This is a genomic window from Streptomyces sp. NPDC047028 (assembly GCF_040644095.1).
Lineage (GTDB): Bacteria > Actinomycetota > Actinomycetes > Streptomycetales > Streptomycetaceae > Streptomyces.
On the sequence record NZ_JBEYVS010000031.1, the window covers coordinates 56,219 to 107,601 of the forward strand.

The 51,383-nt window shown below is 71.8% G+C and carries 40 protein-coding genes (1 of these 40 cut by a window edge); 32 read left to right on the plus strand and 8 right to left on the minus strand.

Annotated elements, in window-relative coordinates:
* The 8 genes from ABZ854_RS25745 to ABZ854_RS25780 all read left to right on the plus strand — a co-directional run.
* Positions 1-339, plus strand: the 3' portion of a protein-coding gene (locus ABZ854_RS25745; protein WP_361214851.1) for a hypothetical protein. 45 nt of this gene lie to the left of the window's left edge; the window shows 339 of its 384 coding nt (coding positions 46-384); the start codon falls outside the window, past its left edge; the stop codon is at positions 337-339.
* Positions 340-561: 222 nt separating this feature from the next.
* Entirely contained in the window at positions 562-2,793 is a 2,232-nt protein-coding gene (locus tag ABZ854_RS25750; protein ID WP_361214853.1) for an MMPL family transporter, read from the plus strand.
* Positions 2,771-3,346: a GNAT family protein gene (locus tag ABZ854_RS25755; RefSeq protein ID WP_361214855.1), complete on the plus strand. Its 576-nt coding sequence runs from the start codon at positions 2,771-2,773 to the stop codon at positions 3,344-3,346. The genes ABZ854_RS25750 and ABZ854_RS25755 overlap by 23 nt, the downstream gene beginning before the upstream one ends.
* A 45-nt stretch (positions 3,347-3,391) precedes the next feature.
* Positions 3,392-3,922, plus strand: a complete 531-nt coding sequence (locus ABZ854_RS25760) for a hypothetical protein (protein WP_361214856.1) — start codon at positions 3,392-3,394, stop codon at positions 3,920-3,922.
* 242 nt (positions 3,923-4,164) lie between these two features.
* Positions 4,165-4,362, plus strand: a complete 198-nt coding sequence (locus ABZ854_RS25765; RefSeq protein WP_361214858.1) for a hypothetical protein — start codon at positions 4,165-4,167, stop codon at positions 4,360-4,362.
* A gap of 158 nt (positions 4,363-4,520) precedes the next feature.
* Positions 4,521-7,565, plus strand: a complete 3,045-nt coding sequence (locus ABZ854_RS25770; RefSeq protein ID WP_361214860.1) for an AAA family ATPase — start codon at positions 4,521-4,523, stop codon at positions 7,563-7,565.
* Between the two features lie 31 nt (positions 7,566-7,596).
* Positions 7,597-7,857: a hypothetical protein gene (locus tag ABZ854_RS25775; protein ID WP_361214862.1), complete on the plus strand. Its 261-nt coding sequence runs from the start codon at positions 7,597-7,599 to the stop codon at positions 7,855-7,857.
* A 29-nt stretch (positions 7,858-7,886) separates the two neighbouring features.
* Complete coding sequence (locus ABZ854_RS25780; protein WP_361214864.1) at positions 7,887-8,066, plus strand: DUF6191 domain-containing protein; 180 nt, start codon at positions 7,887-7,889, stop codon at positions 8,064-8,066.
* Between the two features lie 120 nt (positions 8,067-8,186).
* Here ABZ854_RS25780 and ABZ854_RS25785 read toward each other — a convergent pair whose 3' ends face one another.
* A complete protein-coding gene (locus ABZ854_RS25785) occupies positions 8,187-9,365 on the minus strand; it encodes a PQQ-dependent sugar dehydrogenase (protein WP_361214866.1) in 1,179 nt (392 codons plus the stop codon).
* Positions 9,366-9,426: 61 nt separating this feature from the next.
* Complete coding sequence (locus tag ABZ854_RS25790) at positions 9,427-10,425, minus strand: aldo/keto reductase (RefSeq protein WP_361214868.1); 999 nt, start codon at positions 10,423-10,425, stop codon at positions 9,427-9,429.
* 82 nt (positions 10,426-10,507) lie between these two features.
* On the opposite strand from ABZ854_RS25790, the gene ABZ854_RS25795 reads away from it, so the two are divergent.
* The 6 genes from ABZ854_RS25795 (at position 10,508) to serA (ending at position 20,562) form a co-directional block, all read left to right on the plus strand.
* Positions 10,508-11,482 (plus strand): 2-hydroxyacid dehydrogenase, encoded by a 975-nt coding sequence (locus ABZ854_RS25795; RefSeq protein ID WP_361214870.1) that lies wholly within the window; start codon positions 10,508-10,510, stop codon positions 11,480-11,482.
* A 420-nt stretch (positions 11,483-11,902) separates the two neighbouring features.
* Entirely contained in the window at positions 11,903-14,965 is a 3,063-nt protein-coding gene (locus ABZ854_RS25800; protein WP_361214872.1) for an EAL domain-containing protein, read from the plus strand.
* 252 nt (positions 14,966-15,217) lie between these two features.
* The gene (locus ABZ854_RS25805; protein ID WP_361214874.1) at positions 15,218-17,062 is read left to right on the plus strand and encodes an acetolactate synthase large subunit; all 1,845 of its coding nucleotides are present in this window, start codon (positions 15,218-15,220) and stop codon (positions 17,060-17,062) included.
* Positions 17,063-17,082: 20 nt separating this feature from the next.
* On the plus strand, positions 17,083-17,607 hold the full coding sequence (gene ilvN / locus ABZ854_RS25810) for an acetolactate synthase small subunit (protein ID WP_361214876.1): 525 nt from the start codon (positions 17,083-17,085) through the stop codon (positions 17,605-17,607).
* 116 nt (positions 17,608-17,723) lie between these two features.
* Positions 17,724-18,722, plus strand: coding sequence for a ketol-acid reductoisomerase (gene ilvC, locus ABZ854_RS25815; RefSeq protein ID WP_361214878.1), 999 nt, complete (start codon positions 17,724-17,726; stop codon positions 18,720-18,722).
* Between the two features lie 250 nt (positions 18,723-18,972).
* The gene (gene serA / locus ABZ854_RS25820; protein WP_361214880.1) at positions 18,973-20,562 is read left to right on the plus strand and encodes a phosphoglycerate dehydrogenase; all 1,590 of its coding nucleotides are present in this window, start codon (positions 18,973-18,975) and stop codon (positions 20,560-20,562) included.
* Between the two features lie 73 nt (positions 20,563-20,635).
* Here the strand turns inward: serA and ABZ854_RS25825 are convergent, their stop codons facing one another.
* Complete coding sequence (locus ABZ854_RS25825) at positions 20,636-22,177, minus strand: MFS transporter (protein WP_361214882.1); 1,542 nt, start codon at positions 22,175-22,177, stop codon at positions 20,636-20,638.
* Positions 22,178-22,275: 98 nt separating this feature from the next.
* Between ABZ854_RS25825 and ABZ854_RS25830 the strand changes: the two genes are divergently transcribed.
* Positions 22,276-22,860 (plus strand): TetR/AcrR family transcriptional regulator, encoded by a 585-nt coding sequence (locus tag ABZ854_RS25830; protein ID WP_361214884.1) that lies wholly within the window; start codon positions 22,276-22,278, stop codon positions 22,858-22,860.
* On the plus strand, positions 22,857-23,321 hold the full coding sequence (locus ABZ854_RS25835; protein ID WP_361214886.1) for an NUDIX domain-containing protein: 465 nt from the start codon (positions 22,857-22,859) through the stop codon (positions 23,319-23,321). The genes ABZ854_RS25830 and ABZ854_RS25835 overlap by 4 nt, the downstream gene beginning before the upstream one ends.
* Positions 23,322-23,352: 31 nt before the next feature.
* Here the strand turns inward: ABZ854_RS25835 and ABZ854_RS25840 are convergent, their stop codons facing one another.
* Complete coding sequence (locus tag ABZ854_RS25840) at positions 23,353-24,540, minus strand: helix-turn-helix domain-containing protein (protein WP_361214888.1); 1,188 nt, start codon at positions 24,538-24,540, stop codon at positions 23,353-23,355.
* 173 nt (positions 24,541-24,713) lie between these two features.
* Between ABZ854_RS25840 and ABZ854_RS25845 the strand changes: the two genes are divergently transcribed.
* The 5 genes from ABZ854_RS25845 to ABZ854_RS25865 all read left to right on the plus strand — a co-directional run bounded on the left by ABZ854_RS25845 (position 24,714) and on the right by ABZ854_RS25865 (position 30,447).
* A complete protein-coding gene (locus tag ABZ854_RS25845; RefSeq protein WP_361214890.1) occupies positions 24,714-25,640 on the plus strand; it encodes a proline dehydrogenase family protein in 927 nt (308 codons plus the stop codon).
* Positions 25,641-25,699: 59 nt separating this feature from the next.
* Positions 25,700-27,331, plus strand: coding sequence for an L-glutamate gamma-semialdehyde dehydrogenase (pruA, locus tag ABZ854_RS25850; RefSeq protein ID WP_361214892.1), 1,632 nt, complete (start codon positions 25,700-25,702; stop codon positions 27,329-27,331).
* A 509-nt stretch (positions 27,332-27,840) separates the two neighbouring features.
* On the plus strand, positions 27,841-27,972 hold the full coding sequence (locus ABZ854_RS25855; RefSeq protein ID WP_015493350.1) for a hypothetical protein: 132 nt from the start codon (positions 27,841-27,843) through the stop codon (positions 27,970-27,972).
* Positions 27,973-28,067: 95 nt separating this feature from the next.
* Positions 28,068-29,111, plus strand: coding sequence for a 3-isopropylmalate dehydrogenase (locus tag ABZ854_RS25860; RefSeq protein ID WP_361214893.1), 1,044 nt, complete (start codon positions 28,068-28,070; stop codon positions 29,109-29,111).
* 247 nt (positions 29,112-29,358) lie between these two features.
* Positions 29,359-30,447, plus strand: coding sequence for a branched-chain amino acid aminotransferase (locus ABZ854_RS25865; protein ID WP_361214895.1), 1,089 nt, complete (start codon positions 29,359-29,361; stop codon positions 30,445-30,447).
* Positions 30,448-30,451: 4 nt separating this feature from the next.
* Here the strand turns inward: ABZ854_RS25865 and ABZ854_RS25870 are convergent, their stop codons facing one another.
* Entirely contained in the window at positions 30,452-31,915 is a 1,464-nt protein-coding gene (locus ABZ854_RS25870) for a cytosine permease (protein WP_361214897.1), read from the minus strand.
* Between the two features lie 148 nt (positions 31,916-32,063).
* Between ABZ854_RS25870 and ureA the strand changes: the two genes are divergently transcribed.
* The 5 genes from ureA (at position 32,064) to cimA (ending at position 38,329) form a co-directional block, all read left to right on the plus strand.
* The gene (ureA, locus tag ABZ854_RS25875) at positions 32,064-32,768 is read left to right on the plus strand and encodes an urease subunit gamma (RefSeq protein WP_129306382.1); all 705 of its coding nucleotides are present in this window, start codon (positions 32,064-32,066) and stop codon (positions 32,766-32,768) included.
* Positions 32,765-34,480 carry an urease subunit alpha gene (locus tag ABZ854_RS25880; RefSeq protein ID WP_361214899.1) on the plus strand — a complete coding sequence of 572 codons (1,716 nt, stop codon included), beginning with the start codon at positions 32,765-32,767 and terminating at the stop codon, positions 34,478-34,480. Before ureA ends, ABZ854_RS25880 begins: the two co-directional genes overlap by 4 nt.
* Positions 34,481-34,489: 9 nt before the next feature.
* Complete coding sequence (locus ABZ854_RS25885) at positions 34,490-35,530, plus strand: agmatine deiminase family protein (protein ID WP_361214901.1); 1,041 nt, start codon at positions 34,490-34,492, stop codon at positions 35,528-35,530.
* Between the two features lie 16 nt (positions 35,531-35,546).
* Entirely contained in the window at positions 35,547-36,134 is a 588-nt protein-coding gene (locus tag ABZ854_RS25890; protein ID WP_361214903.1) for a TetR/AcrR family transcriptional regulator, read from the plus strand.
* Between the two features lie 584 nt (positions 36,135-36,718).
* On the plus strand, positions 36,719-38,329 hold the full coding sequence (gene cimA, locus ABZ854_RS25895; protein ID WP_361214905.1) for a citramalate synthase: 1,611 nt from the start codon (positions 36,719-36,721) through the stop codon (positions 38,327-38,329).
* Positions 38,330-38,394: 65 nt separating this feature from the next.
* On the opposite strand, the gene ABZ854_RS25900 is transcribed toward cimA, so the two are convergent.
* Positions 38,395-39,024 (minus strand): GPP34 family phosphoprotein, encoded by a 630-nt coding sequence (locus ABZ854_RS25900; protein ID WP_361214907.1) that lies wholly within the window; start codon positions 39,022-39,024, stop codon positions 38,395-38,397.
* 77 nt (positions 39,025-39,101) lie between these two features.
* A complete protein-coding gene (locus tag ABZ854_RS25905; protein ID WP_361214909.1) occupies positions 39,102-40,967 on the minus strand; it encodes a ricin-type beta-trefoil lectin domain protein in 1,866 nt (621 codons plus the stop codon).
* Positions 40,968-41,122: 155 nt separating this feature from the next.
* On the opposite strand from ABZ854_RS25905, the gene ABZ854_RS25910 reads away from it, so the two are divergent.
* Entirely contained in the window at positions 41,123-44,143 is a 3,021-nt protein-coding gene (locus tag ABZ854_RS25910; RefSeq protein WP_361214911.1) for a glycoside hydrolase family 3 N-terminal domain-containing protein, read from the plus strand.
* 62 nt (positions 44,144-44,205) lie between these two features.
* Positions 44,206-45,588, plus strand: coding sequence for a hypothetical protein (locus ABZ854_RS25915; RefSeq protein ID WP_361214913.1), 1,383 nt, complete (start codon positions 44,206-44,208; stop codon positions 45,586-45,588).
* A 69-nt stretch (positions 45,589-45,657) separates the two neighbouring features.
* Here ABZ854_RS25915 and ABZ854_RS25920 read toward each other — a convergent pair whose 3' ends face one another.
* Entirely contained in the window at positions 45,658-46,197 is a 540-nt protein-coding gene (locus ABZ854_RS25920) for a YceI family protein (protein WP_129306371.1), read from the minus strand.
* Between the two features lie 218 nt (positions 46,198-46,415).
* Here ABZ854_RS25920 and ABZ854_RS25925 point away from each other — a divergent pair, with 218 nt between their 5' ends.
* The 4 genes from ABZ854_RS25925 (at position 46,416) to ABZ854_RS25940 (ending at position 51,250) form a co-directional block, all read left to right on the plus strand.
* Positions 46,416-46,913 carry a hypothetical protein gene (locus ABZ854_RS25925; protein ID WP_361214915.1) on the plus strand — a complete coding sequence of 166 codons (498 nt, stop codon included), beginning with the start codon at positions 46,416-46,418 and terminating at the stop codon, positions 46,911-46,913.
* A 5-nt stretch (positions 46,914-46,918) separates the two neighbouring features.
* A complete protein-coding gene (locus ABZ854_RS25930) occupies positions 46,919-49,276 on the plus strand; it encodes a polysaccharide lyase 8 family protein (RefSeq protein WP_361214917.1) in 2,358 nt (785 codons plus the stop codon).
* A gap of 153 nt (positions 49,277-49,429) precedes the next feature.
* Positions 49,430-51,037 carry an acyl-CoA carboxylase subunit beta gene (locus tag ABZ854_RS25935; protein ID WP_361214919.1) on the plus strand — a complete coding sequence of 536 codons (1,608 nt, stop codon included), beginning with the start codon at positions 49,430-49,432 and terminating at the stop codon, positions 51,035-51,037.
* A 24-nt stretch (positions 51,038-51,061) separates the two neighbouring features.
* Complete coding sequence (locus ABZ854_RS25940) at positions 51,062-51,250, plus strand: acyl-CoA carboxylase subunit epsilon (protein WP_361214921.1); 189 nt, start codon at positions 51,062-51,064, stop codon at positions 51,248-51,250.
* The last annotated feature ends 133 nt before the right edge of the window (positions 51,251-51,383 follow it).

The window sequence follows — 51,383 nt, forward strand, 5'->3', positions numbered from 1 at the left end:
CGGTCGGAGGATCCGGCCGAGGCGCACGACCCCGCCGACGACCCGGCCGCAGAGCCCAACGCCGACCACGAGGAAGAGGCCGCCGGCGAGATCGCCGACGCCCGCCGGGCCCGGTGGACCGCCGCCGGCGCCGGAGGCCTGCTCTGCCTCGCCGGACTGGCCGCCGCGCTGCTGCGGGCCACCGGCTCCGACCGCGCCCTCGTACCGGCCGCCTACGCCCTCGGAGCCGCCGTCTGCGCGTGCGCCGCGGTCCTCGGCGCCAGGGGCCGTACCCGCAGGGCGCTGTGGCTGCTGATCGCCGGGACCATGATCATGGCGCTCGGCGACCAGTTCGACTGAGGCGCCGGACACGCCGCAAGTGAGCCCCGGGGCGACAGAGTTCGGGGAACTGTCCTGTGACGTCCCTCGCACTCTTGTGAATAAGCCCACGAATACGGCAAACGATCACTTTCGCCTGCAAGAGTGTGTCTGCTTGCTCATGCGTTCTTTGCGGGTTGTTCAGTTTATGGGTGACTGTTCCCGGTCAAAGATCCACAAATCGGCCTTCTGGGAGCACGTCCGGTGGCAGCCCTTGCGCGTTGGTGTGTCCGGCATCGTCTGATGACGGTTCTGCTGTGGCTCGTCGCCTTCGGTGGCGTCACCGCGGCCGCCACGCTGGCAGGTTCGGCGTACTCGAACGACTACGGCGTCCCCGGCACCGAGTCCGGCCGGGCGAACCAGCTGCTCATGCAGGGCTTCCCCGACCTCGGCGGGGACGGCGACACCATCGTCTGGCACACCGACTCGGGCACCGTCCGCGCGGCCGACGTCGAGCAGACCATGACCCGCGCCCTGGACACCATCGCCGAACTGCCCGGCGTGGCCACCGTGTCCGGGCCGTACGGCAGCCAGGGCGCCCACCGGATCAGCCCCGACAGCCACACGGCGTACGCCACCGTCACCTTCACCCAGCAGGCAGAGGACATCCCCACGTCCGAGGCCGAGGCCGTCGTGCGCACCGCCAAGGCCGCCGAGGGCGACGGGCTGCGGGTGGAACTCGGCGGCACCGCCGTCGGATCCACCGAGTCCCCCCGCGGGCACACCGCCGAGGTGGTCGGCGTCGCGGTCGCCGCCCTCGTGCTGTTCCTCGCGTTCGGCTCGCTCGCCGCGTCCCTGCTGCCCATCGCCACCGCGCTGGTCGGCGTCGGCACCGCCTACGCCGGGATCGGCCTGCTCGGGCACGCCATGACGGTCGCCGACTTCGCGCCCATGCTCGGCATGCTGATCGGGCTCGGCGTGGGCATCGACTACGCGCTGTTCATAGTGACCAGACACCGGCGCGGGCTGAAACGCGGCCTGAGCGTCACCGAGGCCGCGACGAACGCCGTCGCCACCACCGGACGCGCCGTCGTCTTCGCGGGTGCGACCGTGTGCATCGCCCTGCTCGGGATGCTCATACTGCGCCTGAGCTTCCTCAACGGCGTCGCGGTCGCCGCCTGTCTGACGGTCGTCCTCACCGTCGCCGCCGCCGTGACCCTGCTGCCCGCGCTGCTGTCGTGGATCGGCCCGCGCGCCCTCAGCCGCCGCGAGCGGCGCCGGTTCGCCGAGCACGGCCCGCAGCCGGAACTGCCCACCGGTCTCGCCGCCCGCTGGTCGGCGTTCGTCGAGCGCCACCCCAAACTGCTCGGCTCCCTCGCCGTCGCGGTCATCGCGGTGCTGGCCCTGCCGACCTTCTCCCTCCATCTGGGCACCTCCGACCAGGGCAACGACCCGAAGACGTCCACCACCCGCCAGGCCTACGACCTCCTCGCACAGGGGTTCGGTCCGGGAGTGAACGGTCCGCTGACACTGGTGACGCGCGTAGACGGCGCGGGTGACAAGCTCGCCCTCGACAACCTGGACACCACCCTGCGCGACACCCGGGGCGTCTCCTCGGTCAGCCCCGTCGCCTACGACACCGGCGGCGACACCGCCTACCTCGTCGTCGTCCCGGACTCCGCCCCGCAGTCCCGGCAGACCAGCGACCTCGTCGACCGACTGCGCACCGAGGTCCTCCCGCGCGCCCAGCTGGGCACCTCCCTGGACGTGCACGTCGGAGGGGTCACCGCGAGCTACGACGACTTCGCGGGCGTGATCGTCGGCAAGCTGCCGCTCTTCGTCGGCGTGGTCATCGGCCTCGGCTGCGTGCTGCTGCTGATCGCCTTCCGGTCGCTCGGCATCCCGCTGAAGGCCGCCGTGATGAACATCGCCGCCGTCGCCGCCGCCTTCGGCATCGTCGTCGCCGTGTTCCAGTGGGGCTGGGGCAGCGAACTCCTCGGCCTCGGCCGCGCCGGCCCGATCGAGCCGTTCCTGCCCGTGATCATGGTCTCGGTGCTCTTCGGGCTCTCCATGGACTACCAGGTCTTCCTGGTCAGCCGGATGTACGAGGAGTGGCTGGAGACCGGTGACAACCGGCGCGCCGTGCGCGTGGGCCTCGCCGAGACCAGCCGCGTGATCAACTCCGCCGCGGTCATCATGATCTCCGTCTTCCTCGCCTTCGTGCTCAGCGGCGACCGGGTGATCGCCATGTTCGGCATCGCGCTGGCCTCCGCCGTGGCCCTCGACGCGTTCGTGCTGCGCACCCTGCTTGTGCCGGCCCTGATGCACCTGCTCGGCTCCGCCAACTGGTGGCTGCCCCGCTGGATGGAGCGCCGCCTGCCGCACATCAGCATCGAGCCGCCCGAGTGCCGTGCCGCCCATGAGAGGCTCGGCAAGGTCACGGTGGCGAGCATGCGGGAGGAGCAGCGGCACGATGTACGCGATATCCCTGGGTGACGACGGCGCGGAGCTACGGCCCCTGGAACCCTGGCACGCCGGGGAGTTCCTGGCGCACCTGGACCGGGGCCGGGAGTTCATCGGGCGGTTCATCCCGTTCGGCTCACAGGCCACGGACCTGGCCTCCGCCCGGGAGACGCTCCAGCGGTACGCCGGTCTGCGGGCCGCGGACAGCGCCTCCTACCACGGCATCTGGCTGGACGGAAAGCTCGTCGGCGGCGTCCTGACGCTGAACTTCGACGCCGAGCGCGGCAACTGCGAGGTCGGCTGCTGGCTGGAGCCCGCCGCGACCGGCCGCGGCCTGATCACCCGCGCCATGCGCGTCCTCATCGACTGGGCCGTGGAGGAACGCGGCATCCACCGCGTGGAGTGGCACGCCGCGTCCGGGAACCTGCCGAGCATCAACGTCGCCCGGCGCCTCGGCATGACCCGGGACGGCGTGATCCGTGAGAACCACCTCCACGGCGGTGTCCGGCACGACACCGAGATCTGGTCGGTGCTGGCGCGCGAGTGGCGTGCGGCACGCGCGCGTACCACGCGGAACACTCATTAGGGATCATTAAGGGAGCTCTCAGACCGGGTCCGTACCGTGCGCGGCATGGCAACGAAGACAGAGGACACCGGAGTGACCGGGACCGAGGAAGAGGCCGCGCGGGACGAGGTCGAGGGCGCGGGCACGGACGTGGGTGCGGCCGCCGGGGCCGAGGCGGCTCATACCCCCGACGCCAAGGGCCCCGCCGGGGTCGGCCAGGGCGCGGGTGCCGTCGTCTCCGCCGCGCTCGGACTCGTCTCGCTCACCGGTGGCTGGATCGGAACGGTCGCCGCCGCCCGGGAGACCCTGGCCGGCCAACTGCGGACCGCGTCGAACGCGAGCGTCGGCACGCAGGTCAAGGAGGTGTACGGCGACGCCTGGCACACCACCGCGCTGTGGGCCGGCCTGTTCGCGCTGGCCGCCCTGTTCACCGGCGTGGTCGTGCTCGCCCGCCCCGCGTTCGGGGCCCCCGGCGGGCCGCAGGCCCCCTGGATCAAGTCGGTCGCCTGGGCCGGCGTCTCGCTCGGCGTCATCGGGCTGGTCCTGGCCGTCCTGAAGTACTCCGACGCCCTCCTTGCCCTGCCCTCGACGGGCTGAACCTGGCGTCGGCGGGCCGAGGAACCGCAGGTCCCAGGGGCCTTAGGTGATCCGTGTGCGCCTTACGGATCACCTAAGGCCCCTTATCCGTCCCCGGAGCCGGGCCGGCCGCCCGAAGATGCGGAACTCTCCCGATGTGGCCGGCCCCCCTGGGAGACGAAGGTGGAGGCATCGCGAAGCCGAGGCGAACGAAGCCGGGGCGGACGCGGAAAGCGAAGCCCACCTCTTCCGAAGGACCTGACATGTTCGAGTTCGAACTGCACGAGATGCGTTCCGCCGAGCTGCGCCGCGCGGCGCGGGAGGAAAGCCTGGCCCGCGAGGCCGTACGGTCGCGGCGCGCCGCCCGCCGCGCCGAGGCGGCCGGCCGGGACGGGACGCACGCCGAGAGCCAAGGCGATACCGACCGGCCACGCCGGCTACGGCTCCCGCGCACCGCGTGAGCGCCGGACGGACGACGGGCGGCCGCACGGGGGTCGGTCGCCCGAGGTCCCGGGGTCGTACGACTCTCCCCGAGAGTCGTACGACCCTTCCGGCCGTTCGTACGACCATCGCACCGGACCTGTGGAAAACCGCTGCCACACCGGCCGGACCTCGTGCGATGCTCGTGCCCGTGGAAACCAGGTCCGTAAGTCCCGTGTTCGTCGGCCGCACCGGCGAACTGGGCACGCTGAACGACGCGCTCGCCCGTGCCGCCGTGGGGGAGCCGCAGGCGCTGCTGCTGGGCGGAGAGGCCGGCGTCGGCAAGACCCGCCTCGTGGAGGAGTTCGCCACGGCGGCCTGCCGCGCGAAGGCGGTCGTCGCCGTCGGCGGCTGCGTGGAGATCGGCGCCGACGGGCTGCCCTTCGCCCCCTTCTCCACCGCGCTGCGCGCCCTGCGGCACTCGCTGCCCGAGGAGTTCACCGCCGCCGCCACCGGCCAGGAGGAGGAACTCGCCCGGCTGCTGCCCGACCTGGGCGAGGCCACCTCCAGCCGGCACGACGAACAGGGCATGGCCCGCCTGTTCGAGCTCACCGCCCGGCTGCTGGAGCGGGTGGCCGCCGAGCGCACCGTCGTCCTCGCCCTGGAAGACCTGCACTGGGCCGACGCCTCCACCCGCCACCTCCTCGCCTACCTCTTCCGCACCCTGCGCACCGGCCGACTCCTCGTCCTCGCCACCTACCGCTCGGACGACATCCACCGCCGCCACCCCCTGCGACCCCTCCTCGCCGAACTCGACCGGCTGCGCACCGTCCGCCGCCTCGAACTGGAGCGCTTCACCCGCGACGAGGTCGGCCGGCAGATCGCCGGGATCCTCGCCGCCGAGCCCGACCCCGCCCAGGTCGACGACATCTTCGAACGCTCCGACGGCAACGCCTTCTTCGTCGAGGAACTCGCCGTAGCCGCCTGCGAGGGCTGCTGCACCGGCCTCACCGACTCCCTGCGCGACCTGCTCCTGGTCCGGGTCGAGGCACTCTCCGAGAGCGCCCAGCGGGTCGTCCGGATCGTCGCCGAGGGCGGCTCCACCGTGGAGTACCCGCTCATCGCCGCCGTCGCCGGACTCACCGAGGACGACCTCATCGAGGCGCTGCGGGCCGCCGTCGGAGCCAACATCCTCACCGTCGCCCCGGCCGGTGACGGCTACCGCTTCCGGCACTCCCTGGTCCGCGAGGCCGTCGCCGACGACCTGCTGCCCGGCGAACGCTCCCGCCTCAACCGCCGCTACGCCGAGGCCCTCCAGGCCGACCCGGCGCTCGTTTCGGCCGACGCGCGCGTGATGCGACTGGCCACCTACTGGTACCACGCGCACGACCCCGCCAAGGCCCTGCCCGCCGTGCTGGACGCCTCCGTCGTGGCCCGCCGCCGGCACGCCTACACCGAACAACTCCGGCTGCTGGAACGGGCGATGGAGCTGTGGGACAGCGCCCCCGACGAGGTCCGCTCCGCCCTGCGCCCCGTCGACTACACCGAGGTCTATCCTCCCTGCGGCTGCGACCCGGCCACCATGCCGCTGGACTACCTGGACATCATGGCGGAAGCCGCCGTCGCCGGGCGGCTCGGCGGCGAACGCGAACGCGCCCTGAAGATCACCAAGCGGGCCCTGCGGCTGCTGGAGGACGACGGCGACCCCCTGCGCGCCGCCTGGTTCGGCGTCCAGCGCTCCCGCCTTGTCCAGGCCCTGGCCCGCGGCGACGGCTGGCGGGAACTGGCCACCGCCCAGGACCTCGTGCGCGGCCTGCCGCCCTCCGAGGTGCACGCCGAGGTCCTCGCCAACGTCGCCAACTGGTCCATGCTGCGCCGCCCCGGTGCCGACGCCTTCGCCGCCGCTGAACGGGCCGTGCGGTACGCGCGCATGGTCGGCGCCCGCGCGACCGAGCTGAACGCCCGGCTCACCCTCGGCGGACTCACCGTCGAAGCGGGCGACATCGAGGCCGGCCTCGCCGAGCTGTCTCTGGTCAAGGAGCACGCGCTGGCGGAGGGCGTGGCCCATGTGGCCGGCCGCGCCTACGTCAACCTGCCCTCCGTGCTGCAGGGCCTCGGCCGTGACCGGGAGGCCGCGCCGATCCTGCGCGAGGGCCTCTCCTTCACACGCGCCCACGGCCTGCTGGCCGACGAGGCCTGGGTGTGGGGCAATCTCTCCGAGGCGCTGTACTCGCTCGGCGAGTGGAAGGAGGCCGCCGAGGCCGCCGCCCACGCGATGCGGGTCGGCCACAGCGCCAAACCCCAGGGCGCCGGCGCGATGCGCCTGGCCCATCTCGCCCTGGCCCGCGGCGACATCGCCGAGTCCGCCCGCCAACTCGCCACCGCCCGCACCCACTACGGCACCCACGACCCGATGCCCCAGCAGGCGCTGCCGCTGGCCCGGCTCGCCGTCGGCGTCGCGGCCGCGGAAGGCCGGCTCCCCGACGCCCGCGCCGAACTGGCCGCCGCCCTGGAGGCCGGCTTCCCGCCCGGCACCCAGCGGTACGGCTGGCCGCTGCTGCTGGCCGCCGCCACCGCCGAGGCCGACGCCCGCGCCCTGCCCGCCGCCGACGTGGGTCGGGCGGAAACCCTGGAGCGCGTCGCCGAGGCCGCCCGGACCCTCACCACCGGCGTACCCCTCTGGCAGGCCTACGACCGCTGGACCCGCGCCGAACTCCTGCGGGCCGAGGCAGCCGACTCCGGCGACACCTGGTCACCCGTGGTCAGCGCCTTCGAGTGCCTGGACCGCCCCTACGACCTCGCCCGCGTCCGGCACCGCCTCGCCCAGGCCCTGCTCACCGAGGGCGGCGACGACGAGCGCGACCGCGCGGTGGAACTGCTCCGACTGGCCGGCGCGGTCGCCGGCCACCTCGGCGCCCGCCCCCTCGCCGAGGCGGTCACCCGTCTCGCCCAGCGGGCCCGCCTTCCCCTGACCCCGGCCCCGCGCCGGACCCCGGCGCCCGCCGACCCGGCCGAGGCGCTGGGCCTGACCAGCAGGGAACGCGACGTCCTCCGCCTGGTCTCGGTCGGCCGCACCAACCGCCAGATAGCCGAGGAACTCTTCATCTCCCCGAAGACGGCCAGCGTGCACGTCTCCAACATCCTCGCCAAGCTCGGCGTCTCCGGCCGCGGCGAGGCCGCGGCGACGGCCCACCGCCTGGGACTGTTCCCCGAGGAGGCCGAGGAGCGCATGGTCGCGGGATAATGACGCCGGAACCCGAGCCAGGGGAGGAGCCGTGTTGTACCAGATCGAGTTCACGGAGCGCGCCGCCGCCCAGCGGGACGCGCTCCCGGAGGACCGGCGCAAGCTGCTGGAGCGCGGGCTGCACAAGCTCGCCGAGGACCCGTTCACACCGGTGTCGCAGGCGATCAGCGGCGAGGACATCCGGGTCGTGTCCGTCGCACCCGGAATGACTGTCGACTACATGGTGCACCGAGCCTTCTTGATCCTGGTCTCCGTGGCGATTCTCGACCGGTCGCTGATAGACGAGGAGTGAGCCCCGGTGCACCACCCGGAGGGAGTGCGGTGTTCAACGTCTTCGAGGAACTGTTCGCGCCCGGCCGCAAGCACACGCGGGACGAGGAGAAACGCCTGGAGCTGACCCGGGAGGACATCGGCGACAACGACCCCGGCCGCGGCCCGATAGACCTCGCCTCCGGAAAGGTCGTCGTCCGCCCGCCCGCCCCGGAGCCCGCCGAGGAGTGAGCGGGCGGGGGCAGGGCCCAGCCGCGGGTCATGCGGCAGAAGCGGGGCGCTGCACGTCCATCTGCCGCCTGTCGACCCCCGGGTCCGCGCCCTCCTCCGACGTGATCCGCCGGACAGGGCTTACCGCACCCGCACCTCCAGGATGCGGTCGTCGCCCTTCTTCGGGGTGCCGCGGCCGTCCGTGTTGCTGGTGGTGAGCCAGATCGTGTCACCGCCCGCCGCGGCCACCGTGCGCAGCCGGCCGTACTTCCCGGTCAGGAACGCCTGCGGGGCCGCGGAGGCCTTCGTGCCGTTCAGGGGGATGCGCCACAGGCGCTCGCCCTTCAGGCCGGCCATCCAGATGACCCCGTCGACGTACGCGATGCCGCTGGGGGAGGCGTCGTCGGTGTGCCACTGGGCGATCGGGTTCTGGAACGCGGGGTCGCTCGACCTGCCCTCGGCGTCGGGCCACCCGTAGTTGCCGCCCGGCTTGATCGCGTTCAGCTCGTCCCAGGTGTCCTGCCCGAACTCCGAGGCGAACAGCCGCTGTTTGTCGTCCCAGGCCAGACCCTGCACGTTGCGGTGGCCGTAGGAGTACACGACCGACCCCGGGAACGGGTTGCCCGGTGCCGGCTCGCCCTCCGGGGTCATCCGGAGGATCTTGCCGCCCAGCGACTTCCTGTCCTGGGCCAGACCCCGCTCACCGCTCTCGCCGGTGCCCGCGTACAGCATCTTGTCGGGGCCGAACGCGATCCGCCCGCCGTTGTGGATGACGCCCTTGGGGATCCCCCGGAATATCGTGTCGGGGGCGCCCAGTTGCTCACCGGCCGGCTTCTTCTCGTCGTACAGCACCCGCACGATGCGGTTGTCCGAGGCCGACGTGAAGTAGGCGTAGATCATGTGGTCCGAGGCGTAGTCGGGGGAGAGGGCGATGCCCAGCAGGCCGCCCTCGCCCTCCGGGGACACCCCGGACACCTGGCCCAGCACGGTCTTCTTGCCGGTCTTCTCGTCGACCCGGACGATCGTCCCGTCGTCCCGTGAGGACACCAGCAGATCACCGCCCGGCAGCGGGGCCAGACCCCACGGCGTTGTCAGGCCCTCCGCGACCGTCCGCAGGACCTTCACCGACCCCTTGGCCGGCGGGGTCGACTCGCTCGGCGACGGGGAGGGGGACGCCGTGGACGCCGTACCTCCCGAAGCCGCACCCGAAGCCGTGCCCGCGCCGCCCGGCGGTCCTCCGCCGTCGGAGGAGCAGCCGGCCGTCAGCAGGAGCGCGGCAGCGGCCAGCACGGCCGACACAGCTCGACGTTGCACGATCATGGTCCCCTTCGCCCTCGGCACGAAAGCTCTGACGCAACAGGAGGGCCGCGAGGTTCGCCCCTCAGTCCCAGGATCCCCGTGCGACCGGCAACCCCGCCACCTCCGCCAGATCCTCCGGCGTCAGCCGCAGGGACGCCGCCGCCGCGTTCTCCATGGGCCGGTGCTCCCTCCTGGCGCCGGGCAGCGCGATCACCTGACGGCCCTGCGCGAGCACCCAGGCCAGGGCCACCTGCGCCGGCGTGACGTGCCCGCCGTGGCGGCGCGCGATCCGGCGCAGACCGGCCACGATCGGCTGGTTCGCCGCCATCATCTCCGCCGTGAACCGGGGATGCCGTGCGCGCAGGTCGTCCGGCTCGAAGCCCTCACCCGGGGTGAGCGTGCCGGTCAGGAAGCCGTTGCCCAGCGGCATCGCCGCCAGGAAGCCCACCCCGCGCGCCGCACACCACGGCAGCAGCACCTCCAGCGCCTGCGGCGACCACACCGACAGCTCCGCCTCCACCGCGCTCACCGGGAACACCTGCTGCACCCGCCGGAGCTGGTCCAGCGTGTGGTCGTACAGCCGCGCGCCCGGCCGGCGGGCTCCGCGCGCCCCCACCGCGCACAGGCCCAGCGCCCGCACCTTCCCGGCCCGCACCAGGTCCGCCATCGCGCCCCACGTCTCCTCGACGGGGACCTCGGGGTCCGCGCGGTGCAGCTGGTAGAGGTCGATCACATCCGTCTGCAGTCGCCGCAGCGAGGCGTCGCAGGCGCGTTTCACATAGCCGGGGCGGCCGTTGGCCACGATGTGCTGCTCGCCCACCAGCAGCCCCGCCTTCGTCGACACGAAGGCGTCCGCGCGCCGCTCCTTCAGCACCCGCCCCAGCAACAGCTCGTTGGTGAACGGGCCGTACATGTCGGCCGTGTCTAGAAGGTCCGAGCCCGCGTCCAGTGCCCGGTGCACGGTCCTGAGCGACTCCTCACCCCGCCGCCCCGACCCGCCGTACCCCCAGCTCATCGGCATGCACCCGAGTCCGACGGCCCCCACCGCGAGCGAACCCGCGCCGATCGTCCTGCGCTCCACCTGCTCGCGAACCTCCCTCAGACCCCAGCCCGGCCCCCAACCTAACCTCCGCACACCTGTGCGCCTGACATAGCCTCCACGCATGAGCGCAGACGTATGGCTTCCCTTTCCGCCGGAGGAGATCGAGGGGCTGCCCGAGGGGCCCCGCTACCTGTTCTGGGACGGCGGTGAGAACGGCGACCAGGAGTTCCCCGGCGACCCGGCGGACTGCGTCTACTACGTGGTCCCCTACCTGAAGCGGCAGGCGGTCAAGGTGCGACCGCTGGAGCGGCTGACCGACGTCAAGGTCATCCAGACGCTCAGCGCGGGCGTGGACGACATCACCGCCCGGCTGTCTTCCATCGTGCCCGGCGTCCGGCTGTGCAACGCGCGCGGCGTGCACGAGGCGAGCACCGCCGAGCTGACCCTGGCCCTGATCCTCGCCTCCCTCAGGGGCATCCCGCAGTTCGTCCGGAACCAGGACCAGGGGCACTGGGAGAGCGGCTTCCACCCCGCCCTCGCCGACAAGTCCGCCCTCATCGTCGGCTACGGCGCGATCGGCGCCGCCATCGAGGACCGGCTCGCGCCCTTCGAGCTCGCGCGGGTGGCGCGCGTTGCGCGCTCTGAGCGCACCACGGCGCGCGGTCCGGTGCATCCACTCACCGAATTGCCCGCCCTGCTTCCGCACGCCGACATCGTGATCCTTTCCACGCCCTTGACGGAGGCCACGAAAGGCCTGGTCGACGCGGACTTCCTGAGCCGGATGAAGGACGGCGCGCTGCTGGTGAACGTCGCCCGCGGGGCCGTCGTCGACACCAAGGCGCTGCTCCCGGAGCTGGAGAGCGGCCGGCTCACCGCGGCCCTCGACGTCGTGGACCCCGAACCGCTGCCGTCCGGGCACCCCCTGTGGCAGGCGCCGGGCGTGCTCATCACCCCCCACGTGGGCGGCCCCACCTCGGCGTTCCTGCCCCGCGCCAAGCGGCTGCTCGTCGACCAGCTGACCCGCTTCGTGAACGGGGAACCCGTGCGGAACGTGATCCTCACGACCGGCACCGCACCGGGAACCACCGGCGGCTGACCCCGCCCGCGCCCGCCGCGCCCACCCGCCGCCCACCTGTGCCGCACACCCTCCGCGACCCCCCGGACGCGGTCCGTACCGGCATCCCCGCTGGTCGTCACGGAGCGTAGAGAAGCTATGTCCCTGAGTGACGATCCTGGTGTATCGTCCCGACAAGGGCTGCGCCGCCCGACCTACGGCGCGGGGGATGGACATTTCAGATTTGTGAGGGGGGCGACGGACGATGCACGGCCTATGGACGAACGATCCGACGCGACGGAGCCGCCGACGGCGGCCCTGGCGCACGACGGCGCGCAAACGCGGTCACCACGCCGGCCACCACACACACACCCGGCACAGCCGGCACCGCAGGCACACCGGCCGCAGACGGCACGCCCACCGCGACCCACGGGGCCGGGCGGCACGGACCGGGAGGCCCCGGTGAGTTCGCCGACCTCCGTGACCCCCACCCTCGACGGACGGCTGCGCGCGCAGCGCCCGTCGAGGCCGTCGCTGCCCCGGCCGCCCGCCGCCCCCCGCGGCTCCCGGCTGGGCCGCCAGCTGGTCCTCGCCCTGGTCTGCGCGACCTACGCCGTCGGGGCCGCGCTCGACTGGGGTTCGGGCGGACTCGCCCTGATCATGGGCGACTTCGGGCTGAGCGCCGCCGCGGGCACCGCCGCCGTGTCCTGCTTCCTCTACGCCCGCAGCCCCCGGGTCCGCTTCCGGCCCGCCTGGCTCCTGTTCGCCCTCTCCTCGACGATGGCCTCCCTCGGCAACGGGATCTGGGGGTGGTACGAGGTGGTGCTGGGCCGCAGCGTGCCCAGCCCGAGCTACGCCGACCTGTTCTTCCTGTGCTTCGCCCCGCCCGCCATCGTGGGCCTGCTGGTCCTCGCCAAGCGGCCGGTGACGAAGGCCGGCTGGATCTGCCTGGGCCTGGACGCCTGGCTGATCGGCGGCTCGCTGCTCACCCTGTCCTGGAGCCTCGCGCTCGCCCAGGCCGCCCGCTTCGACGGGCCGAGCGTCGCGCACACCGCGCTGTCCCTCGCGTACCCCCTGATGGACATCGCGCTCGTCAGCATGGTGCTCGCGCTGCACTTCCGCCGCACACCGGGCAACCGCACGGCGGTGAACACCGCCATCGGCGCACTCGCCCTGACAGTGATGTGCGACGCCCTGTTCACCTCGCCCCTGCTGCACAGCAGTTACCACTCGGGCCAGCTCCTGGACGCCGGCTGGTTCGCCGGCTCGCTGCTGCTCGCCTACGCCCCCTGGGCCACTCCCCGGCCCCAGGGCACCGCGCGGGGCACCGAGCGGCACGTGCCGGACGGACACAGCCGCGTGGTCCACGAGCACGTGCCCGGGCAGCGGGGCGCGGCCGACCACCACCAGCCGCCCGCGCCCGGCCCCGCGCCCGCGCCGGGAAGCGACCACAGCCGGTACCCGGCCGGCCGGCCGCTCACCGGCTCCCTCGCCGCGCTCACGCCGTACCTCGCCGCGGCCGTGTGCACCCTGGGCATCCTGTACAACGTCCTCAACGGCCGGCGCCCCGACCACGTGGTGCTGATCACCGCCGGCGCCGTCGTCCTCGCGCTCGTCATGCGCCAGGGCATCATGCTGCTCGACAACATCACCCTGACCCAGGAACTGGCGCAGAAGGAGAACCACTTCCGCTCCCTGGTGCAGGGCTCCAGCGACGTCATCATGATCGCCGCGCCCAGCGGCATCCTGCGCTACGTCTCCCCGGCCGCCGCCGGCGTCTACGGCCGCCCGGCCGAGGAACTCGTGGGCACCGAACTGGCCGGCCTGATCCACCCGGAGGACCTGGGCTGCGTCGTGCACGAGGTGCGCCGCTTCCTCGCCGCCGGCCCCCAGGACGAGCCCACCACCCGGATCGAGTGCCGCTTCCGCTCCGGCCACGGCGGCTGGCTCAACGTCGAGTCCACCGTCAACCGCCACCACGGCGGCCTCATCTTCAACTGCCGGGACATCACCGAACGCGTGCGCCTGCAGGCCCAGTTGCAGCACAACGCCGAGCACGACCCGCTCACCGATCTGCCCAACCGCGCCCTGTTCACCCGGCGCGTGCAGCAGGCCCTGTCCGGCCGCCGTTCCACCGACCGCGGCGCCGCCCTGAGCGGCACGGCCGTCCTCTTCATCGACCTGGACGGCTTCAAGGCCGTCAACGACACGATCGGGCACCAGGCCGGGGACGAACTGCTCGTCCAGGCCGCCCGCAGACTCCAGGACGCGGTCCGGCACGGGGACACCGCGTCCCGCCTCGGCGGCGACGAGTTCGCTGCCCTGATCGCCGGGGACGGCACCCGTGACCGTGCCGCCCGGGAGCGGAACATCCTGGAGCTCGCCGACCGCCTCAGGACGACCCTCTCCCAGCCCTACGCCATCGACGGCAACGATGTCCGGGTCAACGCCTCCATCGGCGTCGCCTTCGCCGAGGCCGGCCTCGGCGCGGGGGAACTGCTGCGCAACGCCGACCTGGCGATGTACCGGGCCAAGTCGGCCGGAAAGGGCCGGGTCGAGCTGTACAGGCCGCAGATGCAGCAGGACGTCGTCCGCAAGGCGGAGCTGGCCGGACGCCTGCGCGCCGCCCTGCACGACGGCGAGTTCGCGCTGCTGCACCAGCCGGTGGTGAGCCTGGACGACGGCCGGATCGCGTCGGTCTCCGCCCAGGCGCGCTGGCGCTCCTCCCAGGGGGTGCTGTTCACCCCCGCCGAGTTCCTGCGGGTCGCCGAGGACACCGACAAGACGGCCGAGCTGGACCGGTGGATCGTCCAGGAGGCCGTGGAGCAGGCCGCGGAGCGGGCGGCGGGCGGGCTCGTCGTCCCCGTGGCCGTCCGGATGAGCGCACGGCGGCTGCTCGACCGCTCGATGCCGCTCGGCTCGGTGGAGGCGCTGCTGACCCGGCACGGCCTGCCGCCCGGCGCGCTCCTCGTCGAGCTGACCGACACCGACCCCAGAGTCTCCCTGGACGAGCTGGAGCGGCGCCTGACCGCGCTGAGCCGGCTCGGCGTCCGGATCGCGCTGGACGGCTTCGGCAGCGGCTACGCGGCCGTCACAGCCCTCAGACGGCTCCCCGTGGACGTCCTCAAGCTCGACCGGGGACTCGTCGAGGGCATCGTCGAGTCCGCGCGGCTGCACAAGATCACCAGTGGGCTGCTCCGCATCGCAGGCGACCTCGGGCTTCAGTCGGTCGCCGAGGGCGTCGACCTCCCGGAGCAGGTAGTCGCCCTGCGCGGCATGGGCTGCACGCACGGGCAGGGCACGGCCTTCTCCGGGCCGCTGGACGAGTACCGGCTGCGCCGGGCGCTCGCCTCCGGTCACTACCCCGTGCCGCACGCACCCGCCGAACCCGCGTTCGCCGGCGGGGGATACGGCCCGGGCGGGACCGGTGTCACCATGGGAAGCGCTGTGCCCGCGGCGCCCGCCGTCCTCGCCGGTGGAGCCTCCCTGCGCTCACATAATGAGACTCCCGTCCCACCTACTTGACACCGGGTGCGCGCCGGGGGGAGGGTCAGTGCCATGCGCACCCGAATTCTCGTACTTGGACAGCGCGTCGGCTGAGCTGGAACCCGCCGGAGGAGATCCGGAACTCCAGCGACCCTCACCGGCGCGCTCCCCTCGCTTGCCTCACGGCACGAGGGGTTTTTTGTTGCACCAGCGCCGGTGAACAGCAGACAGCACGCAGTCGCACACCGCACAAACCTCGCAAAAACCCTCAGCATCGAGAAGAGAATGCCGATGACCGAGCAGGCCCCCGGGGCCCATCCGCAGCCGCGGCCCCGTTCCGGAGGACAGTCCGCCCCCGTCGAGCACGTGACGGGCGCCCAGTCCCTCATCCGCTCCCTCGAAGAGGTCGGCGCTGACACGGTATTCGGCATTCCCGGCGGAGCCATCCTCCCGGCGTACGACCCGCTGATGGACTCGACCAGGGTCCGCCACGTCCTCGTCCGCCACGAGCAGGGCGCCGGCCACGCGGCCACCGGCTACGCGCAGGCCACCGGCAAGGTCGGCGTCTGCATGGCGACCTCCGGACCCGGCGCGACCAACCTGGTCACCCCGATCGCCGACGCCCAGATGGACTCCGTGCCCATGGTCGCGATCACCGGCCAGGTCTCCTCCAGGGCTATCGGCACGGACGCCTTCCAGGAGGCGGACATCGTCGGCATCACCATGCCGATCACCAAGCACAACTTCCTCGTGACCAAGGCCGCGGACATCCCCCGGGTGATCGCGCAGGCGTTCCACATCGCCTCCACCGGCCGCCCCGGCACCGTCCTCGTCGACATCGCCAAGGACGCCCTCCAGGCGAAGACCACCTTCTCCTGGCCCCCGGTCATGGACCTGCCCGGCTACCGGCCCGTCACCAAGCCGCACGCCAAGCAGATCCGCGAGGCCGCCAAGCTGATCACCGCCGCCAAGCGCCCCGTCCTCTACGTGGGCGGCGGCGTCCTCAAGGCCGAGGCCACCGCCGAGCTGAAGGTCCTCGCCGAACTCACCGGAGCGCCCGTCACCACCACCCTGATGGGCCTCGGCGCCTTCCCCGACAGCCACCCGCTGCACGTGGGAATGCCGGGCATGCACGGTGCGGTCACCGCCGTCACCGCGCTGCAGAAGGCCGACCTGATCGTCGCCCTCGGCGCCCGCTTCGACGACCGTGTCACCGGCAAGCTGGACAGCTTCGCGCCGTACGCCAAGATCGTCCACGCCGACATCGACCCCGCCGAGATCGGCAAGAACCGCGCCGCCGACGTGCCGATCGTCGGCGACGCCCGCGAGGTCATCGCCGACCTGGTCCAGGCCGTGCAGAAGGAGCACAGCGAGGGCCACAAGGGCGACTACACCGCCTGGTGGAGCGACCTCAGCCGCTGGCGCGACACCTACCCGCTCGGCTACGACAAGCCCGAGGACGGCTCCCTGTCCCCGCAGGCCGTCATCGAGCGGATCGGACAGCTCGCCCCCGAGGGCACGATCTTCGCGGCCGGCGTCGGCCAGCACCAGATGTGGGCCGCCCACTTCATCCAGTACGACAAGCCCGCCACCTGGCTGAACTCCGGCGGCCTCGGCACCATGGGCTACGCCGTCCCCGCCGCCATGGGCGCCAAGGCCGGACAGCCCGAGCGCACCGTCTGGGCGATCGACGGCGACGGCTGCTTCCAGATGACCAACCAGGAGCTCACCACCTGCGCCCTGAACAACATCCCGATCAAGGTCGCCGTCATCAACAACGGCGCCCTCGGAATGGTCCGCCAGTGGCAGACCCTGTTCTACAACCAGCGCTACTCCAACACCGTGCTGCACTCCGGCCCCGAGGACATCAACCCGGAGGCCAAGGGCACCCGCGTGCCGGACTTCGTGAAGCTGTCCGAGGCGATGGGCTGCGTCGGCCTGCGCTGCGAGCGCCCCGAGGACCTCGACAAGGTCATCGCGGAGGCCAACTCCATCAACGACCGCCCCGTCGTCGTCGACTTCATCGTCCACGAGGACGCGATGGTCTGGCCGATGGTCGCCGCCGGCACCTCCAACGACGAGATCATGGCCGCCCGGGACGTCCGCCCCGACTTCGGCGACAACGAAGACGACTGAGCGAGGAAGACTTCAAGCCCATGTCCAAGCACACGCTCTCCGTCCTGGTGGAGAACACCCCGGGCATCCTCGCCCGGATCGCCGCCCTGTTCTCCCGCCGCGGCTTCAACATCGACTCGCTCGCCGTCGGCGTCACCGAACACCCCGACATCTCCCGCATCACCATCGTGGTGAGCGTCGAGGAGTTCCCGCTGGAGCAGGTCACCAAGCAGCTCAACAAGCTCGTCAACGTCCTCAAGATCGTGGAGCTGGAGCCCAGCCAGGCCGTCCAGCGCGAACTCGTCCTGGTGAAGGTCCGCGCCGACAACGAGACCCGCTCCCAGATCGTCGAGATCGTCCAGCTGTTCCGCGCCAAGACCGTCGACGTCTCCCCGGACGCCGTCACGATCGAGGCGACCGGCGGCAGCGAGAAGCTCACCGCCATGCTCAAGATGCTGGAACCGTTCGGCATCAAGGAGCTGGTCCAGTCCGGCACGATCGCGATCGGCCGCGGCGGCCGGTCCATCACCGACCGCTCGCTGCGCGCCCTCGACCGATCGGCGTAAGGATGTGAACGGGCGGCCGTACGCGCGGCCGCCCGTATGCCGAGACCCGCAGTCTTCCGTCCCGCCCACCGTCATACGGTGGGACGCACCACCCGTACACAAGGAGAGAACCCAAAGTGGCCGAGCTGTTCTACGACGCTGACGCCGACCTGTCCATCATCCAGGGCCGCAAGGTCGCGGTCATCGGCTACGGCAGCCAGGGCCACGCCCACGCGCTGTCGCTGCGTGACTCGGGTGTCGACGTCCGGGTCGGTCTGCACGAGGGCTCCAAGTCGAAGGCCAAGGCCGAGGAGCAGGGCCTGCGCGTGGCGAGCCCCTCCGAGGCCGCCGCCGAGGCCGACGTCATCATGATCCTCGTCCCGGACCCGATCCAGGCCCAGGTCTACGAGGAGCACATCAAGGACAACCTGAAGGACGGCGACGCCCTGTTCTTCGGTCACGGCCTGAACATCCGCTACGGCTTCATCAAGCCCCCGGCCGGCGTGGACGTCTGCATGGTCGCCCCGAAGGGCCCGGGCCACCTGGTCCGCCGCCAGTACGAGGAGGGCCGCGGCGTTCCGTGCATCGCCGCCGTCGAGCAGGACGCCTCCGGCAACGCCTTCGCGTTGGCCCTGTCGTACGCCAAGGGCATCGGCGGCACCCGCGCCGGCGTCATCAAGACGACCTTCACCGAGGAGACCGAGACCGACCTGTTCGGCGAGCAGGCCGTCCTCTGCGGTGGTACGGCCGCGCTGGTCAAGGCGGGCTTCGAGACCCTGACCGAGGCCGGTTACCAGCCGGAGATCGCCTACTTCGAGTGCCTGCACGAGCTGAAGCTGATCGTGGACCTCATGTACGAGGGCGGCCTGGAGAAGATGCGCTGGTCCATCTCCGAGACCGCCGAGTGGGGCGACTACGTCACCGGCCCGCGCATCATCACCGACGCCACCAAGGCCGAGATGAAGAAGGTCCTCGCCGAGATCCAGGACGGCACGTTCGCCAAGAACTGGATGGACGAGTACCACGGCGGCCTGAAGAAGTACAACGAATACAAGCAGCAGGACTCCGAGCACCTGCTGGAGACCACCGGCAAGCAGCTCCGCAAGCTGATGAGCTGGGTCGACGAAGAGGCGTAAGCCCCACGTCAGGGGGCCGGGGCAGACTGCTCCGGCCCCCTTTTCCCACCTGTCGTCCACCTGTTGTCCACCTCGTCCAGCCACGGACGAGTGATCCTTCCGCAGCGGCGCAAACCGTCGGCCGCGGCGCTACTAGACTGCTGAACAACAAACGCGTCAGGCCCACAGCGTCGTGCGTCTTCCACGCGGCTAGCACCCTCCGCCAGCGGCCGTCGGGACGGCCGTCCGCATTGGACTTGTGAGGACTCACGTGAGCTCGAAACCCGTCGTACTCATTGCTGAAGAGCTGTCGCCCGCCACCGTCGACGCCCTGGGACCCGACTTCGAGATCCGGCACTGCAACGGTGCCGACCGGGCCGAGCTGCTCCCCGCCATCGCCGACGTCGACGCGATCCTGATCCGGTCCGCCACCAAGGTCGACGCCGAGGCCGTCGCCGCCGCGAAGAAGCTCAAGGTCGTCGCCCGCGCCGGTGTCGGCCTGGACAACGTGGACGTCTCCGCCTCCACCAAGGCCGGCGTGATGGTGGTCAACGCGCCCACCTCCAACATCGTCACCGCCGCCGAACTCGCCTGCGGCCTCCTGCTCGCCTCCGCCCGCAACATCCCGCAGGCCAACTCGGCCCTGAAGAACGGCGAGTGGAAGCGCAGCAAGTACACCGGCGTGGAGCTGGCCGAGAAGACCCTCGGCGTCGTCGGCCTCGGCCGCATCGGCGCGCTGGTCGCCCAGCGCATGTCCGCCTTCGGCATGAAGGTCGTCGCCTACGACCCCTACGTGCAGCCCGCGCGCGCCGCCCAGATGGGCGTCAAGGTCCTCTCGCTGGACGAGCTGCTGGAAGTCTCCGACTTCATCACCGTCCACCTGCCCAAGACCCCCGAGACCCTCGGCCTCATCGGCGACGAGGCGCTGCGCAAGGTCAAGCCGAGCGTCCGCATCGTCAACGCCGCGCGCGGCGGCATCGTCGACGAGGAGGCGCTGTACGCGGCGCTGAAGGAGGGCCGCGTCGCCGGCGCCGGCCTCGACGTGTACGCGAAGGAGCCCTGCACCGACTCCCCGCTGTTCGAGCTGGACCAGGTCGTGTGCACCCCGCACCTCGGCGCGTCCACCGACGAGGCCCAGGAGAAGGCCGGCATCGCCGTCGCCCGCTCGGTGCGCCTCGCTCTCGCCGGCGAGCTGGTCCCGGACGCGGTGAACGTGCAGGGCGGAGTCATCGCCGAGGACGTCAAGCCCGGCCTGCCGCTGGCCGAGCGCCTCGGCCGCATCTTCACCGCCCTCGCCGGCGAGGTCGCGGTCCGCCTCGACGTCGAGGTGTACGGCGAGATCACCCAGCACGACGTCAAGGTGCTCGAACTGTCCGCGCTCAAGGGTGTGTTCGAGGACGTCGTCGACGAGACGGTGTCGTACGTCAACGCCCCCCTGTTCGCCCAGGAGCGCGGCGTCGAGGTCCGGCTGACCACCAGCTCCGAGTCGGCCGACCACCGCAACGTCGTCACTGTGCGCGGCACGCTCGGCACCGGCGAGGAGATCTCGGTCTCCGGCACGCTGGCCGGCCCGAAGCACGTCCAGAAGATCGTCGCCGTCGGCGAGTACGACGTCGACCTCGCCCTCGCCGACCACATGGTCGTCCTGCGCTACGAGGACCGCCCCGGTGTCGTCGGCACCGTCGGCCGCATCCTCGGCGAGGCGGGCATCAACATCGCCGGCATGCAGGTCGCCCGCGCGACGGTCGGCGGGGAGGCGCTGGCCGTCCTGACGGTCGACGACACGGTCGCGTCGGGTGTGCTGGGCGAGCTGGCCGCCGAGATCGGGGCGACGTCGGCCCGGTCGGTCAACCTGGTCTGAGTCCGGGCCGAGGAACACCACGAAACGCCGGGCGGGCTGAGGGATCTCAGCCCGCCCGGCGTTCTTTCGTGCCCTACTTGTCGTCGGCGACCTCGATCCGGCGCAGGCTCGCCGCCGCTCCGGCCGCGGCCAGCGCCAGCAGCACCGCCCCCGCGATGGCCGCCCCCTGCATCCCGCTCGTGAACGCCTCCCGGGCCGTGGCGAGGAGGGACTCACCGGCCCGGCCGGGCAGGTGGGCCGCCGTCGCCAGGGCGCCGCCCAGTGTCTCCTGGGCCGGGGCGGGCGCCGAGGCCGGCATCCCGTGGCGGTAGAGCGCGGTGCCGACGGACCCCAGCACCGCCATGCCGAGCGCGCCGCCGAACTCCGTGGCGGTCTCCAGCAGGGAGGACGCCGTGCCCGCCCGCTCCACCGGGGCGGTACTCATGGCGAGGTCGGTCAGCTGGGACATCACCATCACCACGCCGCAGGCGAGGATGCCGGCCGCGGCCAGGACCAGCCAGAGCGAGTCGGTGCCCGCGAAGCCGAGCAGCACGTACCCGGCCGCGGTGACGGCGAAGCCGGCGGCCACCACATAGCCGCGGTTTGCGCCCCGCTGGACGAGGACGGTGGCGACCGGACCGGCGACGCCGATGAGCACCGACGGCAGCAGGCTCCACAGCGCCGCCTGCAGCGGGCTCTTGCCGAGGACCGACTGCAGGTACTGCGTGGTGAAGATCGCCGAGCCCATCATGCCGAACGCGGAGACCAGGGTCAGCACCAGCGCCGGGGTGAAGCCGCGGCCCTTCAGCAGGGCCGGCGGGATCAGCGGGGAGGCGGCCGTGCGCTGCCGGTGCACGAACAGCGCCGCGAACAGCAGGCCGACGGTCACCGAGACGACGTAGAGCGGGTGCCAGCCCTCGGACGGGATCTCCTTCAGGCCGTAGATCACGGGCAGTACGGCGGCCATCGACAGCGGCACGCTCACCCAGTCGAACCGGCCGGGGTCGGCGCTGCGGGACTCGGGCAGCAGGACCGGGCCGAGGACCAGCAGGAGCACCATCGCGGGCAGGTTGACCAGGAAGACCGAGCCCCACCAGAAGTGCTCGACCAGGACGCCGCTCATCACCGAGCCGAGCGCGATGCCGCCCGTCATCACCCCGGACCACAGCCCGATCGCCTTCGCGCGCTGGCCGGGGTCGGTGAACATCGTGCGCAGGAGGGCCATCGTCGACGGCATCAGCGTGGCACCGCCGATCCCGAGGACCGCGCGGGCCGCGATGAGGGTCCCGGCGCTGTCGGCGTAGGCCGCGAGCAGGGACGCCCCGCCGAAGGCCGCGGCGCCCATGAGGAGGAGCCTGCGGCGCCCGATCCGGTCGCCGAGCGAGCCCATCGTCATCAGCAGGCCGGCCAGGACGAAGCCGTAGATGTCGTAGATCCACAGCTGCTGGGTGCCGCTGGGCCGCAGGTCTGCGCTGATCGCCGGGGTCGCGAAGTACAGGACGGAGACGTCCATCGAGACCAGGAGGAGAGGAAGCATCAGCACACCGAGCGCGGTCCACTCACGCCGTCCGGCGCGGGCGGGGGTGGGAGTGGCGGGTGTGGTCGTGCTCGGGACGGTGCCCGTCGGGTTCGTCATGGCAAGGAATATACGGTCGTCTTAAACGCTTGTCTAGAACGAATGTATAGGCCAACTGTCTAAGACGTTCGTATGGATCGAGAGGTAGGCTGCGTGGCATGGGACACCGTGAGGATCTGCTCGAAGGCGCGAAGCGCTGCCTGCTGGAGAAGGGGTTCGCGCGGACGACGGCGCGCGACATCGTGAAGGAGTCCGGCACCAACCTGGCCTCCATCGGCTACCACTACGGCTCGAAGGACGCGCTGCTCGCGCAGGCGTACGTGGCGCTGGTGGAGGAGATGTCGGAGGCGTTCGCCGGCGGAACCGGCGCCGGGCTCACCGCCGCGCCCGGCTCACTGGAACGCTTCCGGCAGCTGTGGTCCAACGTCGTCGCCACCATGCGCGAGCCGCACTCGATGTGGCGGCTCAGCGCGGAGATCGCCGTGATGGGCGACCAGTTGCCCGAGGTGCGGGACCATCTCGCGCGGGCTCAGCGGGAGGGGTCCCGCGGCTTCGTCGCCCTCATGACGGACACGCCCGAGGAGGACATCCCCGAGGACGTCGTCGACTCGGTCGGCAGCTTCTACACGGTCCTGATGACCGGGCTGATCACCTTGTGGACCTTCGACCCCAAGACGGCGCCGGACGGCGAGGCCCTGACGGAGGGTCTGCGCCGGGTGATGGAGGGGGTGGGCCGGGCATGACCTCGATCGTCGGAGTCGGCGCCCTGCTGATCGGCCCGGACGGACGCATCCTGATCGGCAGGCGGGTCAAGCAGGGCGAGTCGCCCACCTGGTGCCTGCCGGGCGGTCACGTGGAGCCGGGGGAGACGTTCGAGGAGGCCGCGCTGCGCGAGGTCGAGGAGGAGACCGGTATTCCGGCCGACCGGTTGCCCGAGATCCGCGCCTTCGCCGTCACCCTGCGCACGGACCTCCCGGACACCTCGGTCACGGGCTGCGTCGTCGCCCACACCGACGGCCCCCTCGAACCGGCCCTCACCGAGCCGCACGTCTTCGCCGAGTGGCGCTGGGTGCATCCGGAGACTCCGCCGACCCCGCTCTTCCCGGCCACCGAGACGCTCCTGGCGACTTGGCTCGGCGAGACGGCACCGGCGGGCTGGACGGTCTACCCGGTACCGACGACGGTGCCCCGGCGGGTCGGCTGAGGCGACCGCGGAGGGACCTCGCCCCGGTGTCTCAGAGGCGGGTGCCCTTCAGTGCCATGTGCAGCAGCAGCCGGTCCTCGCCGTCGTCCAGGTCCAGGCCCGTCAGCTGCTCCACGCGGGAGAGGCGGTAGTAGAGGGTCTGCCGGTGGATGCCCAGCTCCGCCGCCGTGCGGCCTGCCTGGCCCGCGCAGTCCAGGTAGACCTCCGCCGTGCGGGCCAGCTCTCGGTGGGCGGGGGTGAGGAGGGGGGCGACCGCCGGGTCGTGGGCCGAGTCCGGGGGGAGGGCCGTCAGGAGTCGGTACGGGCCGATTCGGGACCACTCGGCGACCGGGCCCAGCCTCGGCTCGGCCAGGGCCGCCCGTGCCGCCGCCGACGCCTCCTGCCAGGTGGTCCCCAGGTCGGCCAGGCCGGTCCGGGGCTCGCCGACGCCTGCGGCCGGGGCCCGGTCCACCTCCCGCAGGAGGCGTGCGGCCGCCGTGAGGGCGGGGGTCGTCACGTCCGTGGTTCGCAGTCGTACCAGGGCCGCGAGGCTGTGCGCGGTCGCTCCCCACGGGACCGTGCACAGCGCCGTGGTGTGCGGGACGGTACGCGGGGACGGGGCGTCGTCCGGGTCGGCGGAGGGCCAGGGGGCCACGCAGACCACGGTGTGGGGGCCGTCCGCGCGGGATCCGAGGGCCGTGCGGAACTCCGCCACCGCCATGTCCCGCTGCCAGCCCCGCTCGGCGGTCAGCACCGCCCGCAGCTCACGGCTCAGGTCCGCCCCCGCCTGCGCCTCGTCCGCGAGCAGCGCTCCGATCCGCCCCGTCACCCCCATGGCGTCGGCCAGCTGCGCGTCCGTCGGGCCGGGGTCGCTGTCCAGCAGCCAGACGTAGCCGAGGACGACTCCCCGGTGCCGTACCGGGAGGCAGATGCGGCCCCGGTACACCCCCGCCTCCGGCGTCGGCGGGATCCGTACCGGGCCCGTCGCGCGCGTGATGCCGAATCCCTCGAACCAGTGCCGCACCGCCGCCGTGGAGCGCCGGGTCAGGATCGAGCGGGTGCGGACCGGGTCCAGCGCCGAGGGGTCGAGGTCGCCCTCCGGGTCGTACCCGGCGAAGGCGATCAGCCCGAAGTCACGGTTCTCCAGGGTCGCCGGCACCCCCAGCAGCTCCGAGACCTCGTCCACCAGCTCCTGGTAGTCGCCCTTGTAACCCTTGAAGTCAGCCGCCACGAGCCCCATTCTCCCGCATTTCACGGCCGCCTTCATACATCTGTCTGAGATCCCGGGCACGGATGCGTGACAGCTGTCGATGGCCCACGATCGGAGAGATCCATAGGTTTCACCGTGGTTCTCCGTGCCGTACCCGAATCGTGGGATGACGGCCGAATTGGTGCTTGTCTGTGGAGGTGCCCGTGCTGGGTCCCGTGATTCTCGCCGCGTCGCGCAGCGACCGGATGCGCCGCCTGATCTCGGCGGCCCCGGTGACGAAGCAGGTCGTCGACCGCTTCATCCCCGGCGAGTCCGTCGACGACATCGTGCCGATCGTCAAGGAGATGACGGCCAAGGGGCTCGAACTGACCATGGACGTGGTCGGCGAGGACATCACCACCCCCGAGCAGGCCACCGCCGCCCGCGACGCCTACCTCGCGCTGATCGACCACCTCAAGGAGCTGGGGCTCGGCGAGAAGGTAGAGATGTCGGTCAAGCTCTCCATGTTCGGGCAGGCGCTGGAGGGCGGGCACGAGCTGGCCCTCGCCAACGTCCGCCCGGTCGTGGAGGCCGCCGCCGCCATCGGCACGACCGTGACGCTGGACGCCGAGGACCACACCACCCTCGACTCGATGTTCGCCATCCACGCGGAGCTGCGGAAGACCCACCCGGAGACCGGCTGCGTCATCCAGGCCTACCTCTTCCGCACCGAGGCCGACGCCCGCCGCCTCGCCGCCGCCGGCAGCCGGGTGCGCCTGGTGAAGGGCGCCTACAAGGAGCCCGCCGAGGTCGCCCTCCAGCAGAAGCACGAGATCGACAAGGCCTACGTCCGTGTCCTGCGCATCCTGATGGAGGGCGAGGGCTACCCGATGATCGGCTCCCACGACCCGCGCCTGATCTCCATCGGCCAGGAACTGGCCCACCAGGCCGGCCGCAAGCTCGACGAGTACGAGTTCCAGATGCTGTACGGCATCCGCAGCGACGAGCACCTGCGGCTGGCCGCTGAGGGCCACCGCATGCGCGTCTACACGGCCTACGGCACCGACTGGTACGGCTACTTCATGCGGCGCCTCGCCGAGAAGCCGGCCAACCTGCGGTTCTTCGTGCGCAGCATGCTCAGCAAGGGCTGAGCCCCCCCCCGCAAGCCCCAAGCCCCGACACCCGCTCACGTACAAGGAGTTCGGATCACATGGACGCTGTGACCCAGGTCCCCACCCCCGTCAACGAGCCGGTGCACGGCTACGCCCCCGGCTCGCCCGAGCGCGCCCGGCTGGAGGCCAAGCTCAAGGAGCTGGCCGAGAACCCCATCGACCTGCCGATGACCATCGGCGGCGAGAAGCGCCTCGGTGGCGGCGAACCCTTCCAGGTGGTCCAGCCGCACAACCACAAGGCCGTCATCGGCAACCTGCGCAACGCCACGCAGGCCGACGCGAAGGACGCCATCGACGCGGCCCTCGCCGCCGCACCGGCCTGGCGCGCGATGGCCTTCGACGACCGCGCCGCGATCATCCTGCGCGCCGCCGAGCTGCTCGCCGGCCCGTGGCGCGAGACCATCGCCGCCTCCACCATGCTGGGCCAGTCCAAGACCGCCCAGCAGGCCGAGATCGACAGCCCCTGCGAGCTGGTCGACTTCTGGCGGTTCAACGTCCACTACGCCCGCCAGATCCTCGCCGAGCAGCCCCCGGCGAACTCCCCGGGCGTGTGGAACCGTCTGGACCACCGCCCGCTGGAGGGCTTCGTCTACGCGATCACGCCGTTCAACTTCTCGGCGATCGCCGCGAACCTGCCCACCGCGCCCGCCCTCATGGGCAATGTGGTGGTCTGGAAGCCGTCCCCGACGCAGACCCACGCCGCCGTGCTGCTGATGCAGCTGCTGGAGGAGGCCGGCCTGCCCAAGGGCGTCATCAACCTCGTCACCGGCGACGGCATCGAGGTCTCCAAGGTCGCCCTGGAGCACCGGGACCTCGCCGGCATCCACTTCACCGGCTCGACCAAGACCTTCCAGTACCTGTGGAAGACGGTCGGCGCCAACATCGAGAAGTACCGCTCCTACCCGCGCCTGGTCGGCGAGACCGGCGGCAAGGACTTCCTCGTCGCCCACCCGAGCGCCGACCGCGCCGTGCTGAAGACCGCCCTCACCCGCGGTGCCTTCGAGTACCAGGGCCAGAAGTGCTCCGCCACCTCCCGCGCCTACGTCCCCGCCTCGATCTGGAACTCGGGCTTCAAGGAGGAGTTCGCCGCCGAGGTCGACTACCTCACCATGGGTGACGTCACCGACCTGTCGAACTTCATCGGCGCCGTCATCGACGAGCGGTCCTTCGCGAAGAACAAGGCCGCGATCGACCGCGCCAAGGAGGACCCGGCCTGCCGCATCGTCGCGGGCGGCTCCTACGACGACTCGGTCGGCTACTTCGTCCGCCCGACCGTCATCGAGTGCGGCGACCCGGAGAACGAGGTCTTCCGCACCGAGTACTTCGGCCCGATCCTCGCCGTCCACGTCTACGAGGACGACAAGTACGACGAGATGCTGACCCAGATGGAGTCGGTCTCCGACTACGCCCTCACCGGCTCGGTCGTCTCGAACGACCGCGCGGCGGCGGCGTACACGATGGAGAAGCTGCGCTACGCGGCCGGCAACTTCTACATCAACGACAAGTCGACCGGCGCCGTCGTCGGCCAGCAGCCCTTCGGCGGTGGCCGTGCCTCCGGCACCAACGACAAGGCCGGCGCCCCGCAGAACCTGCTGCGCTGGACGCTGACGCGCGCCATCAAGGAGACGCTGGTCCCGCCGACCGACTACAGCTACCCGCACATGGGCTGACCGCAGGTCGCGGGCCCCCCTAGGCCCTGCCGTCAAATTCCCGCCTGCCGCGCGACGCCATGCACGCACTCTCGCCGCACCGGCCCCAGACCCAAGTACGTCCAGTACGCGGGTCTGGGGCCGGCACGCCGAGAGCACGCACCTGACGCCGCGCGGCCGCCCTCCGGGCGACGACGGGAATTTGACGGCAGGGCCTAGACACGGGCCGGGAAGCCAGACCCGAAACTGGCTTCCCGGCCCGTTGCCATGTCCGGGCATGTTCACTGAAACCGCAGCTCAGTGGGGTGTGGCCGAGGTGGCCGTCTCAGATAGTAGGAAGTCCGAGTAATTGTGCAGACAGGCGCGGCCGGCTCCCTTACTTTTGTAGGAGCCGAACGTCTCGCTCGATCCAGCGAATGGCGGTCGTGAGCCGGGCCCCGTGCAGGCAACCCCTGCGGCCTCGCGCTCCCCGCCCCTTCCGGCGACTCGTAACTTTCCGCACTCCGTGATTGCGAAGGAGTCGATCCCTCATGGCCGAGACGACCGTCCGCCGCCGAGTCCGCCACGTGTCCCGCACCAGCGAGTCCGACCGCAAGAACGCCGCCGCCGCCCTCCAGCGCGCCCTCGACCGCCGGGACAACGGCGGCGAGACCGGCCACTGAGCCGGCCGCCGGCCCGGACCACCGCGCCGCACCGCGCCCCGTCCGAATGGCGGACGGGGCGTGTCATCACCTGGGACGAAGAGTAGGGTGCCCGCATGTCTCGCAGCCTCAATCTCGCAGTGATCCCCGGTGACGGCATCGGCCAGGAGGTCGTGGCCGAGGGTCTGAAGGTCCTCTCCGCCGTCCTGCCGCAGGATGTGAAGCTGGAGACCAAGGAGTACGACTTCGGCGCCAAGCGGTACCACGCCACCGGTGAGACCCTCACCGACGCCGACCTCGACGCGCTCAAGCGGCACGACGCCATCCTGCTCGGCGCCATCGGCGACCCGTCGGTGCCGTCCGGCGTCCTGGAGCGCGGCTTCCTGCTCAAGCTCCGCTTCGCCTTCGACCACCACGTCAACCTGCGGCCGTCGAAGCTCCTGCCCGGTGTCGCCACCCCGCTCGCCGGTGAGCCGAGCATCGACTTCGTCGTCGTCCGCGAGGGCACCGAGGGCCCCTACACCGGCAACGGCGGCACCATCCGCAAGGGCACCGAGCACGAGGTGGCCACCGAGGTCTCCGTCAACACCGCCTTCGGTGTCGAGCGGGTCGTCCGGGACGCCTTCGCCCGCGCCCAGGCCCGGCCCCGCAAGAAGCTCGCACTGATCCACAAGAACAACGTGCTGACCTTCGCCGGTCACCTGTGGACGAACGTCTTCAACAAGGTGGCCGCCGAGTTCCCCGAGGTCACCACCGAGTACATGCACGTCGACGCGGCGACCATCTACCTGGTCACCCAGCCCGAGCGGTTCGACGTCATCGTCACCGACAACCTCTTCGGCGACATCATCACCGACCTCGCCGCGGCCGTCTCCGGCGGCATCGGCGTCGCGGCCTCCGGCAACATCAACCCGGGCCGCGAGTTCCCGTCCATGTTCGAGCCCGTCCACGGCTCGGCCCCGGACATCGCCGGCCAGGGCAAGGCCGATCCCACCGCCACCGTCCTGTCCGTCGCCCTGCTGCTGCGCCACCTCGGCTACGACGCCGAGGCCGACCGCATCGACGAGGCGGTCACCGCCGACCTCACCGAGCGCACCGGCGGCCCCGCCCGCAGCACCGCGCAGATCGGCGACGCGCTCGCCTCCCGAGTAGCCGGCTGACCCGGCGCTCCACCCCTCAAGCCGCCGGGTCGCAACCGCACCCGGCGGCTTCTCGTATCCGGCCCCGGGTGCCACCATCAACCCCTGGGCCGCCGCCCCCCGGTTCCGTCCATCGCCTCCTCCGCGCGATAATCGAACGCGGAGCCGCGACATGAGGGAAAGCTCGGACGTCCTAGCACTGGCCGGAAACGACCGGTGCCGGGCATGAGCGCGGCCCGTCACTCCAACTGGTGAAGGACAACCACCCATGACGACGCCCACGATCGAGCTCAAGCCCTCCGCCAACCCGCTCGCCGCCGCGGAGCGCGAGGCGATCCTGGCCGGCCCCGGATTCGGCCGCCACTTCACCGACCACATGGTGACGATCAAGTGGACGGAGGGCCGCGGCTGGCACGACGGCCAGCTCGTTCCGTACGCGCCGATCCCGCTGGACCCCGCCACCAACGTCCTGCACTACGCCCAGGAGATCTTCGAGGGCCTGAAGGCATACCGCCGGCCCGACGGCTCGGTGGCCACCTTCCGCCCCGACCAGAACGCCAAGCGCTTCCAGCGTTCCGCGCGCCGCCTGGCCATGCCGGAGCTACCCGTCGAGACGTTCATCGAGGCGTGCGACGCGCTCGTCCAGCAGGACAAGGACTGGGTGCCCGCGCACGGCGGCGAGGACTCCCTCTACCTGCGCCCCTTCATGATCGCCACCGAGGTGGGCCTCGGCGTGAAGCCCGCCAACGAGTACCTGTTCATCGTGATCGCCTCCCCGGCCGGCGCCTACTTCCCCGGCGGCGTGAAGCCGGTCTCCATCTGGGCCTCCGAGGACCGCGTCCGCGCCGTCCCCGGCGGCATGGGCGACGCCAAGACCGGCGGCAACTACGCGGCCTCCCTGCTCGCGCAGGCCGAGGCCGCCGCCAAGGGCTGCGACCAGGTCTGCTACCTCGACGCCGTGGAGCACAAGTGGGTCGAGGAACTCGGCGGCATGAACCTGTACTTCGTGTACGGAGACAAGATCGTCACGCCGAAGCTGTCCGGCTCGATCCTGGAGGGCGTCACCCGCGACTCCCTGCTGACCGTGGCCCGTGACCTCGGCTACGAGTCGGAGGAGGCCCGCGTCTCCATCGAGCAGTGGCAGGCCGACTCCGAGAACGGCACCCTGACCGAGGTGTTCGCCTGCGGCACGGCCGCGGTGATCACCCCGGTCGGCACGGTGAAGCGCGACGGGGCCGAGTGGAAGCAGTCCGGTGGGGAGCCCGGTGAGGTGACGATGCGGCTGCGTCAGGCTCTGCTGGACATCCAGCGGGGGATCACTGAGGACGCGCACGGCTGGATGCATCGTCTCGGCTGAGGACTCAGTGGGGGACTGCGCTGGTCAGGTCGTCTTCGGCCGCGGGGCCGTTGTGGCTGGTCGCGCAGTTCCCCGCGCCCCTTTCGGGGCGTTCGGTGAGCGTGAGTAGCAAGTAGACCGTGCCTCCTACCGCGCCCGACAGGAGGAAGCTGCAGTCGACTCCGCCTGTCAGGTGGAGGAGGGGGCCCTGGTAGGTCGGGAGGGAGACTCCCAGCAGGCCTAGGCCGGCGCCGATCGCCCAGGACGTCGTCGCGCGGATGTTCCAGCCGGCGCGGTACCAGTAGGCGCCGCCCCGGGTGCGGCGGTTGAAGACCTGGAGGGCCTCGGCGTCGTACACGCCCCGGCAGCGGGCGAAGCCGATGAGGGTGATGACCGCCCAGGGCGTGCCGATGGCGGTGAGCAGGAGCACGAAGGACGTCATCGCGGACTGCGCGTTCCAGGCGTAGTGGCCGACGAAGACGCAGACCGTGGCGACCAGGGCGACGGTGCAGGTGGCGCGGGCGCGGGAGGCGCGGGGCAGGATGGCGTCCAGGTCCAGGCCCATGGAGTACAGCATCAGGCCCGCGTTGCCGACCGAGCCGGCGGAGGCGGACAGCAGCAGCGGGATCAGGTACCAGGCGGGGGACGCGTCGACCAGCGGCCCCGCGTAGTCGGTGGCGGCGTGGGCCGCGTACGCCGTGAACGTGCCGAACAGCTGGGGCACAAGCAGGCCGAGGACCAGGCCCAGCCAGGTGGCGTGCAGGACGCGGCGGCCGGAGTTGCGGGCCGGGGAGATGTAGCGGGTGTAGTCGCCGAGCAGGGTGATGAAGGCGATGGGCCCGGACAGGCCGGCCGCGACGGCCGCGAGGAACCAGGTCGGCCAGAACCCGTCGAGGAGGTAGCCGCCCGCCGCCGGCAGCGCCGAGGTGGCGAAGTGCGGGGCGTAGGCGACGATCCCGAGGACCAGAAGCGCGGTCATGCCGATGCTCAGCAGCTTGGACATGGCGAGCAGCACCCGGTAGCCGTACACCGCGCCGGCGACGGTGGCCGCGGCGAGCACCGCGTAGACGATGCCGTACGACACGCCGTCCGCGGGCAGGCCGAACAGCCGGCCGAGGACGCCGATCATCACGTCTCCGCCGATCCACACGGTCAGCGCGGTGTAGCCGAGGGCCAGCAGCAGGCCGACGATCGAGCCGACGAGCCGGCCCCGCACCCCGAACTGGGCGCCGGAGGACGTGGAGAGGTTGGTCGCGGTGCGCAGGGAGACCAGTGCTAGCGGGGCCGTGAACAGGGTGCCGACCACCGTGCCCGCGACGATCGCGCCGACCGAGGCCCACCAGCCGAGCCCGAAGGACGGCGGCAGCCAGCCGAAGATGATCACGCCGAGGCAGAGGTTGGAGCCGAGCAGGATCGACACCAGGTCCCGGGGCCCGCTGGTGCGTTCCTCGTCCGGGATGGTGTCGACTCCGCGCTGTTCTATGGGCATGGCTGGGGTCTCCTTCGACGGCCGCCACTGACAGTTTGAGCGACGTTCAATGTGGCCTGAATCCTGCTCGCCGGTCAATGCTTCTGTTTCACGAACCTTAGGTTTAGAGTGATGCTCTAAGTTGGGGATGGCAAGGAGGTGCCGCGTCGTGAGACTCACCCCCACGGAACGTGACCGGCTGCTGCTCTTCGGAGCCGCCGAGCTGGCCCGGGCCCGCCGGGCCCGCGGACTCAGGCTGAACGTGCCCGAGGCCACCGCGCTGATCGCGGACACCGTCTGCGAGGCGGCCCGGGACGGCCGACGGCTCGCGGAGGCCATCGAGGCCGCCCGCTCGGTGCTCGGCCCCGAGGACGTGCTGCCGGGCGTCGCCGACGTCGTCACCGAGGTGATGGTCGAGGCCGTCTTCGACGACGGCTCCCGGCTCGCCGTGGTCTCCGACCCGATCGGCGGCGGCGCCCTGGGCGCGGACGGTCCGGGCGCGCTGCTGCCCGGCCCCGAGCACGCCGACCCCGCGCCCGCGCTCCGGCTCACCGTCACCAACACCGCCACCGTGCCGGTCTCCGTGACCTCCCACTTCCACTTCTTCGAGGCCAACCCGCGCCTGGACTTCGTACGCGAGCGGGCCTACGGCATGCGGCTCGCCGTACCCGCCGGGTCCTCGGTGCGGTTCGGGCCGGGGGAGAGCGAGGAGGTCGGGCTCGTTCCGATCGGCGGCGACCGGATCGCGATCGGCTTCGCCGGACTGGTCGACGGTCCGCTGGACGCGCCCGGCGCGAAGGACGAGGCCCTGCGCCGGGCCGCCGCCTGCGGATACCTGGGCACGACGACACCGGAAGGAGGCGAGGAGCGATGAGCCGATCCAAGGGACGCGAGGTGAGCCGGTCGATCCACGTCGACCCGCACGCCTACGCCGCCACCCACGGCCCCCGCGCCGGCGACCGCATCCGGCTCGGCGACTCCGGGCTGGTCGTCCGCGTCGACGCCGACGCGCAGCGGTACGGCGACGAGTTCCTCGCCGGGTTCGGCAAGACCGCCCGCGACGGACTGCACCTCAAGGCCGCCGCCGTCCGCGACACCTGTGACGTCGTCATCAGCAACGTCGTCGTGATCGACGCGGCCCAGGGCATCCGCAAGGTGTCCATCGGCATCCGGGAAGGCCGGATCTGCGGCATCGGACGCGCCGGCAACCCCGACACCCTCGACGGCGTCGACGTCGTCGTCGGCACCGGCACCTCCATCGTGTCCGGCGAGGGGCTGATCGCCACCGCCGGAGCCGTCGACACCCACGTCCACCTGCTGTCGCCCCGCATCATGGAGGCCTCGCTCGCCTCCGGGGTGACCACGATCATCGGCCAGGAGTTCGGCCCGGTGTGGGGCGTCGGCGTCAACTCGCCCTGGGCGCTGCGCCACGCCTTCAACGCCTTCGACGCCTGGCCCGTCAACATCGGCTTCCTCGGCCGGGGTTCGTCCTCCCACGACGCCCCGCTCGTCGAGGCGCTCGCCGAGGGCGGCGCGTCCGGGTTCAAGGTCCACGAGGACATGGGCGCCCACACCCGCGCCCTGGACACCGCGCTGCGCGTCGCCGAGGAGCACGACGTCCAGGTCGCCCTGCACAGCGACGGCCTGAACGAGTGCCTGTCGGTGGAGGACACCCTCCGCGTGCTGGAGGGGCGCACGATCCACGCCTTCCACATCGAGGGCTGCGGCGGCGGACACGTCCCCAACGTGCTGAAGATGGCCGGCGTGCCGAACGTCATCGGCTCCTCCACCAATCCCACCCTGCCCTTCGGCCGGGACGCGGTCGCCGAGCACTACGGCATGATCGTCTCCGTCCACGACCTGAAGACCGACCTGCCCGGCGACGCCGCCATGGCCCGCGACCGCATCCGCGCCGGCACGATGGGCGCCGAGGACGTGCTGCACGACCTCGGCGCGATCGGCATCACCTCCTCCGACGCCCAGGGCATGGGCCGGGCCGGCGAGACCGTGCGCCGCACCTTCGCGATGGCCGGGAAGATGAAGGCCGAGCTGGGCGCGCCGGACACCGGGCACGACAACGAGCGTGTGCTGCGCTACATGGCCAAGCTGACGATCAACCCGGCCATCGCGCACGGCCTCGCGCACGAGGTCGGCTCCATCGAGGTGGGCAAGCTCGCCGACATCGTGCTGTGGATGCCGGAGTACTTCGGCGCCAAACCGCAGCTCGTCCTCAAGTCCGGCTTTCCGGCGTACGGCGTGGTCGGCGACCCGAACGCGGCCACCGACACCTGCGAACCCCTCGTGCTGGGACCGCAGTTCGGGTCGTACGGCGCGACGGCCGCCGACATCTCCGTGGCGTTCGTCGCCCAGGCGGCCGTCGACCAGGGAGGCGACACCATGCCCACCCGGCGCCGCCGGGTCCCCGTGCGCGGCACCCGGGGCATCGGCCCCGCCGACCTGCGGCTGAACTCCCGGACCGGAGCGGTCGACGTCGACCAGCGCACCGGCCTGGTCACCCTCGACGGCGAACCGCTCAGCTCCGAGCCCGCCGACTCCGTCTCCCTCAACCGCCTCTACTTCCTCTGAGGATCCCTGATGAACACCCCCGCCGCCGACGGCTTCCGCATGCCCGCCGAGTGGACCCCGCACGAGCGCACCTGGATGGCGTGGCCGGGCCCCAACCCCACCTTCGACGACCCGGACGACCTCGCCGCCTCCCGCGCCTCCTGGGCGTCGGTGGCCCGCGCCGTCCGCCGCTTCGAGCCCGTGACAGTGGTCTGCGGGCCCGGCCAGTCCGCCGAGGCACAGGTGCTCCTCGGCCCTGGCATCGACACCGTCGAGCGGGAGCTGGACGACGCCTGGATGCGGGACATCGGCCCCACCTTCCTCACCGACGGGCGCGGTGGACTGGCCGCCGTGGACTGGACGTTCAACGGCTGGGGCGCCCAGGACTGGGCCCGCTGGGAGCACGACTCCAAGATCGCCGCGTACGTCTCCGACCTGGCCGGCGCGAAGACGTACGCCTCGAAGCTGATCAACGAGGGCGGCGCGATCCACGTCGACGGCGAGGGCACGGTGCTGCTCACCGAGACGGTGCAGCTCGGCCCGGAGCGCAACCCGCACTGGACGAGGGGACAGGTCGAGGCGGAGATCCACGCGCACCTCGGCACCGAGAAGGCCATCTGGCTGCCGCGCGGTCTGACCGGCGACTACCCGCCGTACGGCTTCGGCACCCTCGGGCACGTCGACATCGTGGCCGCGTTCGCCCGCCCCGGTGTCGTGGTCGCCCACCACCAGCCGGACCCGGCCCACCCCGACCACGAGGTGACGAAGGAGGTCATCGGCCTGCTGAGGTCGGCGACGGACGCCCGGGGGCGCCGCCTGGAGGTCGTGGAGGTGCCCGCCCCGACCGTCCTGGAGGCCGACGGCCACTGGGCCGACTACTCCTACATCAACCACTACCTGTGCAACGGCGGGGTCGTGCTGTGCGGCTTCGGCGACCCGCGCGACGAGGTCGCCGCCGGTATCTTCCGCCGCCTCTTCCCCGAGCGGACGGTGACCCTCGTGGACGCGCGTACGATCTTCGCGGGCGGGGGCGGTATCCACTGCATCACGCAACAGCAGCCGAAGGTCTGAGACAGGGGAGCGGCGGATGGCCGGTGCGCGGAAGAACGCGCCACCGCGCGAGGAGGTCCTCGCGGCGGCCATGGACATGATCGCCGAGCGCGGTCTGGAGAAGCTCACCATGGCCGGGCTCGGCCGTGAGGTCGGTATGAGCAGCGGCCATCTGCTGTACTACTTCCGCTCCAAGGACGAGCTGCTGCTGCAGACCCTGGAGTGGAGCGAGGGCCGGCTCGGGGCCGAGCGGGGCCGCCTGCTCACCCGGGCCGAACCGGCCCGGGAGCGGCTGGAGGCCTACGTCGAGCTGTACGTCCCCGACGGGCACCGGGATCCGCACTGGACGCTGTGGCTGGAGGTGTGGAACCGGTCCCAGAACGCGGACGAGGACGCGCGGGGGCGGCAGGCGGCGATCGAGGGGGCCTGGCACCGGGATCTCGTCGCCCTCGTCGCGGAGGGGGTCTCGCGGGGGGAGTTCCGTCCGGTCGACGCGGACCGCTTCGCGGCGAGGCTGCGGGCGCTGCTCGACGGATTCTCCATCCACGTCGCGATCGGCCTGCGCGGCACCGACCGCGAACAGGTCCTGACCCACGTACGCGAGTTCATCACCGAGTCGCTGTAACAGGGGGGCGTGCGCCGCGCCGCCGACCGCAGGCCCGTCGTGGCCGTTCGCGCAGTTCCCCGCGCCCCTTACGGGGCACTGCCCCGCCTGCGCCGTGCCCGGCCGCGGGCCCGTCGTGGCTCGTCGCGCAGTTCCCCGCGCCCCTTACGGGGCACATCTCGGCGGCCGTAGTACCCAGCTGCGGGCATGCGTGCCGCTAGGGGCGGCACCCTGGCAGCGCCGGTAAGCGAAACCCGCCCCGGCCACCCGGTCAGCGCCGGTGCGCGGACCCCCGTCCACTGGAGTGACCGGAATCTGAGACGGGCGGTGAGTGGAGCCGCCCCCTGTGCCAAAATGCGACCGTGCTCTCGTTCGCCATGATTATTGGCAGCAGGCGCGCCGGTCCGCAGTGACCACCCCGCACGACCAGGTGCGGGTGGCCACCGTCGTCCTCGACCCGCGCGCAGACCTCTCGCACCCGCGAGGGGTTTTTCTCGTTTTACGGCCCACCTGAAGCCGGAGGCGGAGCGCGAGGGACCATTGGGGGGACGGTGGAGCCGGACATTCCGGTAAGACCGAAGATCCACAACAGGAGCCTTGAGACCATGACCGAGACGGCATCCAACGAGCTCGACGACTCGTTCCACGTCTTCGACACCACGCTGCGCGACGGCGCCCAGCGCGAGGGCATCAACCTCACCGTCGCGGACAAGCTCGCCATCGCACGGCACCTGGACGACTTCGGCGTCGGCTTCATCGAGGGCGGCTGGCCCGGCGCGAACCCCCGCGACACCGAGTTCTTCGCCCGCGCCCAGAAGGAGATCGACTTCCGGCACGCCCAGCTCGTCGCGTTCGGCGCCACCCGCCGGGCCGGGGCCAAGGCGTCCGAGGACCCGCAGGTCAACGCGCTGCTGGAGTCCGGCGCCCCGGTGATCACCCTGGTCGCCAAGTCGCACGACCGGCACGTGGAACTGGCGCTGCGCACCACGCTGGAAGAGAACCTGGAGATGGTCCGGGACACCGTGTCGTACCTGCGCGCGCAGGGCCGGCGGGTGTTCGTCGACTGCGAGCACTTCTTCGACGGCTACCGCGCGAACCCGGACTACGCGAAGGCGGTGGTCCGGGCCGCCTCCGAGGCGGGCGCCGACGTGGTCGTGCTGTGCGACACCAACGGCGGCATGCTGCCCGCGCAGGTCCACGCCGTCGTCTCCACGGTCCTCGCCGACACCGGCGCCCGGCTCGGCATCCACGCCCAGGACGACACCGGCTGCGCGGTCGCCAACACCCTCGCCGCCGTCGACGGGGGCGCCACCCACGTCCAGTGCACGGCCAACGGCTACGGTGAGCGGGTCGGCAACGCCAACCTGTTCCCGGTCGTCGCCGCCCTGGAGCTGAAGTACGGCAAGCGGGTGCTGCCGGAGGGCCGGCTGCGTGAGATGACCCGGATCTCGCACGCCATCGCCGAGGTCGTGAACCTCACCCCCTCCACCCACCAGCCCTACGTCGGCGTCTCCGCGTTCGCCCACAAGGCCGGCCTGCACGCCTCCGCGATCAAGGTCGACCCCGACCTGTACCAGCACACCGACCCCGAGCTGGTCGGCAACACCATGCGGATGCTGGTCTCCGACATGGCCGGCCGGGCCTCCGTGGAACTGAAGGGCAAGGAACTCGGCATCGACCTCGGCGGCGACCGGGAACTGGTCGGCCGGGTCGTGGAACGCGTCAAGGAGCGCGAACTCAAGGGCTACACCTACGAGGCCGCCGACGCCTCCTTCGAACTCCTGCTGCGCTCCGAGGTCGAGGGCCGGCCGCTGCGCTACTTCGAGGTCGAGTCCTGGCGGGCCATCGTCGAGGACCGGCCCGACGGCAGCCACGCCAACGAGGCCACCGTCAAGCTGTGGGCCAAGAGCGAGCGGATCGTCGCCACGGCGGAGGGCAACGGCCCGGTCAACGCCCTCGACCGGGCCCTCAGGGTCGCCCTGGAGAAGATCTACCCCCAGCTGGCCAAGCTGGAGCTGGTCGACTACAAGGTCCGCATCCTGGAGGGCGTCCACGGTACCGAGTCCACCACCCGCGTCCTGATCTCCACCTCCGACGGCGCCGCAGAGTGGTCCACCGTGGGCGTGGCGGAAAACGTCATCGCGGCCTCCTGGCAGTCCCTGGAGGACGCCTACACCTACGGCCTCCTCCGCGCGGGCGTGGAACCGGCCGCGTAAACACGGGGAGGGGCGATGCGGTTCGCCCCCGGGCCCGGCGGGCCGGGGGCGGCCGTTGTCCCGGCTCAGCCGGGCGCGCGCCAGATGTTGTCGAACGCCGCGTTCTCGATCTCCCGGCGCTGCCGTACCGCCGTCAGCTCCGTCACCGCGTCACCGACGGCGGCCAGCACGGTCACGACCGCCTCGTCCAGGAACTCCTCGTCGGCCTGTTCCCCGCCGCCACCCTGAATGCCCAGGGCCTCCGCGAGGGCCGCGAGGACCGGCTCACGCGACTCCCAGCGGTCGGCGGCACGGCGCCGGGCCTCGGTGTCGGCGGTCCCGGTGCTTCCGGCGGTTCCTGCCGTCCGCCGCCGCCGCGGGAACCAGGGCCTCCGCCCGCCCGTGAGCCGGCCCTCCGCGTCCAGGACGTCGGCGTAGGCCGCCGCCAGTCCCTTTCCCCGGCGCCACAGCCAGTCCTCGACCGTCTCGTACGGCTCCGTCCGGTTCAGCGCCGACACCGCCTGGTCCAGCATCCGGTCGCCCAGGGAGAGCGGCGGCCCCGGCGCGACGCGCTCGCCCTCCAGGCTCGCGGCGCGGACGCCCAGCAGGTCGACCAGCTCGGCCCCGGCGAGCGCCAGCGACAGCTCACCCCGCTCGACCGGCCGGTCGCCGAAGACGCCCGTACCGACGATGAACAGATCCCGCGCGGTGTCCATGAGCACTCCCCGGTCGGTCCTGAACGGTCTTCCTACGCCCCATGAAGCGCGCGAAGCGGGTCCGGGGCAAGGCGACGCTACCCGAGACGCCAGTTCTGGTTCGCGGCCCCCGTGCAGCTCCAGAGCTGGGCCCGCGCCCCGTTCGCCGACGACCTGTCCGTTACGTCGAGGCACTTGTCCGCCGCCGTGTTCACCACCTCACCCGTGGCCGCGTCGTACGACCACCGCTGCGCACCGGTCCCGTTGCAGTCGTAGAGCTGGACCTTCGCCCCGTCGGCGGTCGATCCGGACGTCACGTCCAGGCACTTTCCGAGCGCTTGGACCGAGCCGTCGCCGGCGACCGTCCACCGCTGGGCCGCGCTGCCGTTGCAGTCCCAGAGCTGCACCGCCGTACCGTTCGCGCTCGAACCGCCCGCCACGTCCAGGCACTTGGCGGCCAGTCCGACGAACGAACCGGTGCGGGCGCCGCCGTCCGACTGGGTGCCGGACCAGGTGAAGGTGGCGGAGGTCCGGGCGGGGAGGGAGTAAGTGGCATGCTCAGCACCCCAGTTGATGGCGACGGTCCGAGCCGACGACGATCCGTTGTACGCGATCAGCGCCTTGCTGCCGTCGGGGTTGCGCCATGCCACGTTCGGCACGGTGCTCGACGCGGTGGAGGCGATCCGCTGCGCGCCGGGCCGGACGAACTTCGTCAGCTGCCCCATGTCGTAGTACTCGACGGTGTAGTCCACCTGCCCGCTGCGGTCGTCGCCGTCGTGCACCGTGATCAGCCCGCTGCACGTGCCGCAGCCCCCGTTGTGCGGCCCCCTGTCCTGGTCCACGGCCAGCGACCACTTGGTGACCGACTTCGCCCAGTTCCGGGTGTAGTCGATGATGTCGGTCATGTCCTCGTGCTGCTGGTCGGCGATCCAGGTGCCGCCCGAGTGCTCGGTGCCGAAGGCGTCCAGCCCGGGGTACTGGTCGTGCACGGACGTCTGCTTGGTGACGTCGCCGCCGTAGCCGTGCCAGGCGATGCCGCCGAAGTTGGGGTGGTCGCGCACGGCGGGGTCGTTCACGGTCTGGGCGGCGTAGGAGTCGTAGGTGTCCCAGTTCCAGTCGTGCGCCAGTACCTTCGTCGTCAGGCCGGCCGACTGGAGCTTCGGCAGCAGCTCGCTCTTCGTGAAGTACGCCAGCCCGTTGGCGTTCCAGCTCATCGAGGGGTATCCCGAGCAGCAGGTCGGCTCGTTCTGCGCGGTGACGTACGAGACGTGGACGCCCTGGTTCTCGTACGCCTGGAGGTACTTCACGAAGTAGTCGGCGTACGCGCCGTAGTCCTCCGCCTTCAGCCAGCCCCCGTTGAGCGAGCCGCTGTCCTTCATCCAGGCCGGCGCCGTCCACGGCGAGGCCATCACCGTCAGCTCCGGGTTCAGCCGGAGCGCCTGCCGGGTCAGCGGGACGACGTCCGCGAGGTCGTGCGCGATCGAGAACTTGGAGAGCGAGGTGTCCGTCTGGCCTGCGGGGACGTCGTCGTACGTGTAGCCGTAGCGGGCCAGGTCCGAGGCGCCCATCGGGTTGCGCAGGAACGACAGACCGATCCCGTCCGTCGGCGAGAACAGCTTCCGCATGGTCGCGTCCCGGGTCGCCTGTGACAGCGCGCCGCTGCTGTTCATCAGCCAGGCCGCGGTGTCCGTGAACGACGCGCCGCCTCCGGTGAAGGTCTGGTAGCGGGTGTTCTCGTCGACGGTGATGTTCTCGCCGCCGCCCCCGGTACCGGACTGGAAGGCGAACGGCGCCTGCGCCTGGAGACCGCGCGTGACATGGCGTCCGGCGGAGTCGTCGGTGGTGGTGAGCCAGGCGGTGACCTGCTCACCGGAGGCGTGCGCGGGCACGGCCGCCGCCGTGACACCCGCCGAACAGAGCAGTCCGGCCAGCAGCAGCCGGACCGCTCGGGAGCCTCTGCTCATGGTGCAACCCTTCTCGTGGGGGACAACGCGTGTGTTGCCAGGGGTGCTTGGGCCGCGAGCCAGGGGTGCCGCCGTCTTGACGGGGATACGGGGCACCCGTTAACTCATGGCGTGAGCTAAGCCATGAGTGAACCACGAGTGCCAAGGGAAGGTCCATGCGAAGAACCGCCCTGCTCGCCTCCGCCGCCCTGCTGACCGCGCTGGTCCCGCTGTCCACGGCGACCACCGCCGCCGGCGTCGGCGACCCCCCGCCCGTCCCCGTCGACCGCTTCGAGGGCGAGGTCCCCTTCGCCGCCCAGCCCGCCGAGGGCATCTTCACCTGGGGCGGCGACGCCGACGACCCGCCCGCCCTCCAGCTGACCGCGCGCTCCGACGCCCCCGAGGGCGCCAAGGTCCTCAGCGGCACCTACGACATCAGCGGCTACGGCGGCTTCACCCACGACTACGCCCCGGCCGAACCCGCCCACGACTGGTCCGCCCACCAGGGCATCCGCTTCTGGTGGGACGGCCAGGACAACGGCAAGAAGATCGCCTTCGAGATCAAGGACGGCGGCGCGAACGGCGAGGCCTCCGAACTCTGGACGACGTCCTTCACCGACGACTTCACCGGCTGGAAGCGGATCGAGATCCCCTTCACCGACTTCGCCTACCGCACCGACTACCAGCCCGTCGGCGGCATCGACCACGTCCTCGGCCTCACACAGATGTGGGGCTACGCCGTCACCCTCCCGCCCGGCGTCAAGGGCCACTTCGCCATGGACGACGTCGAGTTGTACGGCCGCCCCGACCAGTCCCTGCGCGCCTCCGTCACCACCGACGCCCCCGTCTACCCGGTGCGCGAGGGCGGCACCGCGAGCGTCCGGGTCGCCGTGGCCACCACCGGCGCCGGGCCCCTGACCGACCCGGTCACCGTCACCTACACGACCGGGGGCGGCACCGCCGACCCCGGCACGGACTACGCTCCCGTCTCCGGCACCCTCACCTTCCCGGCCGGCACGCCGTCCGGCGCCACCCGGACCGTCAAGGTGCCCACCCGCAAGGACCGTTCCGCCGAGCCCGCCGAGACGATCCCGCTCAAGCTGACCGTGACCGGCGCCAAGGCCCCCGCCGAGACCCCGCAGATCGTCGTCGACGCACACGGACTGCCTTACCTGAACGCGAAGTTGCCGGTGAGCGAGCGCGTGAAGGACCTCGTCTCCCGCATGTCCCTGGCCGAGAAGGCCGGCCAGATGACGCAGGCCGAGCGGGGCGCCCTGACGAACCCCGGTGACATCTCCGGCTACGACCTCGGCTCACTGCTCTCCGGCGGTGGCTCCACGCCCACGCCCAACACCCCCGCCGCCTGGGCCAAGATGATCGACGGCTTCCAGCTCCGCGCGCAGGCGACCCGCTTCCAGATCCCGCTGATCTACGGCGTCGACGCTGTCCACGGCCACAACAACCTGGTCGGCGCCACGATCATGCCGCACAACATCGGCCTCGGCGCCACCCGCGACCCCGCGCTCGCCGAACGCACCGGCGCGGTCACCGCCGCCGAGGTCCGGGCCACCGGCATCCCCTGGGACTTCGCGCCCTGCCTGTGTGTCGGCCGCGACGAACGCTGGGGCCGCTCCTACGAGTCCTTCGGCGAGGACCCGGCCCTGGTCGAGTCCATGGAGACCGTCATCCAGGGCCTCCAGGGCCGCGCGAACGGCAGCGACCTGGACCGCGACGACAAGGTCCTCGCCACCGCCAAGCACTTCGTCGGTGACGGCGGCACCGCCTACGGATCCTCCACGACGGGCACGTACACCATCGACCAGGGCGTCACCACCGTCACCCGCCGGCAACTGGAGGACATCCACCTGGCGCCGTTCCGGACGGCGGTCGAACGCGGCATCGGCACGGTCATGCCGTCGTACTCCTCCCTCGACATCACCGGCGACGGCCTCGGACCGGTCAAGATGCACGCGCGCGGCGACATGATCAACGGCGTGCTCAAGGACCGCATGGGCTTCGACGGCTTCGTCATCAGCGACTGGAACGCCATCGACCAACTGCCCGGCGACTACGCCGCCCACGTGCGGACGGCGGTCGACGCGGGCGTCGACATGATGATGGTGCCGTACACCTACAAGGACTTCACCCAGACCCTCACGGACGAGGTGAAGGCGGGCCGGATCACCGAGAAGCGGATCGACGACGCCGTCTCCCGCATCCTCACGCAGAAGTTCCGGCTCGGCCTCTTCGAGCACCCCTACGCCGACACCAGCGGCGCCTCCCGCATCGGCTCCCCGGCCCACCGCGCTGTCGCCCGGCAGGCCGCCGCCGAGTCGCAGGTGCTGCTGAAGAACGACGGTGGCGTGCTGCCGCTGAAGAAGAGCGAGAAGGTGTACGTCGCCGGGTCGAACGCCGACGACATCGGCGACCAGAGCGGCGGCTGGACGGTGACGTGGCAGGGCTCCTCCGGCGCCGTCACCCCCGGCACCACCATCCTCGAGGGCATGCGCGAGGCCGGCGGGAACGTCACCTACTCCAAGGACGCCTCCGCCCCGACCGGCGGCTACGACGTCGGCGTGGTCGTCGTCGGCGAGACGCCGTACGCGGAGGGCGTGGGCGACGTCGGCAACGGCCACGACCTGAACCTGTCCGCCGCCGACCGGGCCGCCGTGGACAAGGTGTGCGCGGCGATGAGGTGCGCGGTGCTGGTCGTCTCCGGCCGCCCCCAGCTGATCGGCGGCCAACTGGGTGAGATCGACGCCCTGGTGGCCTCCTGGCTGCCCGGCACCGAGGGCGAGGGCGTCGCCGACGTCCTCTACGGCAAGCGGCCCTTCACCGGCCGGCTGCCGGTCACCTGGCCCCGCTCCGAGGCCCAGTTGCCCATCAACGTGGGCGACGCGTCGTACGACCCGCAGTACCCGTACGGCTGGGGCCTGACGACCGGCACCCACGCCCCGAAGGGCGGCGCGGCCACCCTTCGGGTCCTCGCCCTGGCGGCCTCGGCGGCCGAACGGGCGGGCGCCGACCGGACCGGGCAGGCGCTCGTGGCCCGCGCCCGGCTGATCGTCCAGCAGCGGGCCGGACAGCACATCACGCAGGCGTTCGCGAAGCCGTTCGCGGACGCCGAGCACCTGCTGCTGACCGGCCGCTACGGAAAGGCGGTGCAGAAGCTGGTGGAGGCCTACCGGGCGGCCTGACCGGCCCCGCCGTGGACCGGCGTGAATGACCGTGTCGGACGGGCTTCGGGTAGCGTCGAAGGATGAAGGCCGTCGCGCGGACCCGAAGCCTGCCGGCACTGCTGCTGGCCGCCCTGGCGCTCGTCGTCATGACCGCCCTCGCCCCCGGAGCCCGGGCGGTCACCGGCGTCTCCACGATCGCCGGCGCCCTGCGCCAGAGCCCGGTGTACGTCGATCCGTCCGCCTCCGGCCAGCTGTCGAAGGCGGACGCCGACGCCCTCGCCAAGCACATCAAGGACGCGGACAAACCCCTGTTCGTGGCCGTGCTGCCGGACGGCTATCCGACCCAGAACCTGTTCCGCGACCTGCGCACCGCGACCGGTATCACCGGCCTGTACGCCATCCGCCTCGGCGACCGCTTCGACGCCCGCGCCGACGCGCAGGTCCTGCCGCGCACGGCCGTGCAGAACCTCGTCACCAGCGTCCAGGGGGAGAGCGCCAAGGCCCAGCTCACCGACTTCACCGACCGCGCCCTGACCAACATGGGCGGCCACGCCCCCTCCTCCTGGGGCTCCTCCGGCAGCGGCGGCGGGACGCCCACGGGCGCGCTGATCGCGGCCGGGGTGGTCGTGGTGGCGTGCGGCGCGGGCGCCTACGGCCTGGTCCGGCGCAACCGCCGCCGGCACCAGGCGGAGCAGCGGGCCGCCCTGGACCGGCTGCGGGTGGTCGTCGACGAGGACATCACCGCGTTCGGCGAGGAACTGGACCGCCTGGACTTCGACCCCTCCGAGGCGGGCGCCGACGACGCCATGCGCGGCGACTACGGGCAGGCGCTGGACGCCTACGAGAACGCCAAGCGGTACATGGCCGAGGCGCGCAGACCCGAGGACGTCCGCGCGGTCACCGAGGCGCTGGAGGACGGCCGCTTCTCCCTCGCCGTGCTGGCCGCCCGCCGCGAGGGCCGTCCCCTCCCGGAGCGCCGCCCGCCCTGCTTCTTCGACCCCCGGCACGGCCCGTCGGTGACCGACGCGGCCTGGACCCCGCCCGGCGGCGCCACGCGCGAGGTGCCGGTCTGCGCGGCCGACGCGACCCGGTTGGCCGACGGCCGCGACCCGGTCGTGCGCGAGGTCGACACCGACTACGGCCGCCGCCCCTACTGGGACGCCGGCCCGGCCTACGGCCCCTGGGCGGGCGGCTACTTCGGCGGCGGCATCCTGCCCGGCCTGCTCGTCGGCACGATGCTCGGCGGCATGATCGCCACCCCGACCTACGCGGCCGACTACGGCGCCGGGTACGGCGACTTCGGCGGGGGTGACTTCGGCGGCGGCTACGACGGCGGCGACATGTCCGGCTCGGACTTCGACCCCGGGGACTTCGGGGGCGGCTTCGGCGACGGGGGCGGCTTCGACGGCGGCGGCTTCGGGGACGGCGGGGGAGGCGGCGGCGACTTCGGCGGCGGCTTCTGAGGTCCCCCCCGGTCACCCGCACGGCGCCCGCTGACCCGGGCCGGGGCCCGGGTCGCGACGTGGGCGGGCTCAGGCGTTCCGGATCGCCGAGATGTCGAACCGCAGCTTGATCTTGTCGGACACCAGGACGCCGCCCGTCTCCAGGGCCGCGTTCCAGCTCAGGCCCCACTCGGAGCGGAGGATCTCCGCCTTGCCCTCGAAGCCGACGCGCTCGTTGCCGAAGGGGTCCTTGGCCAGGCCGTTGAACTCCAGGTCGATGGTGACGGGCTTGGTCACGCCGAGGATGGAGAGGTCACCGGTGATGCGGTAGTCGTCGCCGCCGAGGGACTCCGCCCGGGTGGAGCGGAACGTCATCACCGGGAACTCGTCCGTCTTGAAGAAGTCGGCCGACTTCAGGTGGCCGTCCCGGTCCGCGTTGCCGGTGTCGATGCTGTCCATCTTGACGTCGATCGTGGCGGTGGAGGCGGCGGGGTTCGCCTCGTCCAGGTGCAGCGAGCCGGAGAAGTCCTGGAACCCGCCCTTGACGTTGGTGACCATCGCGTGCCGGACCACGAAGCCGATCGTGGTGTGCGCGGGGTCGATCGAGTAGTCGCCGGTCAGGGTGCTCATGATGTCTCCTTGATTGTTTAAGGTTCAACGAATCCGACACCTCGACCATAGACCCCTTCTGTTCAACTTTCAACATCCCGCGCCGGAGTATTGCGCGTACGGACCGGGCGTCCTCGTGCGCGCCTCTGGCGGACGCGCGTAGACCTCGGGCATCATTTCGCTGCGCCACCTGCACAGCCGACCCACAGGAAGCACGGCCGACAGCAGGAAGGTCCCCCATGAAGGTCCGCTCCGCCCTCACCGCGCTCGCCCTCGTCGTCGCCCCCGGTGCCGCCGTCCTCGGCACCGCCACCGACGCCTTCGCCGTCACCAAGATCAGCCACTCCACCGCCACCGGCATGTTCCGCACCATCGGCATCACCTGGTCGTCGTCCGGCGGCTGCTCCAACCGCTACAACTCCACCTGCACGTCCTTCGAGCAGCTCAACCTCGCCACCGCCCAGGGCGCCCAGACCCTCAAGCGGGCCAGCGGCTGCGCCCTGAACATCACCGGCGGCACCGAGGTCGGCCACGCCTCGGGCACGTACTCCCACTGGAACGGCTACAAACTCGACTACGGCAAGAACACCTGCGTCACCAGCTACATCAAGAACTCCTTCGGCTACATCGGCCTGCGCGGCGACGGCGCCCCGCAGTACCGGTCCGGCTCCGGCAACATCTACGCCGACGAGGGCAGCCACTGGGACGTCCTCTACTACAACTGCGGCGGCTGCTGAGCCCCGTGGGCCCCGCCGTCCGACCCACCCGCCGCGCGCTGCTGGCCGCCGCCCTGGCGGCCGGCCTCGCGCCCACCGCCGCCCAGGCGGCCCCCGGCCCTGCCCCGGACCCCGGCCCTGGCACGGACCCGGACCCCGGCGCCTACGACACCCTGCGCCGCCGCTGGCTCGACATCGCCCTCGGTACCGGGTACGACCCCACCGCGGAGCCGTACGCCTCCCGGCTCGCCGGGCTCGGACAGCGGGCGGCCGAGTACCGGGCCGGCATGGTTCCGGCCGCCGGCTCCCTCTGGCCCGGCCACCCCTTCGACCCGCCCTCCGGCATCACCTTCAGCTACGGCCGCCTGTGGACCATGACCCAGGCCCACGTCCAGCCCGGCACCGGCTCGACCTGCGACCCCGGCCTGCTGGCCGACGTGCTGCGCGGCCTCGACCATCTCTCCGCGAGCGTCTACAACCCCGGCACCGCCCGCTACGGCAACTGGTGGGAATGGCAGATCGGCAGCCCGCGCCTGCTCATGGACATCACGGCCGCGCTGTACGACCACCTCGGCGACGCCCGGATCGCCGCCGCCTGCGCAGCCGTCGACCACTTCGTCCCCGACGCCATGCTGACCGACTACTCCGGCACCTCCACCGGCGCCAACCGCGTCGACCTGTGCCGCTCGGTCGCCCTGCGCGGCATCCTCGGCCGGTCCCCGCAGAAGACCGCGCTCGCCCGCGACGCCCTCTCACCGGTCTTCCCCCACGTCACGAAGGGCGACGGGCTCTACGCCGACGGTTCCTTCGTCCAGCACACCTGGGTCGCCTACTCCGGCACCTACGGCCAGGTCCTGCTCGACGGCCTCGGACGGCTGTTCGCCCTGCTCGCCGGATCGCCGTGGGAGATCACCGACCCGGCCCGGCAGAACATCCTGGACAGCGTCGAGCACGCCTACGCACCCCTCGTCCACGACGGGCTGGTGATGGACTGCGTCAACGGCCGTGCCATCAGCCGGGGTTACCTGCGCGGTGACGACCTGCACGTCATGCGCGGCGACCACTACCACGGGCAGTCCCTCATCGCCGCCGTCGCCCTGCTCGCCGGCGGCGCGAGCGAGGCGGAACGGGAGCGGTGGCACGCTCTGGTCAAGGGCTGGGCCGAACGGGACACCGTCACCCCGCTGCTGACGGCCCCGCAGTTCGAGGTGGCCGACCTGGCCCGGCTGAACACCGCGGTCCGGTCCGCCGTACCCGCCGCAGCCGAGCCCCTCGGCCACCGGCTGTTCCCGGCCATGGACCGGGCCGTCCACCGCGGCCCCCGCTTCACCGCGGCGCTCGCCATGGCCAGCGACCGCATCGCCCACTACGAGTGCGGCAACGGTGAGAACCCACGCGGCTGGCACACCGGCTCCGGCATGCTCTCCTGGTGGCCGCGCGGGACCAGTGACCAGTACACGGACTGGTACTGGCCGACCGTGGACTGGTACCGGCTGCCCGGCACCACCGTGTCGACCAGGCGGCTGCCCGACCGGGCCGGCGGTGAGTGGGGCGCCCCGAAACCGGACGTCCAGTGGGTCGGCGGCACCACCGACGGCACCTGCGCGGCCGTCGGCCAGCACCTGAAGGGGCTCGGCTCCACCCTGGACGCCCGCAAGTCCTGGTTCTTCCTCGACGACGCGGTCGTGTGCCTCGGCGCCGGGATCACCTGCGCGGACGGCGTCCCGGTCGAGACGGTCGTGGACAACCGCAACCTCGGGGAGTCGGGCGGGCAAGCCTTCGTACGGGGCCGGGACTGGGCCCACCTGGAGGGCCACGGCGGTTGGATCGTCCGCGACGGGGGCGTCCTGCACTCCCTGCGCGAGGACCGCACCGGAGCCTGGTCCGACATCAACACGGGCAGTACGACCGAGCGGCGCACCCGGCGCTGGCAGACGCTCTGGCTCGACCACGGCACGGACCCGGCCGGCGCGGCGTACGTCTACGTCCTCCTGCCCGGCGCCGGTCCCCGCGAGGTCGCCGTGCGTGCCGCCGACCGCCACTGGCCGCTCGTCCTCGCCAACGACGCCACCGCCCAGGCCGTCGCCGTCCCCGCCCACGGTCTGACCGCCGCCACCTTCTGGCAGGCCGGTACAGCGGGCCCGCTGACCGCGTCTGCGGGCGCGAGCGTGCTCGTCCGGCGCCGGGGCCGGACCGCTACCCTCTGCGTGAGCGAGCCATCCCGTACGGGAACGCCGCTGGAGATCGTCTGGGACCACCCCGTGCGCTCGGTCGTCCGGGCCGACGACACCGTCCGCGTCCTCTCCGCGGGCCGCCGTCTGCGGGTACGTGTCACTCCGGGGAGGGCATGTGCGACCCGCGAATGCGTGGTGACGCTCGGGTGACGTCTTTGTCGAACCCCCACAACGCGAGAGCCCTCCAAGCAGTTGAACGGCTGCATGCTGCCGAGGTTCTGTTCAGGGGTACCAGGAAAACGGCCCCGAGACTGTACGGAGTCGACGGCCCCCTTTCCTTGGTGCGCTTCGTAAGGTCACTACATGACCGTTTTGGAAGAGACGACGGGTGAGCCGACGGGCGAGCCGGGCGACGAGCCGACGGACGCGCGCGGGCGGGTCGCCGAGCTGCACGGGATCCGTGCACAGGCCGTGGCGGGCCCCAGCGAGAAGGCGACCGAGGCCCAGCACGCCAAGGGCAAGCTGACGGCGCGGGAGCGCATCGAGCTGCTCCTGGACCCGGGTTCCTTCCAGGAGGTCGAGCAGCTGCGGCGGCACCGGGCGACCGGGTTCGGTCTGGAGGCGAAGAAGCCGTACACCGACGGTGTGATCACCGGCTGGGGCACGGTCGAGGGCCGTACCGTCTTCGTCTACGCCCACGACTTCCGGATCTTCGGCGGCGCCCTCGGCGAGGCCCACGCCACCAAGATCCACAAGATCATGGACATGGCCATCGCGGCCGGCGCGCCGCTGGTCTCCCTGAACGACGGCGCCGGCGCCCGCATCCAGGAGGGCGTCTCCGCGCTCGCCGGGTACGGCGGCATCTTCCAGCGAAACACGAAGGCCTCCGGCGTCATCCCGCAGATCAGCGTGATGCTCGGTCCGTGCGCGGGCGGCGCGGCCTACAGCCCCGCCCTCACCGACTTCGTGTTCATGGTCCGCGAGACCTCGCAGATGTTCATCACCGGCCCGGACGTCGTCAAGGCGGTCACCGGCGAGGAGATCACGCAGAACGGGCTGGGCGGTGCCGACGTGCACGCCGAGACCTCCGGGGTGTGCCACTTCGCGTACGACGACGAGGAGACCTGCATCGCCGAGGTGCGCTACCTCCTGTCGCTGCTCCCGCAGAACAACCGGGAGAACCCGCCGCGGGTGGACTGTTCCGACCCCGTCGACCGCCGCTCCGACACCCTGCTGGACCTGGTCCCGGCCGACGGCAACCGGCCGTACGACATGGTCAAGGTCATCGAGGAGATCGTCGACGACGGCGAGTACCTGGAGGTCCACGAGCGCTGGGCGCGGAACATCATCTGCGCGCTGGCCCGGCTCGACGGCCAGGTCGTCGGCATCATCGCCAACCAGCCGCAGGTGCTGGCCGGTGTGCTCGACATCGAGGCCAGCGAGAAGGCCGCGCGCTTCGTGCAGATGTGCGACGCCTTCAACATCCCGATCATCACCCTTTTGGACGTACCCGGGTTCCTGCCCGGCGTCGACCAGGAGCATGGTGGGATCATCCGCCACGGCGCGAAGCTCCTCTATGCCTACTGCAACGCGACCGTTCCGCGGATCTCGCTGATCCTGCGCAAGGCGTACGGCGGCGCGTACATCGTGATGGACAGCCAGTCCATCGGCGCCGACCTGACCTACGCGTGGCCGACCAACGAGATCGCCGTGATGGGCGCCGAGGGCGCGGCCAACGTCATCTTCCGCCGGCAGATCGCCGGGGCCGAGGACCCCGAGGCGATGCGGCAGAAGATGGTCAAGGAGTACAAGGCCGAGCTGATGCACCCGTACTACGCGGCCGAGCGCGGGCTGGTCGACGACGTCGTCGATCCGGCCGAGACGCGTGAGGTGCTGGTGAAGTCGCTGGCGATGCTGCACTCCAAGCACGCCGATCTGCCCTCGCGCAAGCACGGCAACCCTCCGCAGTAACTTCGTCGACGGAGACCGAGAGCTATGAGCACTGACATTCGTGTCGAGAAGGGCCAGGCCGGGCCCGAGGAAGTCGCTGCCATCACGGCGGTGTTGTTGGCTCGGGCGGCGGCTGCGCCGGAGCTGGCGCCTGTGCGGCGGGGGCGGCCGCGGGCCGGGTGGCGGCGGCTGGAGCGCGAGCCTGGCTTCCGGGCGCCGCACAGCTGGCGCTGAGCAGACGACAAAGGGTCCTTCTCCTTGGAGAGGGGCCCTTTTTCTCGCCCCCGCCGCCCTTCCCTTCCCGTCCCTGGGGGCACGCCCCCAGACCCCCATATGCGCAGTTCCCCGCGCCCCTTCAGGGGCGCGG

Bases quoted from the DNA above. Each gene is read 5' to 3' on its own strand.
- ABZ854_RS25755 (WP_361214855.1), top strand. From the start codon at position 2,771: ATGTACGCGATATCCCTGGGTGACGACGGCGCGGAGCTACGGCCCCTG.
- ABZ854_RS25925 (WP_361214915.1), top strand. From the start codon at position 46,416: ATGAAGGTCCGCTCCGCCCTCACCGCGCTCGCCCTCGTCGTCGCCCCC.
- ABZ854_RS25805 (WP_361214874.1), top strand. From the start codon at position 15,218: ATGACCGAGCAGGCCCCCGGGGCCCATCCGCAGCCGCGGCCCCGTTCC.
- ABZ854_RS25840 (WP_361214888.1), bottom strand. From the start codon at position 24,540: ATGGGGCTCGTGGCGGCTGACTTCAAGGGTTACAAGGGCGACTACCAG.
- ABZ854_RS25870 (WP_361214897.1), bottom strand. From the start codon at position 31,915: ATGCCCATAGAACAGCGCGGAGTCGACACCATCCCGGACGAGGAACGC.
- ABZ854_RS25830 (WP_361214884.1), top strand. From the start codon at position 22,276: ATGGGACACCGTGAGGATCTGCTCGAAGGCGCGAAGCGCTGCCTGCTG.
- ABZ854_RS25770 (WP_361214860.1), top strand. From the start codon at position 4,521: ATGCTCGTGCCCGTGGAAACCAGGTCCGTAAGTCCCGTGTTCGTCGGC.
- ABZ854_RS25920 (WP_129306371.1), bottom strand. From the start codon at position 46,197: ATGAGCACCCTGACCGGCGACTACTCGATCGACCCCGCGCACACCACG.
- ABZ854_RS25835 (WP_361214886.1), top strand. From the start codon at position 22,857: ATGACCTCGATCGTCGGAGTCGGCGCCCTGCTGATCGGCCCGGACGGA.
- ABZ854_RS25940 (WP_361214921.1), top strand. From the start codon at position 51,062: ATGAGCACTGACATTCGTGTCGAGAAGGGCCAGGCCGGGCCCGAGGAA.
- ABZ854_RS25795 (WP_361214870.1), top strand. From the start codon at position 10,508: ATGAGCGCAGACGTATGGCTTCCCTTTCCGCCGGAGGAGATCGAGGGG.
- pruA (WP_361214892.1), top strand. From the start codon at position 25,700: ATGGACGCTGTGACCCAGGTCCCCACCCCCGTCAACGAGCCGGTGCAC.
- ABZ854_RS25915 (WP_361214913.1), top strand. From the start codon at position 44,206: ATGAAGGCCGTCGCGCGGACCCGAAGCCTGCCGGCACTGCTGCTGGCC.
- cimA (WP_361214905.1), top strand. From the start codon at position 36,719: ATGACCGAGACGGCATCCAACGAGCTCGACGACTCGTTCCACGTCTTC.
- ABZ854_RS25760 (WP_361214856.1), top strand. From the start codon at position 3,392: ATGGCAACGAAGACAGAGGACACCGGAGTGACCGGGACCGAGGAAGAG.
- ABZ854_RS25900 (WP_361214907.1), bottom strand. From the start codon at position 39,024: ATGGACACCGCGCGGGATCTGTTCATCGTCGGTACGGGCGTCTTCGGC.
- ABZ854_RS25935 (WP_361214919.1), top strand. From the start codon at position 49,430: ATGACCGTTTTGGAAGAGACGACGGGTGAGCCGACGGGCGAGCCGGGC.
- ABZ854_RS25905 (WP_361214909.1), bottom strand. From the start codon at position 40,967: ATGAGCAGAGGCTCCCGAGCGGTCCGGCTGCTGCTGGCCGGACTGCTC.
- ABZ854_RS25860 (WP_361214893.1), top strand. From the start codon at position 28,068: ATGTCTCGCAGCCTCAATCTCGCAGTGATCCCCGGTGACGGCATCGGC.
- ABZ854_RS25880 (WP_361214899.1), top strand. From the start codon at position 32,765: ATGAGCCGATCCAAGGGACGCGAGGTGAGCCGGTCGATCCACGTCGAC.
- ABZ854_RS25885 (WP_361214901.1), top strand. From the start codon at position 34,490: ATGAACACCCCCGCCGCCGACGGCTTCCGCATGCCCGCCGAGTGGACC.
- ABZ854_RS25785 (WP_361214866.1), bottom strand. From the start codon at position 9,365: ATGATCGTGCAACGTCGAGCTGTGTCGGCCGTGCTGGCCGCTGCCGCG.
- ABZ854_RS25765 (WP_361214858.1), top strand. From the start codon at position 4,165: ATGTTCGAGTTCGAACTGCACGAGATGCGTTCCGCCGAGCTGCGCCGC.
- ABZ854_RS25865 (WP_361214895.1), top strand. From the start codon at position 29,359: ATGACGACGCCCACGATCGAGCTCAAGCCCTCCGCCAACCCGCTCGCC.
- ilvN (WP_361214876.1), top strand. From the start codon at position 17,083: ATGTCCAAGCACACGCTCTCCGTCCTGGTGGAGAACACCCCGGGCATC.
- ABZ854_RS25890 (WP_361214903.1), top strand. From the start codon at position 35,547: ATGGCCGGTGCGCGGAAGAACGCGCCACCGCGCGAGGAGGTCCTCGCG.
- ABZ854_RS25855 (WP_015493350.1), top strand. From the start codon at position 27,841: ATGGCCGAGACGACCGTCCGCCGCCGAGTCCGCCACGTGTCCCGCACC.
- ABZ854_RS25910 (WP_361214911.1), top strand. From the start codon at position 41,123: ATGCGAAGAACCGCCCTGCTCGCCTCCGCCGCCCTGCTGACCGCGCTG.
- ABZ854_RS25825 (WP_361214882.1), bottom strand. From the start codon at position 22,177: ATGACGAACCCGACGGGCACCGTCCCGAGCACGACCACACCCGCCACT.